This is a genomic window from Mesorhizobium sp. WSM4898 (genome assembly GCF_029625845.1).
In the GTDB taxonomy this organism is placed as follows: Bacteria; Pseudomonadota; Alphaproteobacteria; order Rhizobiales; family Rhizobiaceae; genus Mesorhizobium.
This window is the reverse complement of record NZ_JARTVQ010000014.1, coordinates 1-57671: the sequence shown is the minus strand read 5'-3', so window position 1 is coordinate 57671 and position 57671 is coordinate 1. Positions and strand designations below refer to the sequence as shown.

General features: G+C 61.4%; 45 protein-coding genes and 5 pseudogenes (1 of these 50 running past the window's edge). 20 read left to right on the top strand and 30 right to left on the bottom strand.

The annotated features are described in order from the left end of the window. From trbE to P9228_RS29565, 11 genes and pseudogenes are all read right to left on the bottom strand, one after another. Nucleotides 1-1683: the 5' portion of a conjugal transfer protein TrbE gene (trbE, locus tag P9228_RS29615; RefSeq protein ID WP_063169232.1), read on the bottom strand. The gene continues 768 nt to the left of window position 1, outside the view; the window shows 1683 of its 2451 coding nt (coding positions 1-1683); the start codon lies at nucleotides 1681-1683; its stop codon lies off the left edge, out of view. After that, on the bottom strand, nucleotides 1677-1949 hold the full coding sequence (locus P9228_RS29610; protein WP_024502852.1) for a VirB3 family type IV secretion system protein: 273 nt from the start codon (nucleotides 1947-1949) through the stop codon (nucleotides 1677-1679). The genes trbE and P9228_RS29610 overlap by 7 nt, the downstream gene beginning before the upstream one ends. Beyond that, complete coding sequence (locus P9228_RS29605) at nucleotides 1949-2257, bottom strand: TrbC/VirB2 family protein (RefSeq protein ID WP_024502851.1); 309 nt, start codon at nucleotides 2255-2257, stop codon at nucleotides 1949-1951. Before P9228_RS29605 ends, P9228_RS29610 begins: the two co-directional genes overlap by 1 nt. 12 nt (nucleotides 2258-2269) lie before the next feature. Next, nucleotides 2270-3238 (bottom strand): P-type conjugative transfer ATPase TrbB, encoded by a 969-nt coding sequence (gene trbB, locus P9228_RS29600; RefSeq protein ID WP_024502850.1) that lies wholly within the window; start codon nucleotides 3236-3238, stop codon nucleotides 2270-2272. Next, nucleotides 3235-3648 (bottom strand): CopG family transcriptional regulator, encoded by a 414-nt coding sequence (locus tag P9228_RS29595; protein ID WP_063170364.1) that lies wholly within the window; start codon nucleotides 3646-3648, stop codon nucleotides 3235-3237. Before P9228_RS29595 ends, trbB begins: the two co-directional genes overlap by 4 nt. A gap of 116 nt (nucleotides 3649-3764) precedes the next feature. Next, nucleotides 3765-5789 carry a conjugal transfer protein TraG gene (locus tag P9228_RS29590; protein ID WP_063169233.1) on the bottom strand — a complete coding sequence of 675 codons (2025 nt, stop codon included), beginning with the start codon at nucleotides 5787-5789 and terminating at the stop codon, nucleotides 3765-3767. Between the two features lie 219 nt (nucleotides 5790-6008). After that, entirely contained in the window at nucleotides 6009-9473 is a 3465-nt protein-coding gene (locus P9228_RS29585; protein ID WP_063169234.1) for a Ulp1 family isopeptidase, read from the bottom strand. A gap of 833 nt (nucleotides 9474-10306) precedes the next feature. Continuing rightward, nucleotides 10307-12613, bottom strand: coding sequence for a S9 family peptidase (locus P9228_RS29580; RefSeq protein ID WP_063169235.1), 2307 nt, complete (start codon nucleotides 12611-12613; stop codon nucleotides 10307-10309). Between the two features lie 667 nt (nucleotides 12614-13280). Continuing rightward, nucleotides 13281-13512, bottom strand: a pseudogene (locus P9228_RS29575) (IS5/IS1182 family transposase); the annotation flags it as partial. Nucleotides 13513-13598: 86 nt separating this feature from the next. Continuing rightward, nucleotides 13599-14643, bottom strand: a pseudogene (gene fni, locus P9228_RS29570) (type 2 isopentenyl-diphosphate Delta-isomerase). Between the two features lie 88 nt (nucleotides 14644-14731). Then, nucleotides 14732-15625 (bottom strand): annotated as a pseudogene (locus P9228_RS29565) (hypothetical protein); the annotation flags it as partial. Between the two features lie 902 nt (nucleotides 15626-16527). Here P9228_RS29565 and P9228_RS29560 point away from each other — a divergent pair. The 4 genes from P9228_RS29560 (at nucleotide 16528) to P9228_RS29545 (ending at nucleotide 19482) form a co-directional block, all read left to right on the top strand. Continuing rightward, nucleotides 16528-16824 (top strand): DUF2604 domain-containing protein, encoded by a 297-nt coding sequence (locus tag P9228_RS29560; RefSeq protein ID WP_024505654.1) that lies wholly within the window; start codon nucleotides 16528-16530, stop codon nucleotides 16822-16824. Further along, nucleotides 16817-17434: a putative metal-binding protein gene (locus P9228_RS29555; protein ID WP_024505653.1), complete on the top strand. Its 618-nt coding sequence runs from the start codon at nucleotides 16817-16819 to the stop codon at nucleotides 17432-17434. Before P9228_RS29560 ends, P9228_RS29555 begins: the two co-directional genes overlap by 8 nt. A gap of 98 nt (nucleotides 17435-17532) precedes the next feature. After that, nucleotides 17533-17919 (top strand): Mov34/MPN/PAD-1 family protein, encoded by a 387-nt coding sequence (locus P9228_RS29550; RefSeq protein ID WP_236383243.1) that lies wholly within the window; start codon nucleotides 17533-17535, stop codon nucleotides 17917-17919. 3 nt (nucleotides 17920-17922) lie between these two features. Further along, on the top strand, nucleotides 17923-19482 hold the full coding sequence (locus P9228_RS29545; protein WP_024505651.1) for an E2 ligase fold family C protein: 1560 nt from the start codon (nucleotides 17923-17925) through the stop codon (nucleotides 19480-19482). A 206-nt stretch (nucleotides 19483-19688) separates the two neighbouring features. Here the strand turns inward: P9228_RS29545 and P9228_RS29540 are convergent, their stop codons facing one another. The 7 genes from P9228_RS29540 to P9228_RS29510 form a co-directional block, all read right to left on the bottom strand. Further along, nucleotides 19689-22157, bottom strand: coding sequence for a S8 family peptidase (locus P9228_RS29540; RefSeq protein WP_063169237.1), 2469 nt, complete (start codon nucleotides 22155-22157; stop codon nucleotides 19689-19691). A gap of 17 nt (nucleotides 22158-22174) precedes the next feature. Then, entirely contained in the window at nucleotides 22175-23161 is a 987-nt protein-coding gene (locus tag P9228_RS29535; protein ID WP_024505649.1) for an ATP-binding protein, read from the bottom strand. Between the two features lie 355 nt (nucleotides 23162-23516). Next, nucleotides 23517-25487: a relaxase/mobilization nuclease RlxS gene (gene rlxS / locus P9228_RS29530; RefSeq protein ID WP_063169238.1), complete on the bottom strand. Its 1971-nt coding sequence runs from the start codon at nucleotides 25485-25487 to the stop codon at nucleotides 23517-23519. Nucleotides 25488-25665: 178 nt separating this feature from the next. Then, nucleotides 25666-26349 (bottom strand): lytic transglycosylase domain-containing protein, encoded by a 684-nt coding sequence (locus P9228_RS29525; protein WP_024505647.1) that lies wholly within the window; start codon nucleotides 26347-26349, stop codon nucleotides 25666-25668. Next, the gene (locus tag P9228_RS29520) at nucleotides 26337-26885 is read right to left on the bottom strand and encodes a S26 family signal peptidase (protein ID WP_024505646.1); all 549 of its coding nucleotides are present in this window, start codon (nucleotides 26883-26885) and stop codon (nucleotides 26337-26339) included. The genes P9228_RS29525 and P9228_RS29520 overlap by 13 nt, the downstream gene beginning before the upstream one ends. After that, nucleotides 26882-27151 carry a helix-turn-helix domain-containing protein gene (locus P9228_RS29515; RefSeq protein ID WP_024505645.1) on the bottom strand — a complete coding sequence of 90 codons (270 nt, stop codon included), beginning with the start codon at nucleotides 27149-27151 and terminating at the stop codon, nucleotides 26882-26884. Before P9228_RS29515 ends, P9228_RS29520 begins: the two co-directional genes overlap by 4 nt. Nucleotides 27152-27332: 181 nt before the next feature. After that, on the bottom strand, nucleotides 27333-27656 hold the full coding sequence (locus tag P9228_RS29510) for a DUF736 domain-containing protein (RefSeq protein WP_024505644.1): 324 nt from the start codon (nucleotides 27654-27656) through the stop codon (nucleotides 27333-27335). 1010 nt (nucleotides 27657-28666) lie between these two features. Here P9228_RS29510 and P9228_RS29505 point away from each other — a divergent pair. From P9228_RS29505 to groL, 3 genes and pseudogenes are all read left to right on the top strand, one after another. Then, nucleotides 28667-29014 (top strand): hypothetical protein, encoded by a 348-nt coding sequence (locus P9228_RS29505; RefSeq protein ID WP_063169239.1) that lies wholly within the window; start codon nucleotides 28667-28669, stop codon nucleotides 29012-29014. 62 nt (nucleotides 29015-29076) lie between these two features. Next, nucleotides 29077-29370: pseudogene (groES, locus tag P9228_RS29500) on the top strand (co-chaperone GroES); the annotation flags it as partial. Nucleotides 29371-29435: 65 nt separating this feature from the next. Then, nucleotides 29436-31091, top strand: coding sequence for a chaperonin GroEL (groL, locus tag P9228_RS29495; protein ID WP_063169240.1), 1656 nt, complete (start codon nucleotides 29436-29438; stop codon nucleotides 31089-31091). 157 nt (nucleotides 31092-31248) lie between these two features. On the opposite strand, the gene P9228_RS29490 is transcribed toward groL, so the two are convergent. The 3 genes from P9228_RS29490 to P9228_RS29480 form a co-directional block, all read right to left on the bottom strand. Then, nucleotides 31249-32250: a zincin-like metallopeptidase domain-containing protein gene (locus P9228_RS29490; protein ID WP_063169241.1), complete on the bottom strand. Its 1002-nt coding sequence runs from the start codon at nucleotides 32248-32250 to the stop codon at nucleotides 31249-31251. A 732-nt stretch (nucleotides 32251-32982) separates the two neighbouring features. Further along, entirely contained in the window at nucleotides 32983-33267 is a 285-nt protein-coding gene (locus P9228_RS29485; protein ID WP_224570942.1) for a thioredoxin domain-containing protein, read from the bottom strand. 171 nt (nucleotides 33268-33438) lie between these two features. Continuing rightward, entirely contained in the window at nucleotides 33439-34653 is a 1215-nt protein-coding gene (locus P9228_RS29480; RefSeq protein WP_210326676.1) for a cation:dicarboxylase symporter family transporter, read from the bottom strand. Between the two features lie 706 nt (nucleotides 34654-35359). Here P9228_RS29480 and P9228_RS29475 point away from each other — a divergent pair. Continuing rightward, nucleotides 35360-35749: a hypothetical protein gene (locus tag P9228_RS29475; RefSeq protein WP_024505560.1), complete on the top strand. Its 390-nt coding sequence runs from the start codon at nucleotides 35360-35362 to the stop codon at nucleotides 35747-35749. Nucleotides 35750-35938: 189 nt separating this feature from the next. Here P9228_RS29475 and P9228_RS29470 read toward each other — a convergent pair whose 3' ends face one another. The 3 genes from P9228_RS29470 to P9228_RS29460 all read right to left on the bottom strand — a co-directional run bounded on the left by P9228_RS29470 (nucleotide 35939) and on the right by P9228_RS29460 (nucleotide 36956). Next, on the bottom strand, nucleotides 35939-36184 hold the full coding sequence (locus tag P9228_RS29470; protein WP_063169243.1) for a hypothetical protein: 246 nt from the start codon (nucleotides 36182-36184) through the stop codon (nucleotides 35939-35941). 174 nt (nucleotides 36185-36358) lie between these two features. Next, nucleotides 36359-36493 (bottom strand): hypothetical protein, encoded by a 135-nt coding sequence (locus P9228_RS29465; protein ID WP_256754986.1) that lies wholly within the window; start codon nucleotides 36491-36493, stop codon nucleotides 36359-36361. Beyond that, complete coding sequence (locus tag P9228_RS29460) at nucleotides 36486-36956, bottom strand: hypothetical protein (RefSeq protein ID WP_224570941.1); 471 nt, start codon at nucleotides 36954-36956, stop codon at nucleotides 36486-36488. The genes P9228_RS29465 and P9228_RS29460 overlap by 8 nt, the downstream gene beginning before the upstream one ends. A 599-nt stretch (nucleotides 36957-37555) precedes the next feature. Here P9228_RS29460 and P9228_RS29455 point away from each other — a divergent pair. Beyond that, nucleotides 37556-37804: a DUF6074 family protein gene (locus P9228_RS29455; protein WP_063169245.1), complete on the top strand. Its 249-nt coding sequence runs from the start codon at nucleotides 37556-37558 to the stop codon at nucleotides 37802-37804. A 365-nt stretch (nucleotides 37805-38169) separates the two neighbouring features. Here P9228_RS29455 and P9228_RS29450 read toward each other — a convergent pair whose 3' ends face one another. From P9228_RS29450 to panB, 4 genes are all read right to left on the bottom strand, one after another. Beyond that, nucleotides 38170-38802, bottom strand: coding sequence for an acyl-homoserine-lactone synthase (locus tag P9228_RS29450; protein ID WP_063169246.1), 633 nt, complete (start codon nucleotides 38800-38802; stop codon nucleotides 38170-38172). 92 nt (nucleotides 38803-38894) lie between these two features. Then, the gene (locus P9228_RS29445; RefSeq protein WP_063169247.1) at nucleotides 38895-39614 is read right to left on the bottom strand and encodes a LuxR family transcriptional regulator; all 720 of its coding nucleotides are present in this window, start codon (nucleotides 39612-39614) and stop codon (nucleotides 38895-38897) included. A 98-nt stretch (nucleotides 39615-39712) separates the two neighbouring features. After that, nucleotides 39713-40621 (bottom strand): pantoate--beta-alanine ligase, encoded by a 909-nt coding sequence (gene panC, locus P9228_RS29440; protein ID WP_063169248.1) that lies wholly within the window; start codon nucleotides 40619-40621, stop codon nucleotides 39713-39715. Next, a complete protein-coding gene (gene panB, locus P9228_RS29435) occupies nucleotides 40618-41454 on the bottom strand; it encodes a 3-methyl-2-oxobutanoate hydroxymethyltransferase (protein ID WP_063169249.1) in 837 nt (278 codons plus the stop codon). Before panB ends, panC begins: the two co-directional genes overlap by 4 nt. Nucleotides 41455-41625: 171 nt before the next feature. Here panB and P9228_RS29430 point away from each other — a divergent pair, with 171 nt between their 5' ends. The 10 genes from P9228_RS29430 (at nucleotide 41626) to P9228_RS29385 (ending at nucleotide 53019) form a co-directional block, all read left to right on the top strand. Then, nucleotides 41626-42588 carry a membrane protein gene (locus tag P9228_RS29430; RefSeq protein ID WP_024505567.1) on the top strand — a complete coding sequence of 321 codons (963 nt, stop codon included), beginning with the start codon at nucleotides 41626-41628 and terminating at the stop codon, nucleotides 42586-42588. Nucleotides 42589-42650: 62 nt separating this feature from the next. Beyond that, complete coding sequence (gene nadA, locus P9228_RS29425; RefSeq protein WP_063169250.1) at nucleotides 42651-43625, top strand: quinolinate synthase NadA; 975 nt, start codon at nucleotides 42651-42653, stop codon at nucleotides 43623-43625. Next, nucleotides 43622-45163: an L-aspartate oxidase gene (locus tag P9228_RS29420; protein ID WP_063169251.1), complete on the top strand. Its 1542-nt coding sequence runs from the start codon at nucleotides 43622-43624 to the stop codon at nucleotides 45161-45163. Before nadA ends, P9228_RS29420 begins: the two co-directional genes overlap by 4 nt. 1 nt (nucleotide 45164) lies before the next feature. Further along, nucleotides 45165-46046, top strand: a complete 882-nt coding sequence (nadC, locus tag P9228_RS29415) for a carboxylating nicotinate-nucleotide diphosphorylase (RefSeq protein ID WP_063169252.1) — start codon at nucleotides 45165-45167, stop codon at nucleotides 46044-46046. A 174-nt stretch (nucleotides 46047-46220) separates the two neighbouring features. Next, the gene (gene bioB, locus P9228_RS29410; protein WP_224570943.1) at nucleotides 46221-47189 is read left to right on the top strand and encodes a biotin synthase BioB; all 969 of its coding nucleotides are present in this window, start codon (nucleotides 46221-46223) and stop codon (nucleotides 47187-47189) included. Further along, entirely contained in the window at nucleotides 47186-48325 is a 1140-nt protein-coding gene (locus P9228_RS29405) for an 8-amino-7-oxononanoate synthase (RefSeq protein WP_024505572.1), read from the top strand. Before bioB ends, P9228_RS29405 begins: the two co-directional genes overlap by 4 nt. After that, on the top strand, nucleotides 48322-48957 hold the full coding sequence (gene bioD, locus P9228_RS29400; protein WP_063169254.1) for a dethiobiotin synthase: 636 nt from the start codon (nucleotides 48322-48324) through the stop codon (nucleotides 48955-48957). Before P9228_RS29405 ends, bioD begins: the two co-directional genes overlap by 4 nt. Next, nucleotides 48957-50222 carry an adenosylmethionine--8-amino-7-oxononanoate transaminase gene (locus tag P9228_RS29395; protein WP_063169255.1) on the top strand — a complete coding sequence of 422 codons (1266 nt, stop codon included), beginning with the start codon at nucleotides 48957-48959 and terminating at the stop codon, nucleotides 50220-50222. Before bioD ends, P9228_RS29395 begins: the two co-directional genes overlap by 1 nt. Next, complete coding sequence (locus tag P9228_RS29390; protein ID WP_063169256.1) at nucleotides 50219-51202, top strand: beta-ketoacyl-ACP synthase III; 984 nt, start codon at nucleotides 50219-50221, stop codon at nucleotides 51200-51202. Before P9228_RS29395 ends, P9228_RS29390 begins: the two co-directional genes overlap by 4 nt. Nucleotides 51203-51375: 173 nt before the next feature. Beyond that, on the top strand, nucleotides 51376-53019 hold the full coding sequence (locus tag P9228_RS29385; protein WP_063169257.1) for an MFS transporter: 1644 nt from the start codon (nucleotides 51376-51378) through the stop codon (nucleotides 53017-53019). A 234-nt stretch (nucleotides 53020-53253) separates the two neighbouring features. Here P9228_RS29385 and hemN read toward each other — a convergent pair. Beyond that, a pseudogene (hemN, locus tag P9228_RS29380) lies at nucleotides 53254-54580 on the bottom strand (oxygen-independent coproporphyrinogen III oxidase). Nucleotides 54581-55044: 464 nt separating this feature from the next. Then, nucleotides 55045-55401 carry a hypothetical protein gene (locus P9228_RS29375; RefSeq protein ID WP_024505577.1) on the bottom strand — a complete coding sequence of 119 codons (357 nt, stop codon included), beginning with the start codon at nucleotides 55399-55401 and terminating at the stop codon, nucleotides 55045-55047. A 681-nt stretch (nucleotides 55402-56082) separates the two neighbouring features. Between P9228_RS29375 and P9228_RS29370 the strand changes: the two genes are divergently transcribed. Next, nucleotides 56083-57222: a porin gene (locus tag P9228_RS29370; RefSeq protein ID WP_063169258.1), complete on the top strand. Its 1140-nt coding sequence runs from the start codon at nucleotides 56083-56085 to the stop codon at nucleotides 57220-57222. Nucleotides 57223-57671: the final 449 nt, after the last annotated feature.

Sequence of the window (57671 nt, the reverse complement as noted above, 5' to 3'; positions counted from 1 at the left end):
CGCCGGCGCGGTGGCAAGGCTGGCCAGCGCTGACCAAATAGCCTCCTTCACCTCCGGCGTGACGGTGACGTTCTCGTGGGCAACAAGGCTGGCGATCCATTCGGCCGCCCAGCTTCGGCTAGCCTGGTCGTTGATGCTGCGCAGTGGCTGAAAGGCAAGGGAACCGTCCGCTCCTAGCGCGTGGTGTTCTCCACCCATGGCAAGTGTTGCAGCACGGGCCGAATTGCCTTTGTCGAAGACATAAACCTGGGCGCCGGCGTAGCGCCTGAACTGCAGAGCAATCAGAGCAAGCAGAACCGACTTGCCGGCGCCGGTCGGACCAACAACCAGCATGTGGCCGACATCTTCGACGTGGGTGGAAAGCCGAAACGGTGTCGACCCACTGGTCTCGGCAACGAAAAGCGGTGGCGCTTCGGTTTGGGTGACTTTCGCGAGATGCTCGTTTGTCGCAGGACCGGCCCAAACCGACGACAGCGGCATGAGATGGGCAAGGTTCAATGTATGAACGAGCGGTTGGCGAACGTTAGCGTAGACATGGCCAGGCAATGAGCCGAGCCAAGCCTCGACCGCATTGACGCCTTCTCGGATCGTGGTGAAGCCGAGCCCATTGATGATGCGCTCGACCGCGCGAAGCTTCTCTGCAGCGGCTTGGCGATCCTCGCCCCACACCGTCACGGTGGTGGTGAGATAGCCGAAACTCACATGATCACCGCCCAATGCCTGAAGGGCTTCGTCGGCATCGAGCGCCTTGTTGTCGGCATCGCTATCGACAAGCGGGACCGGCTCGTTGGTAATGACCTCGCGTAGGATTGCCACGATCGATTTGCGCTTGGCAAACCACTGCCGGCGCAATCGCGTCAGCGTCTTCGTGGCTTCCGTTTTCTCGAGCGGAATGAAGCGCGTCATCCAGCGATAGGCGAAATCCTGATGATTGAGGGTATCGAGGATTCCGGGCCGGGTGAGGTTCGGAAAGCCGAGGATGGTCAGTGTGCGAAGATGCTGCTCACCCAGCATCGGCTCCAGGCCACCGGTAAGCGGCGCATCGACCAGGATTGCATCCAGATATATCGGCGTTTCCGGGGCCATGATAGGATGGCGACGAGGCGAAATCGTGCCGTGGAGGTAGGTCAACGTCTGAGCATCATCGAGGACGCGTACTTCGGACATGAAACCCGAGAAGAGATCGAGCACGCGGTTGGTCTCGTCACGGAACCTCGCCAGATCCTGGCGCCAGTCTCTTTCTCCTCGGGAATAATGAGAGTCGACGAGCGTGCTTTCTGCGCGCGCCTGGGCGTCCGGCGGTGGCATAAACACCAAGGTCAGATGATAGCGGCTCTCGTAGTGCGCTACCTTCCCCTCGAAAGCAGCGCGGCGTTCTTCGTCGACCAGCCACGACGCGGCGTCAGGAAAATGCGAGTTCGGATAGCCCAGCGCTTCTGTGCGCTCGGCCTCAAAGAACAATGCCCAGCCAGAGCCAAGGCGTCTGAGAGCATTGTTCGCCCGGGCGCAAATGCCGACGAGTTCAGCCTCCGTCGCACTTTCGAGATCCGGGCCGCGGAACCGCAACGTCCGCTGAAAGCTGCCGTCCTTGTTGAGCACGATGCCGGGCGCCACCAAGGCAGCCCAGGGTAGATGGTCGGCAAGCCGGTCGGCTTTGCTTCGATATTCCGAAAGGTTCAGCATGCAAGCCACCCCTTCAGACGTAGGTGGCGCACAAGCACGCTGGCGAAGTCCGGATCGCGTCTTGCGGCAAACACCGCTAACGAGTGGCCTGCGATCCAAAGCACCAGACCAGCAATCCATTGCTGCAAGCCGAAGCCAATGGCCGCGGCCACTGTACCGTTGAGGATCGCCACCGCGCGCGGAGCCCCGCCGAGCAGGATCGGCTCGGTCAGCGCCCGGTGGACCGGTACTGCGAAGCCCTCGATATGCTGCTCCCCGGCGGCCATCAGACGAGCGCCCCACCACCGAAGGAGAAGAAGGAGAGGAAGAAGCTCGATGCCGCGAAGGCGATCGACAGACCGAAGACGATCTGAATCAGGCGCCGAAAACCACCGGCGGTGTCGCCGAAGGCAAGCGTCAGGCCGGTGGTGATAATGATGATCACCGCAACGATCTTGGCGACCGGTCCCTGCACGGACTCCAGGATCTGCTGCAGCGGCTGCTCCCACGGCATGCCGGAGCCGGCGGCATAAACCGGGGCCGTGATAAGAAACGCGAGCGCTGTGGACGAAAGAAAGCGAAGCTTCTTGCGCATGAGGAAGGCCTTTCAAAGCTGCTGGAGTTGCGAAAGCGTGAGCGGGGCAACGGCGTAATCGCCGCTGCCGTCGAGACCGGTGACCTCGGCGATTGCGTCGATGTGGCGCGACGAGCCGCGTCCCGCTATGAAGACGATCAGATCTATCGCCTCAGCGATGAGCCGGCGGGGAACGGTGACCACCGCTTCCTGGGCGAGTTGCTCAATGCGATAGAGAGCCGAGCGCGCGGAATTGGCGTGTACGGTAGCGATGCCGCCTGGGTGCCCGGTGTTCCATGCCTTCAGCATGTCGAGCGCTTCCGCGCCCCTCACCTCGCCCACGATGATGCGGTCCGGCCTGAGCCTCAGCGTCGAGCGCACGAGATCGGCAAGGGTGACCGAGCCCCGCCTTGTTCTCAGGGCAACGCAGTCCCTGGCCGCGCACTGCAGTTCGCGTGTGTCCTCGATCAGGATCACCCGATCGTCGCATTCGGCGACTTCAGCCAGCAGAGCGTTGGCGAGTGTTGTCTTCCCCGAGGAAGTGCCGCCGGCGATCAGCATGTTGCGCCGCTCGCGGACGGCCTTTTTCAGCGCATCGGCCTGCAGCGGCAGCATGATGCGTTCGGCAACATAGTCGGCCAGGGTGTAGACTTTCGCGGCGGGCTTGCGGATGGCAAAACATGGCGCCAACACCACAGGTGGCAGCAGGCCTTCGAAGCGTTCGCCAGACGGCAATTCGGCACTGACGATCGGGTTGTCGGCGTGCGCCTCGGCGCGCACGTGCGAAGCAACCAGGCGGATGATACGTTCTGCCTCGGACGGGTGCATGTGAACGTCGGTATCGACCCGACCTTCGCCTAACCGGTCGAGTCGCAGCGCGCCGTCGGGATTGACCATCACCTCGATGACGGACGGATCGGCCAGGGCTTCGGTGATTGCCGGACCCATGGCGGTGCGCAGCATGACACGCCGCCGGTGGTCGGCCTCGGGATGAGAGCTCATCCTTCCCCTCCCCCACCATTGTCTTTGCTAAGCGACTTTTTGCCGGAAGCGATCTGGCGGCCGACCTTCTCAACGAATTTCTCGAAACGCTCTTGGGCAATAGCCTGCGTTGCCCGATCCGGGACCGGCGTGTGGGCGTGAAGGGTGATCGAAAAGCGGATGAAGAGCGCCAGGCTCTCCAGGATCACCTCGGAATCGCGCCTGACGTGGGCAAGATCGCGGGAGAGCCGGTCAAGCCTTACGCCGTAGCGCCGATCGAACTCGCTCTCGCCACGCCGCTCGATGAACGCCTCGATCGCCTTCCCCACGATCGCTGATTTGGTCGTTGACGGATCGCGACTGAGGTTGTCCAGTTTCTCGCTGAGCTCCGGCTCAAGCAGAAACTGATGGCGAATGCGGTGCGGCTTCATGCGGATCGTTCCGACGGCCCGGCGTTGCGCCGGCGACGGGAGAAGCATCGGCCAGACGCTCAAAATTGCTTATGGCCGTTATCTACGCTGAGGTGCGCTCTGCAACTCAGCGGACTTCAGAAGCCGGGAATGACATCGTCGCCCCTGCCCTCGTTGATACCGTAGACGCGGGCCGCAGTGGAAATCCGATCCATGACACGCTTGTCCGCGAGCGCTTCGCTGTCATCGTCTGCGGGCTTGTACAGATCGGCCTGATCGGGCTCTTGAGAGACAACAACGTCTTCTTCGGGCAGGCTTGGATGGCGTTGCTGCTGAACGCCTCCCTCGTCTTCAACTGGCGCGTCGGCGCTTTCCTCGTCCGCAGCAAGTCGGCTATCGACGCTGCACACTTGTCCAGTCCAGCCGTCCGGGCGTGATGCAGGGCAGTCCGCATAGGGTCCGTCGTGCAGCACCGGCGCAGGCAGCACCCGATCTGTGAAATTCTGATCCTGATAATAGCGCAGCTTCTTGGCGCGGATCGGCGGCAACCCAGAAACCAGGACCAATTCGTCTGACGGCGGCAATTGCATCACCTCGCCTGGCGTCAGGAGCGGGCGCGCGGTTTCCTGGCGGCTCACCATGACATGTGAAAGCCAGGGCGCAAGCCGATGGCCCGCATAGTTGCGCATCGACCTAAGTTCGGTTGCGGTGCCGAGGGCATCCGAGATGCGCTTGGCCGTGCGTTCGTCATTGGAGGAAAAGGCAATTCGCACGTGGCAATTGTCGAGAATAGCATTGTTCTCGCCATAGGCCTTTGAAACCTGGTTCAAAGATTGTGCGATCAGATAGGAGCGAATGCCATAACCTGCCATGAAGGCGAGCGCCGTTTCGAAGAAGTCGAGGCGACCGAGCGCCGGAAACTCGTCCAGCATCATGAGCAGCTGATGCTTACGGCTCTTCTTCGGGTCCCCCTCCAGACGCTCCGTCAACCGCCTGCCGATCTGGTTCAAGATCAGTCGCACAAAAGGCTTGGTGCGCGAGATATCCGAAGGCGGCACGACCAGATAGAGCGACAGCGGTCGCTCTCCATCCACTAGGTCAGCGATGCGCCAGTCGCAGGACGAAGTGGCCGCCGCGACCGTTGGATCACGATAAAGCCCGAGAAAGGACATGGCGGTCGAGAGGACGCCTGAGCGCTCGTTTTCCGACTTGTTCAGGAGTTCGCGAGCCGCCGAGGCCACTACGGGATGGACCTGAGGGTTATGCCCCGTCCCGAGATGGTTTGTCGTCATCATCCGCCGTAGCGTTGCGGCAAACGAGCGTTGCGGGTCCGACAGGAAGGTGGCGACGCGGGCCAGCGTCTTGTCCTCTTCAGCGTAGAGCACGTGCAAAATGGCGCCAACTAGGAGTGAATGGCTGGTCTTCTCCCAGTGGTTCCGTCGCTCCAGCGCGCCCTCGGGATCGACGAGGATGTCGGCGATGTTTTGAACGTCCCGGATCTCATCTGGGCCTTTGCGCACCTCCAGCAGCGGGTTGTAGCGTGCCGATCTCGGGTCGGTCGGATTGAACAGAAGGCAGTACGAGAATTTCGACCGCCAGCCGGAGGTCAACTGCCAATTTTCGCCTTTTATATCATGAATGATGGCAGACCCGGTCCAGGAAAGTAGCGTTGGAACAACCAGCCCCACGCCCTTGCCCGAACGCGTCGGCGCAAATGCCATGACGTGCTCCGGGCCGTCATGGCGCAGATAGCGATCGTTCAGCCTACCGAGGAAAACGCCCGCCGGCCGTAACAACCCTGCCGTCTCGACCTCATGAGTCGTGGCCCACCGTGAAGACCCATAGGTCGTAACCGACCCGCGCTGTCGCGCGCGCAAAAGCGAGCCAGCGATTGCGGCGGCACAACCCAGGAATCCGCTGGCGCCTGCAAGCGTACCGGCTTTGTCGAAGACCTCCGGCGCATAAGCATCGAAGTGGAACCACCATTCAAACAGCTTCCACGGCTTGTAGATTGGCCAGCCGGCGAAGAGAAACCATGGTGCGCCGAGAGGCGTCTGGTAGGTCAGCATTTGAGCGCACCATTGGGTTGCCGTCCATACGCCGATAATGACAATTGCGCACACAACGGCGATCTGCCCGATCAGTAGCTTCGTAGGTGTCATCGGCTTGGCCCGCTGAACAACGCGACCTAGCATCGCGCGGCGCAGCCGGGACAGGAATGTTCCTCACATACGATTTGGGAGCAATGAACGACTTCCTACGTATGCAGGTCGGTCAGCACGCGTGTTGCGCCTTCACGCGACACCATCCGCCACTCCATCCTTTCCATTCACCCTGAGGCCCGGCGCCGCCGACAGTTGCGTGACCGCTCCTCCGCAAAGTTATCTTCTGCGTTCAGGGAGCCACGGCGCCTGGGCTGGCTGATGAACACCGTCCGCTCGCGCATGTGGGGTCGAATTGATTTGTGCCCAAGTGGAGGCAGGCTCGTCTTCCAACAGTTGCCGCAGTTCCCCTGGCTCGAACGCCATCATCGGTGGGGAAGCGGGTTCATCCTCCAACAGTTGCCGCAGTTCCCCTGGCTCGAACGCCATCATCGGTGGGGAAGCGGGTTCATCCTCCAACAGCTGCCGCAGTTCCCCTGGCTCGAACGCCATCATTGGTGGGGAGGCAGGCTCGTCCTCCAACAGTTGCCGCAGTTCCCCTGGCTCGAACGCCATCATTGGTGGGGAGGCAGGTTCGTCCTCCAACAGTTGCCGCAGTTCCCCTGGCTCGAACGCCATCATTGGTGGGGAGGCAGGCTCGTCTTCCAACAGTTGCCGCAGTTCCCCTGGCTCGAATGCCATCATCGGTGGGGAGGCGGGTTCATCCTCCAGCAGCTGCCGCGGCTCTTCCTCGTGCGGCAAGCGCCTCCTTAGCCGGTCTTGCAGCGCCTGCCGATCGGCAACGAGGTTGTCGAGGGGCAGCGGCTCGTGGTCTGGCCGCTGCCCTTTCACCAATCGTTCAACCAGCGCCCACGTGCCCTCCAGGACAAATACGCCGCAATCATAATGGTTCGTCTGTCTGGCCATGGGGGCTGGCGCCAAGGTGGCATTCAGCAGTCCTGCGAGCTGTTTTGCAGGCACGTCGTTATATCCCTCTCGCTGGAGGGAGTCGTAGTGATAGGCGAACCGCCTTTCCGGGTCGCGGCGATCAACGAGCAGCAGCGACCAATGGGTGCCGGGGCTAGTAGCCGTGCCATTATTCACTGGCAAGAACAGGAAGTCGGCTGTGGCGTTGTTTTGATTATAGATGGACTGCAATATGCCTCGAGCGTCTTGCGGCGACGTGTGTCGCAGTAGATGGGATACGGAAGGATCCACCAGCCGAGTCCGGGCAGCGAGCGCCGGATTGATCCCCTGCAGTTGCCCCTCCAGCAAATTGTAATCTCTCTGGATATGGGCGTCGCTCAGCCATTCGGCGGCGCCGAGCACCCGCCCCGTTGCAACGTTGGACGGGGCTGTCGGATCGAGCGCCCCGATCTGAGCCCCAGAGGAACTGGTAGTCAGTGTGGTCACATCAACCAGTGGAAGGCCGCGGTAGGTGCCTGGCAGCCTAGCGGTTGCTGGCGAGGCGGGTTGGGGAGCTCTTGCCGGTGCCGCTGGCCCAGCTTCAGCAGCGGCCCCAACGCGCCTGGTGACTGCGTCTGCCGGATGAGCAGAAAGGACAGTTTCGCGCCCGAGCACAATGCGCGGCAGGATATCCCGGAGGTGAGCCAATGCAGAACTGATACTTAGCCTATTACCATAGGAGACAGCCTTGAAGCTCTCAACATCTTTATCCAGCGATTTGTCGTGAATCCGAGCCGCAATCCCAAGCTTGTTATTTTGACGCAGGTACTGACTAAAATGTCTAAGAAAATTTGTATAGCCGCCCACGGTATCTGGATTCCGTCCGGTCGCAGGCGCTGCCAGGTACTCCTTGGTCGAAGCGGCTCTGTAATTTCTAATGAGCTCGGCATCGTCAGGATAGGGGATCACGACAGGGCGAGCCATAATCGGGGCTCCGCCTGTCGACTTCTTGAGGTAACGCAGTGCGCCAGCCACGGTGGAGGAACCACCCGTACTCTCGTACTCCTTGAGATCCTGATCCAGCGACGAATGGTAAAGCCGAGCAGCAAACCCTGGCTTGTTGTTTTGAAGGAGCCACCGACTAAAGCCGAAAAGAGAATTTACATTGTAAGTGACCGTGTTCGCTTTGGCCTTACCCGCGTGGAATGCTGCCCTCAGCCCTTCGATAGCGGTCGCATCGTTGGAATAGACAGGACGCTTGTCGGCACCGTCGGGGACTACAATTGGACGATCCGGCTGCACTGTCGAGGGCATCGACCCACCACCTCCGGGATGCGGTGCTGGGGTGGATTCGTGCTCATCCCTCTGCCTGACGAGCTGCGCCTCACATTCCGGTGTAGCCACCTCATGAGGATCCTGCATCGGTTCGATCCCCTCCATCTCCTGCTGCAACCAAGCCAAAGCTTGGCGAGCGGCCTGCGCGGCTTCATCAACCGCGGAGGATGTCTCCACACCTCTGGCGGACGCCGGCAGAGCCTGCTCCGCCCGCCGTCGAAAGAGCTCTGGCGAGGCGGATTTCTCCGCCCACAATCTGGGCTGCGTAGCGAGTCCCCGTCCAGATTTATGTGGCACCGCCTCGCTTGGCAGCGGGCTGCTCCTGTCCCGTGCAGCTACCAGCTCCTCCGGGGCGCCCTGGTCGCCGTGGCGCCAGTTCAAGTGAGGGACGGCCTCTCCAAAGTCGGGCGCTTGGTGTTGGTGCGCGGTTGGGGCGAGAGACAATGGTAGATCGGTGCCCTCCTTATAACCTACCGGCAGGAGCTCCTCTGGCCAATCGAATCCCTGCTGTGGTGCGGTATGCTGAGCAGCGTCGCCACGGGGACGAGCCTCCATGCTGACCGCGTTTTCCAGATGATTCCCGAGTATAACGCGCGGCGGGTTCTTGCGGAGATAAACCAGCGCAGATTCGATCGGAGCTCCACCATTAGAGGAGGCGGCCTTGTAGCTCTCAACATCTTTATCCAGCGATTTATCGTAAATGCGACCCGCAATTCCGAGCTTGTCATTTTGACGTAGGTAATGACTGAAATGGTTAAGAGCAGTTGCGTAGCCGCTCGCGGATCTGAAATGTCTGGTGAGCGCGGCGTCGTCAGGATGGGGGTTCAGGACAGCGCGACCCACAATCGGGCCGGCTCCGCCCATCGACTTCATCAATTGACGCAGTGCGCCAGCCACGGTGGAGGAACCACCCCTACTCTCGTACTCCTCGAGATCCTGGCTCAGCGACGGATGGTAAAGCCGAGCAGCAAGCCCTGGCTTGTTGTTTTGAAAGAGCCAACGACTAAAGCCGAAAAGAGAATTTGTGCTGCGAGTGACCGTGTCCGGCCTGGCTTTACCCGCAAGGAGTGCTGACTTCAGCCCTTCGATGGCGGTGGCATCGTTGGAATAAACAGGACGCTTGTCGGCACCGTCGGGGACCACAATTGGACGATCCGGCTGCACTGTCGAGGGCATCGACCCGTCGAGATGCGGTGCTGGGGTGTATTCGTGCTCGTCCCCCTGCATCACAAGTTGCGCCTCCCGTTCCGATGTACCCACCTGATCGGTGGGGAGTTGCATCATCACGCGAGCGCCTGAGTTGCCAACCTCACCTGGTTGCCGCTCAGTGACAGCATGCTGCAGATTGCTTTGGATCCTCTGCCTCTTCGTTGGTCTCAACTCACCTTTACCATGCGAGCCATTGACGAGGACCTCCTCGCCTAGCGCACCCATCAACTCGTCCGCCGCCTGCAGTTCGCCCAAGTGCTGCTCAAAACCGGCTTGGCCGGCCTGTCCGCTTGCTCGTGCGGTACGGCGTGCTGCACCTGCAGCCAAGCTGCCACGATGAATGTCTAGTTTGTACGGGTGCACGCTATCCTCACTTCCACAGATCACATGAGCAACCTACTCAGGCAAGCTTTCGAGAGGCTGACGAGGTCCGCCGCCGCGGAAGGCGAAGGCTGGTTTTCTGCTCAGCGGTTGACGGCCTCGCGTGTTGCGGCCGCGCCGGGTATCACGCCAATCAATCTGAATAGTCGATGCGTCAAACGAACCAGGATGGGATTTTCGTAGCGGGGCTGCTCTACTCACTCTTGTCCTGAGGGCAGAATTCAACCATATCGCCGAGCAACTGGATGCCGATTGGATACCCGATCCGGAAAGCTTCAGCTCATATGTGACGCGAGGATGAGAATCGTGGCAGCTCCAGACCGACGGGCTGCCACCCACAGCGGCGATGACCGACGAGGGTCTTCTATTGCCAAGGCAATCGTCCGTTCGGGGACCTATGTGTTCCAATGCTCGTCGAGCGGATCGGTGGGCCGCACCGCCGTAGCGTTACGGCGAGCGGAAGCGGCGTTGGGTGCGGCTTTTCCCCTGAACGCTTCACACCAGGCTGATAGGGGATCTTGCAATCGCACACACGCGGTCTGCAGGCGTGCCTATCAAGCAGTTTGCTCAGACCAACGTCGCGGCGAGCCGATCCTCAATACGCAGCGCAAGTCCTAGACTCCACGATCGTCCTTCGGTGCAGATTTGCTCGCGCCTCGCCCTGATTACAGCTGATAAGGCGAGCTAACAATTGCAAGAGCCACAAGCTATTCCAGCTCGATCGGTTTGGTGTTCCAGTCGGGCGGGGTCTGACCGAGAATGTTGCGAACGAAGAAGTCTAGGAGTTTGCGCTCGGTGTAGGTGCCTAGAGTATGGTGATTGGCACCAGGAACGTAGACCATGTCAAAATCTTTTCCTGCCTTGATGAGTCGATCGGCAAGCTGGAACGAGCAAAACGGATCGACATTATCATCCATTTCGCCGACCGCGATCATCAGCTTGCCCTGCAGCCTGTGAGCATTGTCAACGGCGGAGGATTGCGAATATTCAATGCCGACCGGCCACCCCATCCAAAGTTCGTTCCACCAGGTCTTGTCTATCCTGTTGTCGAAGCAGCCGTTTTTGGCGACGGCGACCTTGTAGAAATCGGGGTGAAAGAGCAGCGCGCTGACTGCACTCTGGCCGCCGGCGGATGCGCCAAAAATGCCGACGTTGGATATGTCGTACCATGGATATTGCGCGGCCGCCGCCTTGTGCCACAGAATGCGATCGGGAAATCCTGCGTCCTTCAGATTCTTCCAAGCAACATCATGGAAGGCGCGGGAGCGGTTGTTGGTGCCCATGCCGTCGATCTGAGCAACGACGAAGCCCAGCTGCGTGAGCGGCTCTGTCCACCGCGAGAAGGATTTTGGGACGAAGGAGCCGTGGGGTCCAGCATAGATATTCTCCACAACCGGGTATTTCTTCGTCGGGTCGAAGTTGGCTGGCAGGTGGAGCACGCCCCAGATGTCAGTTTTGCCGTCGCGCCCCTTGGAATGGAAACTGAGCGGCGGCTGCCAGCCTGCGGCGACGAGCTCAGAAATGTCGGCCGTCTCGATCTGCTGGAGCTTGGCATTGTCGCTGGCGCGGTAGAGTGCCATGCGCGGGGGCAGATCGATGCGTGACCAGAGATCGACATAATAGCGCCTGTCAGGCGAGAACTCGATATGGTGGTTGGCCGGTTCGGGCGTCAGTGCAGTCAGTCCCTTGCCGTCAAAGCCGATGCGGTAAGCATGGACCCAATAGGGGTCCTCCTGCGAGTTCATCCCGCTCGCCTCGAACCAGATCTGACGCTTGACCGGATCGACATGGTTGACCCTCCGGACGACCCACTCACCTCGCGTGATCTGGTTTTCGAGCGCGCCTGTCCGGCCGTTGAAAAGATACAAATGCTCATACCCGTCGCGCTCTGATGCCCAGATGATCTCCTTCCCGTCATCGACATCGTAACGGAAGATTTTTCCGGCATCCTCCTGGCCATGCCCCAGCGGCAAATAATCAACGAATGTCTCGCTGGTCTCATCGATCAGGGAGCGCCCGCGGCCCGAGGCGGCGTCTACCTCGACCAGGCGATAAAGCTGATGCCCGCGCTGGTTATATTCGAAAGTGAAGCCGCGGCTGTCCGCCCACCACCGGAGAGGGGAAAGTTCGAAGACGTTCGAGAAGAGGGCACCGTCAATCACGATCTGGCGCCGGCCGGCAATGTCGAACAGGACTGGCTGGGGCAGCGGAAGGACATCGCCCGGCCTGGGATAGAATTTTGTTGAATATTCCCGCTCCAACTGGTCCGTCGAAGAATTGAGGTAGCGGACCTCTCGCCTATAGCCGGGGCGAACAAGGTAAGCGGCGAGGTGGCGCGAGTCCGGCGACCAGCTCAGCGTCGAAAAGACGTAGCAATTGCCTTCGGCTCCGTCCCGGCTCAGAGGAACATCCTGCAATCCGTCCTCGCTGCGCAGGAAAACGTTGCAGTTCTTGATATAGGCGATCCATTTGCCGTCGGGCGACGCGTTGCTCTTGTCGGGGTTGTTCTCCGCTGGCGGCGTGTAGCGGTGGCTGAGCTCCCTACGGTCCCCTTTCCTTGCATCGAATGTGGTGCTGGTACAGTCATAGCTTGCAAGGTCGCAGCTCCACCGGGTGTCTTCAATCTGGAAGTCGAGCCTGCGACCATCCTCACTCAGTTCGAAACGGTCGAACGGAAGATTGCCGGCTTGATAGCTCTCATGGCTCACCTTGTTTAGCGCTGCCGCCAGACGCGCCTGATCGAAAGCGGGCCGCTTGAAACCCGTGGCAGCATCGACCTGCATGAACTGCTGCTCGCCGTGGCTAGTCCGGCGGTAGACGAAGGCTTCACCCCCGGTCAGCCAGAAAGGCATTTTGGGGACATTGACAGTGAGCCCGCCATATCGATCGTTGATCGTAAGTGCGCGCTTGAAATCGGCCGGCGCTAGCGTCGGGTGTAAACTTTTCGAACCCTTGGCCAGCGTCTGAGTTGCCGATCGCCATGCGGCGCGCGTCAAAGCGCCGATCCTGGACATACCTGTTCACTTCTTTCGGTTTTCGGAATGCTAATTTTGAAGTTGGGTTCTCGTCGCCGGTCTGCAGCAGCGCCGAAGCGTCGCCTTGGAGGAGAGCCAGCACGCGGGTGCAGCCAGGCACGCGCAACAGGGGCGCTCCTTGGACATCCAGGCACTGGTTCGGGTGCCGATTGAAGAGTTGGCGTCCGCCGCCGAAACAACCAGGAAAGAGCGTCCATGCAGCCCTGACGCGACTATTTCCCCGCGAGTATGGCCGCTTGCTTTTCTGCATCATCTGAAAGGTCCTGCTCTAGTCGGGCCGGATGTCACCCCGGCAGAAATCATTGTGCTATTTCGACAATCTCCGAGCGATTGCCGCCGGCCCATGACGAGGTTTACCGATAGGGCGCAATATGCGTGCCAAAGGAAAAGCGGTTTAAATACACGGCAATCCGCCTATGTCGCATCCCCAACATCGTCGCACACCGGACAATGCCGGACGAAATTGTCCCGGGGCGTCAAATTGGTTTGATGGTGACCCAAGGAGTTCTGGCTTTATCTGAGGCGTTCGGCCTTTTTCGAAAGCCGGACTCTTCGCGCGTTTCCGACGGCCCGAAGCGCCTGATCAAAGCTGACGGCATTCCCGGGTCTTGGCCTTGCCACAGCAGCACCTGCTGCATCAATTCCGACGGACGCTGTAGAACACCTGCAACACACGGCCCGCAGCAATTTCTCCGGCGCAACGCTGGGGCGACCGCCTTTGGCACTGCAGGCGTACATGCCGGAAAGGATGCCGTCTAGCCGCACCAGCGCTCCATTGATCATCAGCCGGTGCGGGCACCAGGATGACCGGCTGGAACGAAATCTTCCAACCGCTTCATCGTGAACAGCTGCTCCATGAACACATCGCTCCCGTCAATCGAGCCGTCTCGCCAGGGGGATCAATAGTCTGTCTTTGGCGTAGGTATTTCAGCAGCCTGCTGTTAGCGTGCGGACGACGCCGACATCAACCGGCGGACAAATGCGACGAGGGCAACAAGCGCGCCTGACGCAACGCCGCCAGATCAGCCGAGCCCGTGCAGAAGCAGGCGACGGCCAACTGGCGGATGACGATCTCGAAATGCGCGACAACGGCCCCGGTGGACACTGTCGCCGCGCCCAGCACGCTGGCCGCCTGCCCGGCGATGTCCGCGCCCAGGCGGATGGCCTTGGCCACGTCGACGCCATCGCGGATCCCGCCCGACGCGATCAGCTTCACCGTTGGCAGCGCCCGACGCACCGCCTGCACGCTGGTCAGGGTGGAATCCCCCAATCGGCGAATGACATCGCCACTGCACGGTCGGCGGCATTGCGGGCGCGCTCGCCCTCCACTGCGGCCCAACTGGTGCCGCCGGCGCCGGCGACATCGATTACCGCCACGCCCGCCTCGACGAGCGCACAGGCACCGAGGCGGACAGGCCCGCCCCCACTTCCTTGGCCACCATCGGCACGCCCACGATGCGCGCGGCGCCAGCGATCAGCGCCAGGACGCCGCGCCAGTTCGCGGTCGCCCTCCGGCTGTACCGCTTCCTGCAGCGGATTGAGATGGACGATGAGCCCATCGGCCTCCAGCGCGTCCACCGCGCGACGCGCCAGGTCCAGGCCGTCGGCCTCCCGCAGTTGCGCGGCGCCGATATTGGCCAGCAAGGGAATGTCTGGCGCCAGGCGGCGCAGCGCGCGCGTTAGCCCCTGGGAGTTGCGGGATTGCAGGCTCACACGCTGCGAACCGCACATGGCGATCCCCAAGGCTTGCGCTGCCTCGCTCAAATGCCGGTTGATGGCCTCGGCCCGTGGCATGCCGCCGGCCATAGAGCTGATCAGCAGCGGCGCGCGCATAGCCTTGCCCAGCAGCGAGGCGCGCAGGTCGATCTGCGTCAGGTCCAACTCGGGCAGTGCGCAGTGTTCGAGATGGATGTACTCCCAGCCAGCGGCCACCGTGGCCGGCGCCGTTCGCCGATCCAGCACGATGTCCAGATGTTCGTCCTTCCCCGGCTCAGGGCGGTGTCGCTCATGCTCGCTCCATCCGTAGCAGCGGGCGACGGCGTTGCGTCGGATCGAACCGACGGCAGCGCGCCCAAGCCGCCGCCTCCGGCGCGTCCAGGCCGACGCACGCTGGCCTCCCCCTGCAGCGTCGCTGCGATAGCGGCTGGTCGAAGTCTGGTAGTACTGCGCGCGGATCGCCGCCATCGCCTCGATCAACGGTCCCCACGGCGCGGGAAAGCATTCTTCCGCCATCACCCGGTGCAGCATGCGCGTATGGCCGGCCAACTCGTCGTTGAGGAACTCAACCACAGGCATAGCCGGATAGCGCTGCAGAAGCAGGATCGCCGCGTTATCGCCGGCCGACCTGTCCTTGTCGCGTCCATGCAGATCGTTCTGCAGGCGCCCTATCACTGAGATGAGCCGCAGGACCTGGCGAAACGCTGGACGCGCGCGCAAGGTCGCCATGTCCAGCCCCCACAGCAGCGACAGGCAACAGAACACGGTCCCGTAAGCGATCGAATCGATGCCGTTGTGCAGGTACTCGGCGTAAGACCAGCGTCGCGCCCCTGCCGCCTGCGCGTGTCCGGCGCGCAGCGCCGCGCAGTAGCACCGGGTATAGTCGAGAAGCCGAGCATAGTCGTGACGATCGTAAGCGAGCGCAGCCAGCGAAGCGCGCAGCTGAGCGCAGCCCTCGAATCCGGAGAGCACGCACGGTACGCCGTGCCCCAGCGCCTGCTCCAGGGCGGCGAGCTGCTCCGGCGCGATCAGGCCAACGTCGTTGCAATCGTCTAGCCAGAACAGCAGCGCCAGTTCGCGATAGAACGCCACGATCAGCGTTTCGTCCTGCGGATCGCGGCCGGTGCGGGCGCTGGTGTCGCGCAGGCTCGGGTGAATGCGTTGCAGGATATACTGGCCGCCCCTTACCGCTTCCTCAGCATGCTCATCCGCGAAACCGGTCAGGGCACGCCCCCACTCAAGCACCTGCTGCAGCGCGCGTTCGGTCTGGATCATGGCGCCGCCCCTGCTCCCTCGGCTACGACGCGCCGCCCACAACGAAGCGCCAGCCACAACCCGGCGAGACCGCATCTCCGCGCCATAACGGCGATCGCGAAGTTATCGATCCGATTGCCAGTTGCTGATGCAAGCTCTTGTGAACGGCCGTTAGGACCGGCCCGCAGCCTCGCCGGCAGTATCGAGCAATCCGCTTGCGCCGGCTCGCCATAGCAGGCGAGGACGGCAAGGTCGCCGGCGGCAAACGCACGCGAGCACATTGCAAGCGACATCCGCGAACGCGGCGCCGACTGGTCAGCCTCCGCCTCGGTGCCCGCATATGTCCGCGAGTCGAGCAGCGCCTTCGCCACGAAATGAGCAGAACGCCTTACGAGCATCGACCGCCGGCTGCTGCGCATGCGCGATGATGAGGCATGGTCTCGCAGCGGACCCGTTCCGACAGATGCTGCACCAGGGACGAGGCGACCTTATCCAACAAGGCACCACTTGCGCTGTTTGTGGAGACGAGCGTCGGCTGCATCCATGCGGCTGCTTGAGTGGTGAAGACTCTGAACGACGGTTCCTACGGCGCTGCCGGCGCAATCGGCTGCTTGGGGGACGCGTGACGCAGTCAAAGCTCCCCTTGCCAAGCACGGAGCAGGCGAGTGAGAGAGCAGATGAATAGGCGTGTCGCCAATATTTTTGCATTGCTCTAATCGATTATAGTTGTGAGGAGCAATTTGAGACCATTTACTTGCGGCTCAAGTCACCCATAAAAGAAGGCAAGCACCGATTCGGTAGCTTATCCCCTGTCTTTCGCGTACTCGCGGCCGTGGCGCCGGGTGAACGATTGAAGACCGCCGGTCTCACTCGCAGGTGGGCGCCAGGGCGTGGGGCGGTTGGCAAGCCACAGGAGTAGGACAATGTCGAAGGATTCGGGTAAGGGCGATAATCACGGCGGCGGACCGGGCAAGATCGAGATCACGGTGGTGGTGAACGGCCAGCCCACGCAGGTCGAAGCCAATCCCAACCAGCCGCTTCACGTCATTCGTACCAAAGCCCTTGAGAACACGCAGAATGTCGCCCAACCAGCCGAGAATTGGGAATTCAAGGATGAGGCCGGCAACTTGCTCGATGTCGACAAGAAGCTTGGCGACTTCGGTTTCCCGAATACTGTGACCCTGTTCCTCAGCCTGAAGGCGGGCGTCGCAGGTGCCTAAACACCAAAGTGTGGATCCGGAGGTCTCCCGAGCGAAGTTTGATCGGGAGATCGGCCGGTTCCGGCCATATGCTGATGTCTATCGGGCTCAGGGCTGCTTCTTGATCGAGGCGACCTTTCCGCGCGCTTTCTTCATTTTCGCCAGCCCCAAGTTAAAGCCACGGGTGGTCAGCGCAGCGAGCGAGGTCGACTTCACCGACTACGACTTAAGACCACCGTCCGTGGTCTTCGTCGATCCGTTTACGCGTCATCCGATTGCCCGGAAAGATCTATACCTGAAAATGCTTAGACGTCCGCCGCTGCCCGGAACGCCGCCGGAGATGATAGGAGCTCTCATCCAGCAGAACGCCGTGCCGCTGACGGACTTCATCCAGGCCAACAGTCCCGAGGACGAACCATTCCTGTGCATGGCGGGCGTCCGGGAATACCACGACAATCCAGCCCATTCAGGTGATCCATGGCTGCTTCATCGGGGTTCTGGCGAAGGCTGTTTGGCCTTCATCCTGGACAAGATCATCAAGTACGGAATCGTTCCTATAGAGCAGTTGCAGATTCAACTCCAACCGACAATCGTAGGAATGGTGGTATCCCCTCAGGCGATACAAGAATGACTGGTTTGAGAGATGTAACGATCGTGACTCTCCCGCGCGGCTGCATCTCGACCACGCATGGGCATCTGCGCTCAGTTGGTCGCGAGGGCAATGAGGGGATGGCGCTCTGGGTCGGCGTTCAGCAAGAGCGGCACTTTGCCGTAACAGAGACGGTTATCCCGGCGCAGCGTCACATTCGGACAAACGATGGCGTTTGCGTGATCGTTGCGGCCGAAGAACTGCACCGGCTCAATGTCTGGCTCTACAAAAGCGGCCTGAAACTCTTGGCCCAGATTCACAGCCATCCGGGCCGCGCCTACCATTCGACGACGGACGACGCTTATGCGGTTGCTACCACGGTTGGGTGTCTGTCGCTGGTAGTGCCGAATTTCGCCCGCGAGCCTTTCGATTTTGCTCGGGTCGCCGCCTATCGGCTTGACGAAAAGGCCAAATGGAATGCGCTCCCTCCCGCGGCACTGTCGCGAATGATCATGATATCGAGTTGAACAATGGCATTCGCTAACTTCATCGATCGCGCCGCCACGGCGGCATCTCAGGTCCTGGCCGATTTTCATCTGGGAGACTTCAAAGCAGCTCTTGAAAAGCAGGTCGTGGCAGTCGCCTTCGACCATCAGGCCGCTTCCTGCGCCGAAGGCCAGGCGACACTAGATCTTGCGGTGAGATTGCTCGCTAGGCTCTACCCGGTTCTGGCGATACTCCCGCTGGACAGCGCGGCGAGCTCTCAAGCCCAAGCGCTGGAGCGCTTGGCAAAGTCGATCAATCCAAAAGTCGGCATCCGGCGTTCCGGCAAGTCTGCCACCGTCTGCGTCGTTGCAGGGGTAACGCGCCCATCACTCCGGTGCCCGATCTTTTTCGTGGGATCGGACGGTTGGGCGGCAAAGCTGTCGCGTACGGACCCGGTGGGCTCTGGCCCAAGTCTGCTGCCTTATGGAGCTGGCGCCGCCAGTTGCTTCGGCGCCGCCAACGTCTTTCGAACTATCTTCGCTGCCCAGTTGACCGGCGCCGAGTTGGACGAAACCATCGACCTCTCGCTATGCAGCTACGACAAGACCAAAGCCGGAGAGCCTGGCCCGATCGACTTCCCAGTCGACCTTGGCGAAACCCACCTCGTTGGGCTCGGTGCGATAGGCCATGGCTCGCTTTGGGCGCTAGCGAGACAACCCGATCTCAAAGGTCGTCTGCATGTAATCGATCACGAAGCGATCGAACTCTCAAACCTGCAGCGCTACGCATTGGCTGGCCAGGCGGAGATTGGTATGTCCAAAGCGGTTCTTGCAGCCACCGCCCTTAGATCGACTGCCCTTGAGGTCGAGGCGCACCCTCTGACGTGGGCAGAATATGTTGCGCGCCGGGGCAATTGGGTCTTCGACCAAGTGGGTGTGGCGCTTGACACCGCCGCCGACCGTCTGGCTGTCCAAGGTGCACTGCCGCGATGGATCGCAAACGCTTGGACGCAGGAGCACGATCTCGGTATCTCCCGGCATGGTTTCGATGACGGCCAGGCTTGCCTTTGTTGCATGTACCTGCCATCCGGAAAATCCAAGGACGAGCACCAGCTGATTGCCGAGGAACTCGGAATACCGGAAGCACACGAGCAGGTGAAAACGCTCCTGCAGACCAATGCCGGAGTTCCCAACGACTTTGTAGTTCGCGTGGCTACAGCGATGGCTGTGCCGTTTGAACCGCTAGCCCCGTTTGTCGGCCAGCCCCTGCGCTCCTTTTATCAGCAGGCTATCTGCGGCGGTCTGGTGTTCCAGCTTAGCGAAGGAAGTCGCCGCGTTCGAACTGTGGTTCCGATGGCCTTTCAGTCGGTGCTTGCCGGGATTATGCTTGCCGCGGATTTGGTCAAACATAGTGCGGGGTTTCCCATGAGCCCGACGACGAGCACTCGGGTGAATCTTCTGCGCCCCCTTGGCTCTCACTTGCACGATCCGAAGGCCAAGGACTCCAGCGGCCGCTGCATCTGTAGCGACGACGATTTCATTGCCGCTTACAGGCGCAAATACGGCGAGCGCGTTGATCAGGTAAGCGATGTCTCGGCCGCCTAAACAGACGCGCACCTCTCCGTAGACGCAGGGGGCGCGGCTTGTGGGCGTGACCATGGGCGCCATTATCACACGCTTGGCCCGCTCCTTTGCCGGCCTATCGTCCTCCGCGCATGATCCCTGTTGCCGACGTGATGATCCAGCACCAGCCGCCATGGCACCAGAGGCTGGTCAAACCTCCGTTGTTGGCCGATTTGGACAGTGCTGCATCAGGTCTCGACCGACGTCTCGACAGTCAGGGCTGCTTCGACGGGTGTGAAGATGTCAACATCGACCCCAGGCGCCCGCATCGTCACAATCAGGGCGTACCGAGCCAGAGCGTCGACGCGTTCCAGGTAAGGCTTCTCCTTCCACCAGCCCCCGACCGGGAACACGCCGATCGCATCACGCTCGGCGAGATCGGCGGCGCTGCCCGACCAGAAATCGGCGTGCAACGAGCCGCGATCGCGGAAGGTGCCGAGCAGCCACTCTTCTCCGCCTCCAGCAGGCGCCCCTTCCTCCTCGTCCCGAGCGGCCTGATTGATGCGGGCTCGGAATTCGTCGACTGTCTCGGTCGCTGACTTTACTCTGAACCGAAGACCATGGGACGCGTAACGATGCCGGCGGGTCCATCCGCGTTCACCGGGGTTGGGTTCGATGAAATAGGACAGCGTGACGCGGAGCTCGACCTGGGCAGCGCCGAGCGCCGCGAGCTGCTCCTTCGGCCAAGGCAGGCGATGCAGCTTCATGTCACGCGTTTTGGCAGCCGCGCCGCCCTCGCGCTGGAAAGGCTGAAGCTCATCTTCAACGATAAGCGTGAGGTCGTTCACCGTTGACAGAAGCGCGCGCCCAAGATCTGGCACGCCGTAACCATAGCGCCGCACGAGCGCCTGGATCTCGCCCTTCGCTCCGTTGCACGCATCGATGCGTGCGCGCATCGCCGGAGTCCATTCGGCCGAGTGGACGATCAGGGCGCGAACCGTTTCAGGCCACAGCTCGGGGCGCGCTGATAGAATTAGTCCCGCCATCCGTGCGGCATGGGCCGTTGCCGCGCTCGTATCTCCGAGGGTGGTGAAGTGGCGCAGTTCGGGTCGATAGAAAGTGGTCAATATCTGCAGATCGTCGATCGGCTCGCCAGGCAACACACCGTCATGGGCGAGATTGCCGCCTTCGAAGACGACCTCGGGCTTCACCGGCCACTGCCTGTCCCAAACGACCGAAGTGCGACTGCGCGGCGAGAGCTCGCCGACCGGCGCGATCGGAGCGTAGCCCGCAAAGTCGGTGTCAATGATATCGACCTTTTCTGTGAAAGCGCCGACCGTCAGCGCATTCCAGGCCTGAGAAGGATCATCGACTGCTTCCAGATCGTTGCGCGTCAAATGCTCGGCCGGCATGAGGTCATCGCCGATGTTGCCGGCAGAGAGAACGATCAAGCGTCGCTGCTCCTCTTCGAAACAGAGTTGGTCGATAGCGGCAGACCACGATGTGGGCCTTCCACGCGCCGGACTGGCGCTTGTCACAGCCATTGCGATCGCGCGGCGGCGCTCCGGCGCCTGCACCTCGGCGCGGGCGATCGCTTCCGCGGTGATCGAGCCATAGAGTTCTGGATCGTTTGCCTCGTCTTCTGGCGGAAGGATACGGACACTCTCCAGCCGAAAGGGCAATGGAACTGGATCGCCTCCGACCAGGAGCGGGACCAGATCACCGTACAGGCCGACACCTGCCATTCGCGTCCCGTGGCCGCTCCACGCAGGTGTGTCGTCGCTGCCCCATGCCGGTTTGACGGTGTGCCAGTCTTCAACGGCAAGTGCGGGTTCGATCAACGGGTGGGTGCGACGTACGCCGCTGTCGAGAATGCAGACCGCAATATCGGATTGAGGCGGTCTGACGCGCCCGAGAAGCTCGTCGCTCCAGTCCCTTTGCTCCGCGCCGCCAAGGCCCATGAAGAAGGACGGCGTATCCTTCGCGCGCCGCAGCTCGGCGACGACATCGCTGTGCGCAATCATGCGGTCGAGCATTGCCGTGCTGGCGAGTGCCAGCATGACCACCCGCTCCGGAAACCTGACCGCATGCGTGCGCAAAGTGATGTTCAGGGCTTCGGCAATGTGCTCGAAGTTCTCGCGGCGACCGTCGCGCAGCCAGACTTCCCACCACACCTGCTCGTCAGCGGCCTGGGGGAAGAGGTCGTCGTGGTCGGTAAACAACGATCGTGCAGTCGCCAGCCTGACTGTCTCCATGCGGGAGACGAGCGGCTCGTTGCGCGGTCTGCCGCGGTCAGTGTCAACGTCTCGATACGCCTCGACTTTCCGCAAATAATAGGCTTGCGCGCTTTGCGGCAGGAACACCGACGCTGTGATGGGAGCACCGGGTTGAGTTGGCTCATGGACGGCGACCAGCTCCATGTGCTGGCGACGATCGGCCAACTGGTCGAGGGCCGCCCGTCCGGACATGGGCAGATCGATCTCGAGGTAAAAGCCAGGCGTGCCGACCGACAGCTGGGGGTCACGCGCCGCAATCTGCTGGCGTGCACTTTCGACCGCTTGTTCGATGGATTGCGTCAAGGCCGCAGCATGCGACGCCCGATCACGCGCCGGCAGCGGCGGTGCATGTATAAGTTGGTTGGGCCGCCGATAGGCTTCCCGAATGCCGTTGTTGCGAAGGTGGATATGGGCGCGGTCGCGCGGAAAATCGTCTGCCATTATGATCTGTGCTGTCGCTACTCAGACAGCGAAGCCTGCCGGCGTTCCTTCAGAGCGTCGATGAGCGCTTCCGAGGTGATCCGCTTCCCCCCCCGCAATATGATGGTTTTTGCAGCGTCGTCGGCCGCGCGGGTGATCTCGGCCTGCGACAGTCTCTCTGCCTGAGAGATCGCCTCGTTCCAGGCAAGCCCTCTGGTGTCGAAGCGGTCGAGTCGAGCCCGAAGCAGCGCCTCGATAATCGGCCGATCGGGCACGGCGTATTCGATGACATCGTCGAAACGGCGGAACAAAGCTCTGTCGAGCAGCTCGGGATGATTTGTTGCCGCAATAATCAGGCTGTGGCTGTCGTCTTGCTCGAGAAACTGCAGAAACGAATTCAGCACGCGCCGAATCTCGCCAACATCCTGGCGTTCGCCTCGACGCGCGCCGATGGCATCGAATTCGTCAAAGAAGTAGACGCCCCGCGTCGCCTGCATTGCATCAAAAACAAGCCGCAGCTTTCCGGCAGTCTCTCCCATGAACTTGGTGATCAAACCATCGAGGACGATCATGAAAAGGGGCAGATGAAGCTCCCCGGCCAATGCCGATGCGGTCATCGTCTTGCCTGATCCTGGCGGGCCGACCAGAAGCAGTTTGCGACGGGGAACAAGCCCGTGCTCGCGCAAGCTTGCTTGTTGGCGCTGCTCTCCCAGCACGCGGTGCAGGCGCGAGCGCAGACTGTCCGGCAAAATCATGTCCGTCAGTCGCAGGTCCGGATAGCGCACATGCAGGAGGCCTGCGAGTTCGCCCTTTGGCTGAAAAAGGGGAACCGGCCGACTGCTCTTGGCAATCCGGGCGTCCCTGCTCTTGGCTGCGTCGACCAGATCCTTGAGCTCCTGAGCAAGCTTGCCATGGCCTTGACGTGCCTCATGCGCAGCAAGCTGCATCGCGATAGAGAGGAAACGATCCTCGTCGCCGGCAATGTGGCTTTTAAGCAGCGTCACGATATGGCGGGCCGTGGTCATGGCTCTCTTCTGGGGTATCCGTTTACTTGGCGAAGCGCATGCAACCTAAACGCTTTCAACGGCGATTTGTAACGCGCAATGGTGTTTTTTCTCTTGTCGATGTTCGCCCGTGGCAACTTCAGCGGTGAACTGTTGCGCCGCGGTCATAGGCCAGCCGGAATAACGCCGGCCAGCAGACAACAGTCCGCATCTTCGAGCGCTCGAAGTCTGGCCACTCACGCAGCGTGTCGGGTCCGAACGCTCCAAAGCCGCCCCGCCTGGCAGGTCCATGCGACCGATTGCGGGCGTGCGGCCATAAGGTCTACGCGGGCTCGCATGGCTGCCCGCGCCGCTGGCTAAAAAGCTGTACACCATCTCACGAAACACCAGGTCCGCTCCTTTGCCGGCCGACGGTCCATGAAATCCCCTCCCCACTCACGACACCGGAGACCTCCTTGCCCACATGGCGCTCAAGCACCGGCCGCCATGGCACCAGCGTGAACTCGCGCGACTTTTCAACGACGGCATATTTTCCGCTGGCAAGCTCGACGGAGCGGCGGAGCGTACCCTCTACTCGTCCTCCGAATCGCGCTTCGGCATAGGGCAGGCCAAGTTCCTCCGACAGTTGGCCAGCAACACGGTTCAGTTCTCGCTGGCGCAGGATCGAAAGCATGTTGGCTCGATAGACGATCCCATCCTGTTCTTTATGCGCGAGGCCTTGCGCGATCAGCCACTGCCGCCGGCGAGCTTGCGCCTCTCTCACGTCGCGGCCGAAGCCGGATCCGTGCAAAGGCTCGGGTCTATCGGCAACCAGCTCCCGGTCGAGCCAGGTGGCGCCGTTGAAGCTGACCTGTCGCTCCAGCGCCATTGAGGAGAGCTTGTCGGCAACGACAGGCTCGGCCCTGGCCCGCTGGCCCTCATAATTCGCGACGCGATCGAGATGGTCCGGCGCGATGAGCCAGGTGCCGTTCGGCTCTCGCTCAACGCCGCCGGTCGCGCGGCGGATCGCCTCCAGCCGCCGCACATGCGTTCGCGCAAAGCTCTCGGTGGCGGATGGGTCATGCTTCAGGTGCATATCGACGTCGTAACGGCCGCCATGCGCGGCGGCGATTTCGGCGATGGTACGATCGACCTGCCTCGGCTCGGTGTTCCTTGGCGCGACACGCACGATGCAGCCATTAGGCATCGTTTCCATCGCCTCGCCTCTACCGATGTTGATCCAATGGCTCTTACCGTCGACGGCGTCGACGATCATGTAATGGCGGTCATTGATCTCGTCGGCCAGTCCACGCGCGACAACGCGACCGACGAGAGACTGGACGGGCTCGCCGGATCGATCGTGGATCACCCAGTCGGCGGCCCTGCGGGCAAGCCCCTTGCCGGTCAGTTCGCGGTGCATGGTCTTGATGATGTCGCCGCGTTCGCCGGTGCGGCGCAGCGTGGCTTCGAGCTCATCGTCGAGGCGCCAGGAGCCAGCGCCGACCTCCGCGGCCAGACCCATCCGCTCGAGCTTGCGCAGCCGTCCCTGGTGCAGCGTCTGGCGAATGGCGTCGGGACCGCCCGGCGAGACCAGGCCGTCATCATCACGCATGCTGAGCAGCCGACGGTCGATGCTGGTGAAGCGTTCCTGCTCCATTTCCCGGCGCAGGCGAAGCTCAATCTCGCGGTCGGTTCGCGGACCGAGATCGAGGCTGACCAGCTCGGCCGCCCGCTCGCGGATGCCAGATGAGATATATTCGCGCGCGATGACCAGGTTCTCGCCACGGTCGTCCCTGCCACGGACGATGATGTGGCTGTGCGGGTGGCCGGTGTTGAAATGATCGACCGCGACCCAGTCGAGCTTCGTGCCGAGGTCTTCCTGCATCTGCGCCATGAGCCGCCGCGTCAGCGCCTTGAGGTCGTCGTACTCGATGCCGTCTTCGGCAGCGACGATGAAGCGGAACTGATGGCGGTCGCCGTCCGCGCGATCGATGAACGCCTTGCCGTCGACGCGGCCGCTGTCGGCGCCGTAGAGCTCGCCAGGTTCACCTTCGCGGGTGACCCCGTCGCGCTGAAGATAGCGTAGATGGGCACGCGCCCCGTCCGCGCCCTTGCCGGCGAGCTTGACGACCCGCGCCTTGACGATCACCCGGCGCTGGCGGAAGGCGGCATACCGGTCGCGCGATTTCAGCAGTGCGGCGGCCGCCCCGCCGCGCCCTGTCCGGCTTCCTGTGAAGCGACCACCGCGTTGCGGCCGGCCGCCAGCCCGGTTGATCGCCGCACGAACCTGGCCGGCATAGCGTTTGCCGGCCTTCGAGCCGCGCGACCCGATTTTGCCGAGCTTCGGCCTGAACTCGTCATCCTTAATGCGAGCCTCCCAGACATATCAAGCAAAATCAGACACTTACACGTCAAACCCTCTTGGCACCGGCGGCAGCCTCCCGGAAAAACGATGTGCAGACAAAGATTTAACCGCCTCCTGGAGGCGGTACCTTTATCTTGCCTTCCGCGCCCAGCCCCGCCAGACGCGCCCCCGTCCGCCATGGCTAACGCACCGGCTCCTTCGGCTGCGCGCCGTCCTTGCCGAGCGGCACGAAGAGATCGCCGTTTCGCACGCCTGAGTGAACACCGTCATGAATGAAGAACAGCGACCGTCCGAGAGGAGCGATTTGCGCCTTTGGAGCGACAGATTGGCTTTCGAACGCCTCGATGTCGGCCGCCGAAACTCCGGCCGCCTTGAGTTGGTCGAGGTACTCGACGGTCTCTTCTGGCAGCGGTTTGCCACGCTTCAAATGCTCGTCGTAGCGCTCGGGACCGGCATTGTAGGCGCCAAACAGGCCAGGAAATCCGAAGCGGTCATACATGGCACTGAGATAGGCCGTGCCGGCCAGGATATTGTCGCGCGGATCGTGGGGGTTAGGCCCAAGGCCGTGTTCGACCCGCATCTCTTCATAGGTGCCGGGCATCACCTGCATGAGGCCCATGGCGCCAGCGGGGGAGGTGATGGGGCGGCCGCCGCGCATTGTCTTGCCGCCGCTTTCGGCAGCCATGACGGCATAGATCCAGGCTTGGGGAATATGGAAGCGCCGGCTTGCTTCCGATACCAACGTCTGCCACTTTCGCAGCTGCGGACTTTGGGAGATGGCGACCGGCTCAGCGCCGGTCGAGGCGGAACAGGCGCATGGCGCAATGGCGATCATGCCCAACAAGAGGAGGGTCACTCGGTCCATAGTGGTACGAGCCTCCCGATGACATTTTGAGTGGGAACAGGCCCGAAATAGCGGCTGTCGAAGGAGCGGTTTTTGTCGCTGCCGAGCAGGAAAACCTCGTTATCCCCGAGCGCTCGGCAGCCGTTCCACCATGGCAAAGGTCGGCCTTCGGCGTCGATTTTGAGCCGGCGCGCGACGATGTCGCCGCCGATGATGATGGCGTCATTGAAGGCGCAGACATTATCGTCCGGCAGCGCTGCAAGACGTTTTGCCAGCGGCACATTGCGAGGCAGATAGCTGCGCTCGGCGGCGAGATACGCCGCGTATTCAGGCGGGCGCACGAGCACGAGATCGCCACGCGCCAGCGCTCCCGCAGCGATGCGGTAAAGGCCGATCGGCGCGCTGGCCGAGGCGTTCCAGACCAGCCAAGGGGCGGGCTTTCCCAGCGCCGTGAAGCCCAAAAGACCGAGACCGGCCGCGGCCAAGGCGACCGTCTTACGGGCTCGAACACGCCTCAGGCGGCTGCCGATCAGATGGATGGAAGGGCGCCGCCTCATGAACGGCCTCCCGTGCCGCCCTGGCCGGAACCGGCCTTGCCATCGCCGGCGATGGAGTGCTGCGGGTGTCCTTTCGACCAATGGTCGAGTTCGTCGATGTGATAGCGGACATAGCGGCCGTGCTTGCGGAATTTCGGGCCGCCGCCCTTGAGCCGCATCTTTTCGAGCGTGCGCTGGGAGAGCCCGATATAGAAGGCGGCTTGGGCTGTGCTGAGAAACGGGCTGCCCTTTTTCGCGCGGGCCGCGCGTTCGTTTTCGTCGTCCATGATGATCCTCGTTTCGCTTCGGACAAGCGAGGGCGAGGATGGGCGAGGGAGATCGTCTCGGGGACGGGCGAAGAGTCGGGGGAGAGTTTTCGCCGCCCTTTAGGGCGGACGGGGTTTGGGTGGAACTCCTGGGAATGAGCCCCGCGCCGGGGCTGCGGCGCGAGGCTCTTATCTCGGCCGGTCAGTCGGCCGGGTTCCAGATGATGGCGTAGGTGTCGTGATCGTCCTGGCCGGCGGCTCGGCCGAGATTGGCGTAGAGCTTGCGCGGTCCGAACTCCGGCGCTGCAATCGACAGGCTCACATAATCCTTGCCGGAAGTCTCGCCGGTGCGGATCCAGCCAGCGCCGACTTCGACCCCTTGCGTAAGCACCCGGAAGTCGGGATGGTTATCGGCGCTCTTGGCCTGGTTGGGGACGATATCGATGTCGGCGCGGACGCTGAGCGTCTTGAACTGGCCCTTGTAGGCGCCGTTTTCCTGCTTGTTGACGTAACCGATCGCGGTCATTTCGAAGTCTCCTTTTGTGGTTTCGCCGGGGACCATCCCCTGCGATGGCGCACCGTAATGGGCGCGTCAGGACCGCCTGAATCCGACAGGGCCGCAGCGACAGTGAAGGACCCGAGCGGGCAGCTTTTTTGTGAGCGAAGCGGCGCGAGGAAGCCGCCGCAGGCGGCGGGGAAAAAAGCTGATGGCGCGAGGGTTTCGGGCGGCCGGACCCGCCCATAGGTCGACAAGCCAGCCGCAGGGATGGTCCTTGGAGAGAGCATGGAGACCGCTCGCCAAGTGCGGTCTGTCAGCCAAGCAGGACGCCGGGATGAAACGGCCTGCAAAGATGCTGCGCCCTTATGCCGGATCGAGATCGTGCCAGCGGGTCGGGCGCCAGAGCAGACATCCGGCATGGTGCGATCTATGAAAGCAGGGCTCGCCAGCGGGAATTTGATACGCGAGGGGGCCAAAGTAAGGCTGGATGAGAAGCCGGTGCTACCTGCAGGTCCAGTGTCATGTGGCGGCGCTCGGGAAACCGCTACGCAATGTAACGCGCTCTTATGAGGCGAACAGACCGGCCCCAAAACCGATCGACCGGTGGTCGGCGCGAAACGCGTCATGCCTGTCCGAAAGCTGACAGTGGCAGAAGACGCATGTCGGGTTCCGCACAATTGACCATGCTGGATTTGTGAGGTTTTCAGGGAGAGCCATGCGTTCACTTCCCAGTGAGCTTTGGCACGGCATTTGCTCTTGATGTGGCAACACGGATCGAAGGTTGACTGCATGCACAAGCGCGAGATGAGCAATGCTCTCCTTTCCTGGAGGCTTGGCAGCAGATTCGATTTGACGTTGCGAGGAGCTTCAGCCGCTCGCGGCGGAAGTGATCTCAAATCTGAAGGCACCGTTGGGGCCGCAGCCATCAAACACATCTTTCTCTTTTTCGCAGCTCGTCTTCAACGCGATGCGGACTTCTTCGCGTCGACGGCGGCCGAAGGTGGAGAAGGGGCTCGACTTGCAAAAAGGAGTTGTCAATGACGTCTTACGTTCGCACCAACAGCCCGGCGCAGGTGCGCTCACTGTCCACCTTTGGCAAGCATCTGCAAAGGAGCGTGCTGACGGCGACGCTGCTTGCCGCGGCTTCGACGGGAAGTGAAGCGCAGCCCTATGTTCGTGCTGACGGCAGCACGACTGACGACTTGGAAGCGGCGCGAGCAAGTTGGCGTCATGACGCCGAATTCAATGGAAATGTGGGGCTCGCAGCCATCAACGCGGATGCCGCGTATGCGTTGGGTTCCACCGGGGAGGGGGCCAGAGCTCCTCGCCTGCCCTCGTCCGTCTTGACGAGTGCCCGCTTACAGCCTACCTCACTATCGCGTTAGCACTCGTCCATCGCGAGTGCTAACAAAAACCCCTCAACAGCGCACCAGGGAAAAATCCGAAAATGGCAAAGTCGAAGTTCCGCCCGCTGCATGACCGCGTGGTCGTTCGCCGGGTCGAATCCGAATCCAAGACCGCTGGCGGGATCATCATCCCCGACACGGCAAAGGAAAAGCCGCAGGAAGGCGAGATCATCGCTGTCGGCTTCGGCGCTCGTGACGAAGCTGGCAAGCTGGTCCCGCTGGACGTCAAGGCCGGCGACCGCATCCTGTTCAGCAAGTGGTCGGGCACGGAAGTCAAGCTCAATGGCGAAGACCTTCTGATCATGAAGGAATCCGACATCATGGGCATCATCGGCTCATATCAGGCCCTTTCGTCAACTGAATTCCCGGGCTCGATTGAAGCCCCTGCCAGGAGCTAAAAATGGCTGCCAAAGACGTAAAATTCTCCCGCGATGCCCGCGAGCGCATGCTGCGCGGTGTCAACATCCTCGCTGACGCGGTGAAGGTCACGCTCGGCCCCAAGGGCCGCAACGTGGTCATCGACAAGTCGTTCGGCGCCCCGCGCATCACCAAGGACGGCGTCACCGTCGCCAAGGAAATCGAGCTTGAGGACAAGTTCGAAAACATGGGCGCGCAGATGGTCCGCGAAGTTGCTTCGAAGACCAACGACATCGCTGGCGACGGCACCACGACCGCGACCGTTCTGGCGCAGTCGATCGTCCAGGAAGGCCACAAGGCCGTTGCCGCCGGCATGAACCCGATGGACCTGAAGCGCGGCATCGACCTCGCGGTAACCGACGTCGTTGCGACCCTGATCAAGAACGCCAAGAAGATCAAGACCTCCGAAGAGGTTGCCCAGGTCGGCACCATCGCCGGCAACGGCGATGCTTCGGTCGGCAAGATGATCGCCGAAGCGATGCAGAAGGTCGGCAACGAAGGCGTCATCACGGTTGAGGAAGCCAAGACCGCCGAGACCGAACTCGAAGTCGTCGAAGGCATGCAGTTCGACCGCGGCTACCTCTCGCCCTACTTCGTCACCAACGCCGACAAGATGGTTGCCGAACTCGAGGACGTCTACATCCTCCTGCACGAGAAGAAGCTGTCCAACCTCCAGGCCATGCTGCCGGTTCTCGAAGCCGTCGTGCAGACCTCGAAGCCGCTGCTCATCATCTCGGAAGACGTCGAAGGCGAGGCTCTGGCCACGCTGGTCGTCAACAAGCTGCGCGGCGGCCTGAAGATCGCCGCCGTCAAGGCTCCGGGCTTCGGCGACCGCCGCAAGGCCATGCTGGAAGACATCGCCATCCTGACCGGTGGCCAGGTCATCTCGGAAGACCTCGGCATCAAGCTCGAGAATGTCGGCCTCAACATGCTCGGCCGCGCCAAGAAGGTGTCGATCTCCAAGGAGAACACCACCATCGTCGACGGCGCCGGCAAGAAGGCCGAGATCCAGGGCCGCGTTGCCCAGATCAAGCAGCAGATCGAAAAGACCACTTCGGACTACGACAAGGAGAAGCTGCAGGAACGTCTGGCGAAGCTCGCCGGCGGCGTTGCGGTGATCCGCGTCGGCGGTGCGACGGAAGTCGAAGTCAAGGAAAAGAAGGACCGCGTCGATGACGCCCTCAACGCGACCCGCGCGGCCGTCGAAGAAGGCATCGTTGCTGGTGGTGGCGTCGCGCTGCTGCGCGCTTCGGCCAACATCAAGGCCACCGGCGTCAATGCCGACCAGGCCGCCGGCATCAACATCGTGCGTCGTGCGCTGCAGGCTCCGGCCCGCCAGATCGCGGCCAACGCCGGTGCGGAAGCATCGATCGTTGCCGGCAAGATCCTTGAGAACAAGGGCGCGACCTTCGGCTACAACGCCCAGACCGGCGAGTATGGCGACATGATCGCCATGGGTATCGTCGATCCGGTCAAGGTTGTCCGTACGGCTCTTCAGGACGCGGCCTCGGTCGCCGGCCTGCTGGTCACCACCGAAGCCATGATCGCGGAGGCTCCGAAGAAGGAGTCGGCTGGCGGCGGCATGCCTGGCGGCATGGGCGGCGGCGGCATGGGCGGCATGGGCGGCATGGATTTCTAATCCAGCTCTGGCAGCTTTCGCAACGAGAGGGCGGCATCAATGCCGCCCTCTTTTTTTGCGAACCTCGGTCCGATGAACGATCGACGCCAACGCCGGCCATCGGCGTTAGGGCAACCTCAAAAGAACTGTCGAGTTGGTTGCGCGCGGCTTTGCGTCATCAGAGGCGCAAGGCGGTCGCGTGTGAGGATTGCGCGCTCCCATAGGCGGTTTCGGCATGTGCCTCGCCTTCGACATCGACATTGCGGCCAAGCAGGAAATCGGCGGCTTTCGAGGCATGGCTTGCGGCGCGGAAGATGGCGCGGTTGTCCTCGCGCAAAACCGTCAGCCATGAGCCGATGTAGTCGGCATGGCGCACGGTCGGCTCGATGCCGAGACTGCTGCAGATGAAGGCTGATGCGATTTCGGCGACCAGTTCCTCGCGCGCATAGGTGTTGGACCCGAAGGAGCCGGACAGGTCGCGCGCGAGTCGCCTCGGGTGGCCGGTCCAGTGGCCAAGCTCGTGAAAGCAGGTCCGGTAATAGTCGATCTGGTGGAAGAAAGCCGGCTGCGGCGGCACCTGTATGGTGTCGCTGCCGGGCATGTAGAAGGCGCGCTCGCCGCCGACGCGAAAATCAGCGCCGGTTGCATGAATGAGCGCCTCGGCCTGCGGGACCATCTCGCGCTCAGGCAGAGGCTCGCCGGCGGCGTAAAGATGTTCGGGCAGATTATCGCACTGCGCGACATTGAAGACGGTGAAGCGCTTCAGGAAGGGCACCGCCTGCGGTTCGTCGCCATCGGTGTCGGCGCGTTGCTTTTCGTTCTTGGGAACAAAGCGGTCAGCGTGAACGATGGTGGTGCCGTGCTCGCCCTTCCTGACATTGCCGCCAAGCGAAAGCGCCTGCCGGAAGGTGAGCCAGTTCTGGCTGGGGAAACCGCGCTCGATGACCGCGCCCCACAGGATCAGGATATTGATGCCGGAATATCGGCGCTGGGTGGCCGCATTCCGCGGCAGGCCGAGGCCTGTCCTTGCCCTGCCCCACGGCTTGACCCATGGCACGGTGCCGCGCTCCAGTTCGGCAATGATGCGGTCGGTGATTTCCTGATAAAGGCTGGCGCCGGTGCGCCCGCCGCTGTCTGCGCCAGCCTGTCGGCTGCCGCAACGTTTGTTGTTTGCACGCATCGTGATGTCCTCCGCTCTACAATCGCGCGCCCTCCCCGGAAGCGGGGTGGGCGGCAAAAGCGACCGGAAAGGCCCGCCGTCGGAGGCGGACTGCATCAGCAGGACCGGAACGGAGTGGAGGACCCGAAAGCGACAAGCGAAGGGTTGCGGGACGCCGCGGCGGGCCTAGAAGGGAGTGCTGCCCACCCTGCGCCAGGGGGAAGGCCACAATAGAAAGACGCCGGCCGACAGGCCGGCGACCGTCAGCAGCCGAAGGCTGCCCCGCGCCAGGGGGCGATGCCGCAGGGCCAAGACCGCCTGAGCTTGCCGAAGAAAAGCGGGCTCGGTTCACGAGCACCCGGCCAGCGACTTCAGGCGCGGGCGCTCAGGATTGTTGTTGGCGCCCACGGCAGCTGGATGACCGCAACAAGATTACGAGGAGCGACAGCAAAGCCAGCTGCCACAAACGGCACGCTCCGGCAACAACAGCGTGGCCGGTCTACAGATGCTGCCCCGCACGAGAGCCAGCACGCTTTGAGCGCGCATCGGCGATGCAAGCGTTGCAAGCTGGCCATGTCCACAAGGTCGGCGACCACTATATCGCCGACCACCAACGCGGGCGTACCGTCTAAGTGCAGACCTTTCGCGAGTGCGCGGACGCGCGCATTTCATCTGCGATGGCCGGATCTTGCATTCCCGCTTGAGCTGCTCAACGTCAAGGCCTACACGCGCTGCGATCTTGAGAGTGACCCTTCAACTGGGGGAAATCATAAGGGCGCGGTGGAATTCGTCGAACTTTCCCTGTTTTCTCGAGGCGAGTGCGGCGAAGGCTGGGAATTGGGAATCCGGTCCCAGGACCGGGAACTGTTTGATCACAAGCTTCAGATTGGGCTCATGCTTGAAGGCTTTTTGGTAGTTGATATCAGCCAGTCTGCAATGCGGACAGTTGTGGTAGTCATTGAATATGACCAGAACGGCATCGCCTTGCGGGTTGCCGGCGATTGGCGAAGGAGATCGTTGTCGAATGCGCCGCTCCACTTTTGCCTGTCGGTCGACCACGCCTGCCGGTGCAGGTTCGCGCTATATTGGCTCGCCAGCAAGGCGAGGAGTAAAAGAAGAGCTGCGACAGTGATGGCAGTCGGCTTAGACATGAGTCTCCAATCCATGGACGGCGTGGCAGCAACGGCCGCCTTTTTGGTGTAAAATGGGTCAGTTTTGATCGTGCCCCGCAGTTGCTACAGGCGCACAGGTGCCGGTGCGATCTGGCGGTTTCTCAAATACGGCTTTGCGCCATCGGGTCCACCCCAATAGCTGAGCGTCGTTCGCACGGGGAATTGTGTTCACCACGCCGGGCGACTTGACCGTCCACCGCCAGAGCGCTGAACGGTCCGCTAGTGAGGCGCTCCCCGAATCGTCGTTTATCCCGCTCGCCCCGGACCGGGTGACAGCCAGCGTTGCCGCTACGCTGCGGAGAAAAACCGTCAGCGCGTGGCATTCGGACATAAGCTGATCGACGCCAAGAATAAGCCCCACGGAGGTGACCGGTGCGGCCGGAACAAGAAAGAGCGTTGCAGCCATTGTGACGAGGCCTGCACCGGTAATGCGGGTTGTTCCGTTCGAAGGGAACAATGCGACAAACAGCATGAGGATCCGGCAGCCGATCGGGAGATCAGTTTTCGTCGCTTGGGCGATGAAAAGGGCGGCGAGCATCATATTCGTGCCGTCCAGATTGAATGGAATGAGACCCACGACCGAATGCGTGGCGCCGGCCTTTTCCATCTTCTCCATGAGCGAGGCCAGCGCGGCCTCTGAGGAGGACATTGCGAGCAGCAGCTCGTCCTTGATGTATCGGACGAGAGAGAAGAGCGAGCGGCCGTTGTAGCGGCAGACCGCGCCGAACAGGATCGAGAGGAACAGGACCGAGAGGAACAAGACTTGCAGGATGTCGCCTTCCGCGAAGGCACTGGCAATCGTTGACGGGATGATGTTCATCAGGAAGCTGGTCACGGACTGCTCGTGAGCCGTGGCCACATAGCCCTTAACGGCTTCGACATCGAGCGAGGCCGGATCGATGTTGAGGCCGGCGCCAGGCTGAACGATATTCGCGACAATCAGCCCGACAAGGAGTGCTAGCGTCGAGAAGGTAAGGAAATAAACCATCGCCTTGGCGGCAACTCGGCCGACCTTCTGCAGATCGCTCATGCCGGCAATGCCGGTCGCCATTGTCAGGAAGATGACAGGTACGGTGATTATCTTGACGACATCGACGAAGGCATCGCAGAGCGGCTTCAGGCTGTGGCCGGTCTCCAAATGGAAATAGCCGATTGCGGCACCCAGGATTATGGCGGCAAGTACCTGCACGTAGGTCCGGGCAAAATGGCGCTTGCGGGGCGCTAAGATCGCGCGGGGAACTCTTGGAACCAACACCGTCTCTCTCCTTGACCGGATCGGGGTGGGGCTCCTCCCTCTCCCATGCAGTGCTCCGGTCGAACGCTGCGCCCACTTCGGCGCAAACGATGTGCCAAATAGCAAGAGGGGAAAACGCGCAGGACCTCACGCAATGCTTGCGATTCGCTCTCCCACACTCGTGCAGTGGTTGCCTGTCGCAACTATGGAAGGGTCGATTCTGGGAACTCCAAAGGCCGCTCTTTGCGTCGACGCAGCTTGGCTGCCTGGAAGGTTCCCTCTTTGCCTTGCGGTCTGCGAGCTGGGTCCAGATGGTCATCATTTGGCTGCGCGCTGCACGGGGCTCGAAAGATTCAATCGAGGACGGGTCCTCTTGGAAAACGGGGGCAGCGTTGGTCAAGCCCTTCCACCCTGCTGTCCCAATGGTGTTCAGAAGCTCAGTTCACGATCAAGCGATGGATCAGCGTCATCTGGCGTTTGCGCCATCGCGGCGGCGTTGCAACGGGTCTGCCAAAGATGAGCAGGCCGCGAGGCAGGGTCCGAGACCTAGACTCCAACCTCATAGCGCGCTCGGCTCGCGTTCGGAAGGTTCGAACCGCAGCACGATCAGGTGGCGACACCGTTGGTCGGAACCGGAACCCGACGAATGATCGTTCGTGACCGACATCTGTGAACAAGCAGTATGTGTCATTGCAATCACCACCCGTTGCGCGGAAATGCCCATATGGCCGTGAATGAACTGGATTTGGTGATTTTCCAGATGGCGGTGGAAAGCGTCCGCTTGCTCTCTTCAAGCTTTGATGAGAAGGCGGCTGAGATAGCCACGAGGAGCCGTGGTAGCCTTCTTTTTGACGTGCGGGTGGACGGTGACCTGGAGGTCCAGCGAGTCGCAGCCATTGGATATCCAGGCGACAAGATCGGTGTGGTGGCATTGGACCGAGAGGGCCTTGTTAGCTGTTGTTGCCTTGTCAATGGCACCTTCTCACCTTTCATTGCACCGTTGGAGAACTGGACCAGCATGCCCCTTTCGATGCAGGCCCAGATCGATGTCACAGGCTATGCGAGGCTCCTTCTGGCCGCCTTGCGAAATGCTGGACATATGCTGGACAGGTAGCATCGCGATGATGTCTGTGATGAGATGGTGCAAACGGCTGGATGAGGCGATCGCTTGCTGGCAGCTTTGGCAACAAAGCGATCGGTGAGTTCGCAATGCTGGAACACGTCCTTTAGACTCTGCAGTTAAGTTAGCGGACTACCATCTGACGAATGCCCTCTGACAGTCTGCATGGCGCGGCATGCCCTCTTAGGAATGCAGCCGTGGTTCTACACCATCGGCTGTTTTTGTGTCGAAGGCGACGGGCACGCCATGAACGAAGGAAGCGGCCGCCAACAGTTCCTCCAACTCGCGGTCGGTGGCCTTGCATGCCGGCATTAGTGTTCGGATGGCGCGGATCGCCTGCGCCATGGAGAGAAAGCGGACCCTTCCCCTGGAAAGGACATAGGCTTCTGCGGCTTTTTCGACGGTGACGGTGTGAAACGAATTGGTCATGACGAATTCCTCCCTGAACCCTGACCAACCCGACTTATGGCACGAATTCGACCGCCTTCAAGCCTATGTCCGATTGCGGACAATCGCTGCGATTCGTTCAAAACCGCTGATGCTTTTGGGCGACCTGGTGAGGGGCAAGGAGACGTCGGCTGAACCCGTTTCAACCGACATGCTTCAGGCAGCGGCCAGGCCGAAATAACGCTGCTCCTCCTTGTCATAAGCGCCATGTGTGAGCTTTATCAATCCGGCACGGTCGATGATCGTGATCTCGCCGCGCTTGGCGTGCACCAGTCCTCGATACTCAAGCATTTGCAGGGCCGTGGTGACCCCGGGCGGTGGGCGCGAGCATGGTCGCCAGAAATTCATGCGTCGGGAGGATCTTATCTCCTTCCGCACGGTCGTGGACCATCAGCTGCCAGCGGGCCAGCCGTTCTTCGACCTTGGAGTGGCCATTGACCAGTGCCGTCCGGCATGATTGGACGAGGAACGCGTGGGCATAGTCCAGCACTGAGGTGCGAAGCGACGGGCTAATCGCAGGGCGAAGGTTTTCAACCGGCAGGCGCCAGGTAGTGCTTTCCTTTCCGAGAATGACGGCAATTCCTTTCATCCCGTCATAGCCGACAATGCCGACTTCACCTTGCCGCCCGCCGGTCATGGTGGCGACCACCGACGCGATGCCCCTCTCGGGAAAATATACGTTCTTGATCGGCTGATGCGCGACCTCCAACTTGTCCTTGATGCCCGGTTCGACGTGATGCAGCGATGGTCGCAAAAGCGCGAAGTCCTGCGGGGTGAGGGCTTCAGCACCTGGTCGCGAAAGAGGGATCGGGCAAGGCTCTCTTCCAACGGGGCAAGAGCGCGTACGTCTTACTGTCGGCTGCACCGAAGTAAATGCCGGCCGATGCCAAAGCATAGGCTTCGAAACGCGCGATTGCAAAGCCCTGTCGGGGCAGTGCAGTCATGCTAGAAGTCGCGCCGCCTACGATAGGCAGCGGATGACATGATTCCCTTCTGCGGCGGCCACCAAGAACGGCTCGGGCACGCTTTAATCGTTCATACACAAGCTCGCAGGAATGTAAGCAGCGGAACAGTCGGGTGATTCGTACCGCCCTGCCCTTTCAGAGATCAAGTCATTGGACGTCAATTCGGCTGGAACGCCTCGTCGAACGGCCCAGGAAAATGCAGCCGGATGAGCAATGGTGGTTCACCTTATGTGCGGTCCCGGATATGCGGTCCGGCGGCTCATCTCCCAATGGCTTGTCGATGGGGAAGTGGAACTCGTCATGTCGCCGCGAACCGTCACCGCGCTAGCGGGGCTCTTTTGAAGACGCCGGTGTTTTTCTTTGTGGAACTGAATCTGTGAGGTGATTGATGCATGAATCAAACATTTGCGTATTTCCGCTGCATCGGCGACGTATATTGGTCGAAAGTATCGCCCAGGCCCTCGAGACCAAGAACGGCGAGGCGGCGAGCGCGTTCTGGCGCTGTGCCGCCAAGAAAATGCTCATTCAATTGTCCGATGTAGGAATTGCGCCAGAGCTCGCTGCGCAGGAGGTTGGAAGCCTTCTTCATGCGGTCTTGGACGACATGGCCAACCGAACGGTAATGCACAAAGCATAGGCTCGGGCGCTGTTGGACCGCGCGTCAGCTCGGGTCCTTATCGGGGGACTGCTCCGACTGGCCGACGGTCCGGCCAAACCGGCATACCGGCAAAGCTTTGAGGTTGCGATCGCTCACGGCGGCCGGTCCAATATTCTAAGACGACCTCAGAAGCCACGTTGGCTTCTTTGGACGAAGCGGAGGGGCGCCATTTTGGCGTGCTCACGCTGGACTGCGGGTTGCGCCTACGGAAATCCAAAGTCCGGCCGCGCGAGCCAATCGACCGGAACAGTCGAAAGCTCGTGGGGCGGGTCCGCTCACCCTCACGGCGGCGGTGGCGGCCGTGAGCAGACTTAACTCAAGTCACGGCTGAGCATCCGCAGGCGCTATGCCGATTGGATGAGAACTGGTTGCCACAACACCGGCCCGTTGAGGCGTCCCCTCCAGCGGATGCGCAAGAGACTGGCGTAGGAAATATCGAGGAAGCCGGCGACTGCCTCGGTGTTGCCGACCTGCTTGGGCTGTCCGATACGTGACAACGGCCAGGTCGCGAGACGAAGGATCCTTTCGATGCGCGTATCTGTCACCGTTACGATCCCGGAGAGATTGTTGGCCAAGCCGAATTCGATGATCCCCGCGAAGAGCTCGTAGGTTGCTTGGGCCAGGCCGCCAGCTGCCTTCGGCGCTGTCGCAGGGAGATCGAGCGCGAAACGACTACTCTCCCAGATATCGGCACTCGCAGGGACCACCATCTCATCCAGCAGCGTCGGAAACGTATCGCGCAACATTGTCGGTCCGGTGGTCGGCAAAAGGCGGACGCAGCCGCAAGTTCGCCAATCGGACCCCTTGAGAAGCAGGTAGACGGGGTTCAGGCTGTCAAACGAGTCCGTTTCCATTTCGCCTTCGGTCTGCACTTCCCAATCGAGCCGCTTCTTGAAAACCCGATACCTAAGTCCGTGCATTTCCTTGAGTTCGCTCGCAAACTCGGCGTAGCAGTCGGGTGTTATCAGCTGCATCATTGTCGTCTCCGTGCGGGATGTGTCCACGCAATCGAAGGGCAAAGCCGTCATGAATGCAGCCTGTAGACCTTTACAGCTAGACTTGGAGAGGATCAGGATCTCGCCCGAGCAGCCATCCGCACTACGGCCTGGTTGATGGTTCGCACGCCAAGCTTCGCCTTGGCGTTTTCCTGATGGAAGGTCACGGTGCGTTTCGAGACACCGAGAATCTGGCTGATATCCCAGGCCGACTTGCCGCACGCCGCCCATTTCAGGCACTCGAACTCCCGCCGGGTGAGCATTATGCCATCTACCACGCAATCTTCGGCGAGCCTGCGCCGGGCATGGATATGAACGTTGATCGCAACCAGTTGCATTGCTTTTTCGTAGCGCGTCAGCGACCTCAGAAATGGCGGATGCGCCTCGTTGGAGGCGAAGGTCAGTGCGGCGAACCGGCCGCGATGATCATGCATCGACATGGTCAGTCCGCCGCGAATGCCGAACTCAGCTGCTTTTTCCAGGACTTCCTGCTGAGAGGTCGGCAAATAACGGTGATCGCGGTCCACACCCCAGTCGAAGGTATCCCAGCCCCGCAGTCCCCGCAGGATCACGGGATCCACGCTGTGGTAGCGCTGTTGCAGGTAATGTGATGTCCATGATGATGGATAATTCGAGATCAATCGCGGCCTGTCGCCGGAAGCGGATGGGTAGGTGAAATAAGCGAAGAGCGGAAAGTCGAACCCGGCTGCGGCGGACGCCATTGCCTCATGGAGATCGACGGCATCGACGCTTGCAGAGAGTTGCTCGACCAAGGTTTCAAATACGCGATGCATCTGCGCTTAGCGTACCTCGCGGAGGTTGCTGGAAGCCGACGGAGACGTGGTTCTAAATGATGGCCTGTCCCTGCAGGGCATACGACGCGCCGCCGTCATCACCGCAATTGCTGTGCTGCTTCCGATTGGAGAGAGCTCCGCCCACCTGACCAACTACCGATGGGTGATATTGCGACGTTATCGATGAGCCGCGTGTCGCCAAGCCAAGCCGCAGCAAGCAAGCGTGCCGGTCGGTCAAGGCTTGCTAACGATTGCAGGTCTGTTTCTCCGCGAAGCTCCAGGTATTCGAGCTCGCGATAGCCGGCAGCCAGAATTGCTGCACGCGCTTCATCAAGCGTAGGCAGGATGGGGGAGCCGCGTGCAAGCCGCTCGGCCGTATCGAGCAGGACCGATGCTAGTTTTGGGGCAATGGCGCGTTGGGCTGGGGAGAGCCGCACGTTACGCGACGATAGCGCAAGACCATCGGCTTCGCGGACTGTCGGACAGGGCACAATAGTGATCGGAATGTCGAGATCCCGGACCAAGCGCCTGACAAGCTGAAGTTGCTGAAAATCCTTTTCGCCAAAAAAGGCGAAGTCAGCGCCGGCCTGCAGGAAGAGCTTGGCCACGACCGTCGCCACGCCATTGAAATGGCCGAGCCGGAATGCGCCGCAAAGGCATTCGCTGATGCCGGACACTGAAACGGCCGTGGCGAAGCCCACCTGGTACATTTCCTCTGTGTCCGGCACATAGAGCAGATGCGTGCCCAGCAGAGCGAGCTTGGCAGCATCGTCGCTTTCCGTCCGAGGGTAGGCAATCAGGTCGGCGGGGCTGTTGAACTGCTTGGGGTTTACGAACAGCGTCACGATCACCCGCTCGGCCCTTTCGAGCGCCTTCCGCACGAGGCTCAGATGCCCGTCGTGCAAGGCTCCCATGGTCGGCACAATACCGATCGTGGCACCCGAGCGACGCCATTGCGCAACGACGCCGCGCAGCTCGCTCACGGTTCGAGCGATCGGCACGCTCATGTGAAGTCACCGGCCTTCAAGGCGTTGACATAGAGATGTTCGACCGCCGGAAAGTGCCGGTTCCGCATATCGGTGGCGTAAGCGGCGATTGCCGCCTCAGCCTGCTCACCGAGCTCGGCATAGCGTTTGACGAACTTCGGCCGAAATGAGGTGAAGAGCCCGAGCATATCGTGGCTCACCAGAATCTGGCCGTCGCAAGCTGGCGAGGCACCGATGCCGATGGTGGGTATGTCGATATCGGCGGTTATCTGCCGTGCAAGCTGCTCCGGTATCTTTTCCAGCACCAAGGAGAAGGCGCCAGCTTCAGTTACCGCCCTGGCGTCGCGCCTGATCCGCTCTGCATCGGCTCCCCGGCCCTGCACACGATAGCCTCCAAACGTGTTTACCGCCTGCGGCGTCAGGCCCACATGGGCCATGACAGGTACGCCGCGCGCGGTAAGGAAGCGGATGGTTTCCGCGATGGTCTCGCCGCCCTCGATCTTTACCGCTGAACAACCGGTCTCACCCATCACGCGCGCAGCGTTGCCGAAAGCGTGCTCTGGGCTTTCCTCGTAGGAACCGAAGGGCAGGTCGACGACCATCAGCGCGTGTTCAAGGCCGCGGCGAACGGCCTGTCCGTGCATGATCATCATGTCGAGCGTGACCCCCAGCGTCGACGACAGGCCGTGCAGCACCATGCCGACGCTGTCGCCGACAAGAACGATGTCGCAGTGGCGATCGAGCAGCCTCGCGACCGGCGTGGTGTAGGCCGTCAAGCATACAAGTGGCGTCTGGCCTTTTCGCGATCGAATATCTGGAGGAGTCATCCCTTTTATCTCACCAGCCGCGCTCAACCGAGGCCCCTTCCCTTACGTTACCAACAGCGGGTGTCGCGTTTGGCATATTTTTGTGCGACTGCGAAGAGCTAAAAACAGCGCTTGAGTACTCCGGTGTTGACGTGCTGGCTTCCAAGGTTACATTCAATCGATTAAGGCGCTCCGTTGGGCCAACCCGCTTTCGCAAACATGGATCCTCAGACAAGAAGAACCAAGAAAGGCAAAGCCGCCGTCAAAGCTGACGAAGCCAAAGTGGACCTGACTGCCGTCGTGGTCGCCGTAAACGACAGTGAGCCCTGTGTCCTCACAGTCGGTCATGCGGACACCCTCCCTTCTGGACCTTTTGCCCTTGAGCATCGATCACTGCAGTCGGGTTTGAGGGGGTGGGTGGAGCAGCAGACCGGCCATGCACTTGGATACATCGAGCAACTCTACACCTTCGCCGATCGCGATCGCATCGGCACTGAGCGCCACCAGCGCGTCATCTCAATCAGCTATCTCGCATTGACCAGGAAGGAACAGGCAACGAACTCGGCCGCGTGCGGCTGGCAAAGTTGGTACGAATATTTTCCCTGGGAGGACCACCGCTTCGGCACGCCGCCTGTGCTGCTCGATAGATTGCGGCCCCGCCTGATTGAGTGGGCCGGCGGCGCCAGCGAGCCGACCACTCAACGCGAGCGCCGGCAGCGCGCTGCGATAGCCTTCGGCTTCGACGACCGCCATTGGAACGAGGAACTCACGCTCCAACGCTACGAGTTGCTCTATGAAGCTGCTCTGATTGAGGAGGCCGGTGGCGGCAGGGACGCGATTGCGGCCGCGGCTGGCAAACCAATGGTCGCTGACCACCGTCGTATTCTGGCAACCGGGATCGCGCGGCTGCGTTCGAAGATCAAATACCGGCCGGTCGTGTTCGAGCTTATGCGGCCTTCCTTCACGCTGCTGCAACTGCAGCGAACCGTGGAAGCTTTGGCTGGCAGGCTGATCAACAAGCCGAACTTCCGGAGATTGGTCGAGCAGCAGGAACTTGTTGAGGAGACCGGGGAGACCTCCCTCGACACGGGCGGCCGACCGGCGAAGCTTTATCGCTTCCGGCATGCCGTCCTCGACGACAGGGCTATCGCCGGGACAAAATTACCGCTGGCGCGGGCTTGACATACTTATAGTCAAGGTAGATATATTCCCTTATTGTCAAACCGAATATAATCGAGGCGCCAATGACTGGGGCGTTACCTATGGCTGCGTCCTTGTATGAGCGTGTCCGGCGGGTGATCCCACCCGTTGAATGGCCCGCGTTCGCCGGCGATATTGAAGCCATCTTAGCGCTGAAGCGTGAGCGCAATGCGGTGGTGCTGGCGCACAATTACCAGACGCCCGAAATTTTTCATTGCGTGGCAGACATCGTCGGCGACAGCCTGGCGTTGGCCCACAAGGCGGTGACGGTCGACGCCGACATCATCGTGGTTGCCGGCGTTCATTTCATGGCCGAGACGGCAAAACTGCTCAATCCGAACAAGACCGTGCTCATCCCGGATCTCCGCGCCGGCTGCTCGCTGGCCGAATCGATCACGGCAAACGACGTGCGGCTAATGCGGCTGCGGTATCCGGGGGTCCCCGTTGTTACTTACGTCAACACTTCCGCCGCCGTAAAAGCGGAGTCCGACATCTGCTGCACGTCCGGCAACGCCAAGGCGGTGGTGGAATCGCTTGGCGTGGCGCGTGTGCTGATGCTCCCGGACGAATATCTGGCGAGGAACGTGGCAGCCGATACAGACGTCGAGATCATCGCCTGGAAAGGCCATTGCGAGGTGCATGAGCGCTTCACCGCAGCAGACATCCGGGAACTGCGCGATGCCCATCCAGGCGTCATCGTGCTGGCCCATCCAGAATGCCCACCAGACGTTGTCGCGGAGGCGGAGTTCTCCGGCTCGACCGCGGCGATGTCGGATTATGTCGAGCGTGAGAAACCGAAGCGTGTCGTCCTTCTGACCGAATGTTCGATGAGCGACAACGTCGCGGTCGCGCATCCCGACGTCGAGTTCGTTCGCCCATGCAATCTGTGCCCGCACATGAAGCGCATCAACCTGGCCAACATTCGCGCCGCACTCGAGCAGAACCGGCATGAGGTCCGGATTGATCCCGAAATTGCCGGCCCCGCCCGCCGCGCGGTCGAGCGCATGCTTTCCCTATGAGTCTGGAGGTTCGCGAAATCGCGGGGGCGCCGGTCGTCATCGGCGGCGGCATTGCCGGCCTGATGACGGCGCTTCATCTGGCGCCGGAACCGGTCGTGCTTTTGACCAACGCGCCGCTTGGAACCGGAGCCTGCAGTGAACTTGCCCAGGGCGGTCTTGCGGCAAGTCTCGGGGGCGACGACGGCCCAGATTTTCACCTTTGCGACACGATAGCTGCCGGCGACGGACTCTGCGATGAGGCCACGGTGCGGCGAGTGGTACGAGCTGCACCCGAAGCGATTAGGACGATCCAAAGGTTCGGCGTCGACTTCGACCAGCACCCTGACCGCGCGTTGCGACTTGGGCTCGAGGCGGCACACTCGCGACGGCGGATTGTGCATGCAGCCGGCGACGCCACCGGTCGCGAGTTGGTGCGCGCGCTCGTCGCCGCGGTTCGGCGTACAGCCTCGATCACCATTATCGAAAATGTGGAGGTCCGCCGGCTGGTCGTGCAGGACGGGTCGGTCATCGCCGTGGTCGCAGCAGGACGAGCCGGCGCGCTCGCTCTGCCCACGCGTCGCGCGGTGCTGGCGACCGGCGGCGTCGGCGGGCTGTTTTGCGACACGACAAACCCCGCTGGCTCATGGGGTCACGGGCTGGCGCTCGCCGCATGGGCGGGGGCGGAACTCGCCGACTTGGAATTCATACAGTTCCATCCAACTGCGCTCGACGGTCCGCGCCGGCCGATGCCGCTGGTGAGCGAAGCCGTGCGTGGCGAAGGCGCGGTGCTCATCGATGAGCGAGGAGAGCGCTTCCTCGCCGACACACCTGGCGGTGAACTTGCGCCTCGCGACGTCGTAGCGCGCGCCATTTGGCACCAGCTTGCCGTTGGACGCCGCGTATTCCTGGACGCACGGCAAAGTCTCGGCCCGAGATTTGGCAAGCGTTTTCCAGGCATCGCCGAATTGTGCCGGAGCGCAGGAATCGACCCAGCGACCGACCTGATCCCGGTGCGCCCGGCGGCACATTATCACATGGGCGGCGTCGCCGTAGACAGCGCCGGCCGCAGCTCCATCGAGGGATTGTGGGCCTGCGGTGAGGTGGCCTGTACCGGCCTGCACGGCGCCAACCGCCTGGCCAGCAACTCGCTCACCGAAGCGGCGGTCACCGCGAGCTGGGTTGCCGAAAGCGTTGCCGGCACGTCGTATACCCGGCGACCGCGCAGATGCTCCACATTCGTCCCTCCACGACCAGACGCTTCCGTGGTCCGCCCGATTGTCTCCGCCGCCCTGGGTATCATCCGCGACGGCGAGGCAATGCGCGAAGCGGTGGCGACCCTGCTGCCGATCGCAGCCAATAGTGTCGCTGCCTCTGGTCCGGCTTTGGTCTCACTGATGATCGCCGCGGCGGCCCTGAGGCGGGAAGAGAGTCGAGGCGCGCACTGTCGGTCCGATTTCCCGCTCCACGATGCCAACGTGCGCCCATCACGGCTGACACTGCACAGCGCAATGCGGGCCGCGGCCGCACTCGATTGCCGGGCTACCATACGGAGCACTTGATATGACTTCATTCTCCCCCCTCCCCGCGACCCTGATCGAACCGATTGTGCGCGTTGCGCTCCTCGAAGACCTGGGCAGATCCGGCGACCTGACCACCGATGCGGTTATCCCGTATGATTGCACTGCCACGTTGGTGCTCAAAGCGAGGCAGGCGGGCGTCGTTGCCGGGCTCGATCTGGTCTCGTATGCCTTCCTTCTCGTGGAACCGGCGATCAACATCCAGATCTGGCGCCCTGATGGCAGCGAGGTTGGGGCCGGGGAAACCATTGCAAGATTGTCCGGACCCGCACGAGGCCTGCTCACGGCCGAACGCACGGCCCTCAATTTCTTATGCCGGCTGAGCGGCATTGCCACTGCCACAGCGGCCATGGTTGAGGCCGTGCGCGGTCACAAGGCGAGGATTGTATCGACGCGAAAGACGACGCCCGGGCTGCGGGCATTGGAGAAATACGCCGTGCGCGTCGGCGGCGGTGCCAATCACCGGTTCGGCCTCGATGACGGCGTGCTCATAAAGGACAACCACATCGCGATCGCCGGCGATATGCGCACAGCAATAGAGCGGGCGCGCGCCGCAGCAGGGCATATGGTGAAGGTCGAGGTCGAGGTCGACACGCTGAAGCAGCTCGATGCAGCGCTCGCGATTGGTGTTGACGCGGTGCTGCTCGACAATATGTCGGTCGAGGATCTTGCCCGCGCGGTTTCTATAGTGGATGGCCGTACGATCACCGAGGCGTCCGGTCGGGTGATGCCGAAAACGGCGGCGGCGATTGCGGCGACCGGTGTCGATCTCATCTCCATGGGTTGGCTGACGCACAGCGCCCCGATCCTCGACATCGGCCTGGACATGCCGGACCACCAGAACATCTGCAAGCACTTGAACTGAGGATTACGGCGTGAGGAGCAACATCAGCTCGGCAGGCGTAGGAGGTGCTGGAAAGACGTGCCGCAGCTCGCCTTTAGCGAGTGCGCCCCAAAGCCAAGAAGGCGTACCGGACTAGCAAACAAAGGTTTGACGATGACGATTGGAATGAACTCGGAGTTCGACGTGAACCAGACCATGCAATCGGTCGACGGAACGCCTCCGCGATGGAACCGCAAAGAGGCCGAGGCCATCTACGGCATGCCATTCAACGATCTGCTGTTCCTGGCTCAGACGATCCACCGCCAGAACTTCGATCGAAACCGAGTGCAGCTGTCGCGGCTCCTTAGCATCAAGACCGGCGGGTGCCCCGAAGATTGCGGCTATTGCAGCCAGTCTGCGCATTACGAAACCGGTGTGAAGGCGTCGAAGCTGGTGGACGTCAAGCATGTCATCGACGAAGCGGCCAAGGCGCGTGATGGCGGCGCAACGCGCTATTGCATGGGCGCGGCGTGGCGAAGTCCCAAGGAGCGCGACATGGACGTTGTGGTCGCCATGATTGAGGGCGTCAAGGCCCTCGGCATGGAGACCTGCATGACGCTCGGCATGCTCGATCTTGAGCAAGCTGCTCGCCTGAAGCAGGCCGGTCTCGACTACTATAACCACAACATCGATACCTCTGAGCGCTACTATGGCGAGGTTATTTCAACCAGGACTTTTGCCGACCGGCTGAAAACGCTTGGGCACGTGCGCGCGGTTGGGATGAAAGTCTGCTGCGGCGGCATTGTCGGGATGGGAGAAGAAAAGACCGATCGCATCGACATGCTGGTCACGCTCGCGAACCTGCCCGAGCCGCCGGAAAGCGTGCCGATCAACATGCTTATTCCCATCGAAGGCACGCCGCTTGCCGCGGCCGACGCCATCGATCCGATCGATTTCGTCCGCATCGTTGCGCTCGCGCGGGTGATGATGCCGAAATCCTATGTAAGGCTGTCCGCCGGCAGGACGGCGATGAGCGACGAAACGCAGGCGCTGTGCTTCTTTGCCGGCGCCAATTCGATCTTTGTCGGCGACACGCTGCTGACGGCGGGAAATCCCGGCGAGGACAAGGATACCCTTCTGTTCCGGCGCCTCGGCATTGAGCCTATGGAACTCGCCACGCAATGAAGGAGGCAATTCTTGCCCGCTATGACGCAACCTTGCGGGGACTGGGGCGCAAGGACCGGTTGCGGACGCTCGCACCGCGCGCCGGGCTCGACTTCTCGTCGAACGACTATATCGGACTTGCCGCCTCCAAAAGACTGGGCGATGCGGTTTCGACGGCGATTGCGCGGGGCACGCCAGTGGGCGCCACCGGATCGCGGCTGTTGCGCGGCAATGCACCGGAACATGAGCAACTGGAGGCGGACGCAGCGGCATTTTTCGGAGCCGAGCGTGCACTGTTCTTCGGCAGCGGCTATATCGCCAACTTCGCTCTGCTGACGGCCCTGCCGCAGAAAGGCGACCTGCTGGTCCTCGACGAGCTCGCTCATGCCAGCATGCATGAGGGTGCCCAGGCCGGGCGCGCTGAGTTCAAGCTGGCCGCGCACAACGACGTCGACGCTGTCGAGGACGCAATCACCCGCTGGCGCGCCGAAGGCGGCATGGGGCGGGTGTGGATCGCCTTCGAAAGCCTTTACAGCATGGATGGCGACCGTGCGCCGATGGAGAGCCTGGTCGCGCTGGCTGATCGGTACCAGGCATTCATCGTCGTCGATGAAGCGCATGCCACCGGCGTCTGGGGACCGGACGGCCGGGGACTGGCCGCCGCGTATGAAGGCCGCGACAACATCGTCACGCTCCACACATGCGGCAAGGCGCTTGGCGCATCCGGCGCGCTCGTTACCGGACCGCGAACACTGTGCGACTATCTTATCAACCGGTGCCGGCCATTCATCTATGCGACCGCACCATCGCCGCTGATGGCAGTCGCGGCACGTGAGGCGCTGACTATTCTGTCTGACGAGCCTATGCGTCGTGCTCAGTTGCACGAGCGTGTCGCTTTCGCGAGCCGGCAATTGGCCGAACGCTGCGGCGTGATGCCCAGCGGCTCGCAGATCCAGCCGCTTGTGATCGGCGATAACAGCCGCACCATGGCGGTGGCGGCAGGACTGCAGGCACGCGGCTTCGACATACGCGGCATTCGCCCGCCGACAGTGCCTGAGGGTACGTCGCGCCTGCGCATTTCGCTGACTCTCAACGTCGACGAAGCCGACATTTCCGCCATGGTCGAGGCTCTCGTCGGAGTGTTGGCCACAGCATGACCAAACGCATCGTCGTCACCGGAACAGACACTGGAATTGGCAAGACAGTGTTTTCGGCCGGACTTGCCGGGCTGCTCGACGGCTTCTACTGGAAGCCGGTGCAATCGGGCCTCAACGAGGAGACCGACAGCGAGGTCGTCGCCCGGCTTTCCGGCTTGCCCGACGGACGCGTGCTGCCCGAAGTCTATCGACTGACGATGCCGCTGTCGCCGCATCGATCAGCCGAAATCGACGGCGTCGCGATCGAGGCCGACGATCTTTCATTTCCGGTCCTGCCGACACCGCTCGTCATCGAAGGCGCCGGCGGGCTGATGGTGCCGCTCAATCGACAGACAAGGTTCATTGACATATTCGAACAATGGCGGCTGCCGGTCATACTGTGCGCCCGCACCGCGCTTGGCACCATCAATCATACGCTGTTGTCGATCGAGGCCCTGAGAGCCCGCTCCATCCCGCTCATCGGCATTGCCTTCATTGGCGAAGAGGTGGCCGATACACAAAGGACAATCGTGGAATTCGGCGGCGTGCCGCAGCTGGGCAGGCTGCCGCACCTCGGTCCGCTGACGGGTGAAACGTTGAGAGATGCAATGATTTCCGGCTTCGACCTGGCCATGATTGCCGGAGGCGACTGATGGCGGAGTCTCGAGTCTGGCATCCGTTCACGCAGCACGCGCTAGAGCCCTCGCTCCCTGAAATCGTGCTGACTGAAGGCGCCTATCTCCACAAGGCCGACGGCTTCCGCATCCTCGATGCGATTTCTTCCTGGTGGGTCGTCACCCATGGCCATCGCCACCCCCGCATCATGAAGGCCATCGAGACGACCGCCTCGAGCCTCGACCAGATCATCTTCGCGGGCTTCACCCACGAGCCGGCCGAACGGCTGGCCGAGGCGCTTGTAGGCATCGCACCCGCCGGCCTCCACCGGGTGTTCTATTCCGACAGTGGCTCGACCTCAGTCGAAGTCGCGCTGAAGATGGCGCTCGGCTATTTCCGTAACATCGGCGCGTCGCGTTCGCGCATCGCCGTCATGGAGCACAGCTATCATGGCGACACCATCGGCACGATGAGCGTCGGCGCCCGTGGCGTCTTCAACGCCGCCTATGAGCCTTTGCTGTTCGAGGTCGACACCATCCCCTTCCCGGCCGCCGGGCGCGAGCAGGAAACGCTGGATCGGTTCGAGGCCGTTAGCCGCGACCGGCGCGCAGCCGCGCTGATCGTCGAGCCGCTGGTGCTTGGCGCCGGCGGCATGCTGATGTATCCGGCCTGGGTTCTTGCCGAATTGAAGAGGATCGCCGAAGCCTCCGGCACGCTCGTGATCGCCGATGAAGTGATGACCGGCTGGGGGCGCACCGGAACCATGTTTGCCTGCGAACAGGCGTCCGTCTCGCCCGACATCTTGTGCACCTCGAAAGGTCTGACCGGTGGTACCATCCCGCTGGCCGCCACGATCGCCACCGATGCCATCTTCCACGCTCACTTTTCGGAGGATCGCAAGAAGACGTTTTTCCATTCGAGCTCCTACACCGCCAATCCGATCGCCTGCGCGGCAGCACTTGCCAATGTCGAGATCTGGCGTGACGAGCCGGTGGCCGAGCGGATCGCGGTCTTGAGCGCGAGGCAGGCCGCGGGGCTGCAACGCTTCCGGGACAATCCATATTTCACCGACTGCCGGACAACCGGCACCATCGCGGCACTCGACCTACGCACCGGCTCAGCCGGTTATCTGGCCGAGATCGGGCCAAAACTGCGCGCTTTTTTCCTTGAGCGCGGCCTGTTGGTGCGCCCGCTCGGCAATGTCCTCTATCTTCTGCCGCCCTATTGCATCACCAGCGACGAATTGGACGGGCTCTATGACGCGATAGAGGAGGCCGGCGAACGCTTCGGCTCGCGGCCATGAACCTATCGTCGCGCGTTCTCGGCTTCGGCCATCATGCGCCGACGCGCAAGGTCGAGAACCCGGAAATCGAAGACCGGCTCGGGCTTGAGCCCGGCTGGATCGAGCGGCGCACCGGAATTCGCTCGCGCTTCTGGGCAACAGACGAAGACACGCTGTCGGGCCTTGCCGCCTCTGCCGGCGACATGGCGCTGACCAATGCCGGTATCGACCGCGGCGACGTCGGTCTACTCTTGCTCGCCACGTCGACGCCCGATCACCTTCTGCCGCCAAGCGCGCCGCTGGTCGCACATCGGCTGGGGCTAGGCCGCGCCGGAGCGATCGACCTGACCGGCGCCTGCGCCGGCTTCATCTATGCGCTGATGTTCGCCGACGGGTTCACCCGCCTGCACGGCAAAGCGAGCCTTGTCATCGCCGCCAACATCCTCAGCCACCGCATCAATTTGGCCGAGCGCGCCAGCGCCGTGCTGTTTGCCGATGCCGCCGGCGCCATGGTGATCAGTCCTTGCGATGACCCGGATCGAGGCATTCTCGGCGCTTCGGTGGATTCCGACGGCTCGCGCTACGGGCTAATCCAGATTCCCGCCGGGGGAAGCAACACTCCGTTCCATGCCGACCTCGACCTCGCGCAGACACGGATGACGATCACTGACGGCCGTGAAGTATTCAGCAAGGCCGTGGAGATGATGACCGCCTGCTCGAGAGATGCGCTCACTGCTGCCCGACTGAGGCCGCAAGACCTCGATCGTTTCGTGCCGCATCAGGCCAATGCGCGCATTTTCGACGCGGTCGGCAGGAACCTCGGCATCGCTGATCACTCGATCGTCAAGACGATCGCCGAATATGGCAACTCTTCCGCCGCGACGATCCCGCTCTCATTGTCGCTGGCCCATCGGGCGCAGCCGTTTCGGCCTGGCGAGAAAGTCCTCTTGGCGGCAGCGGGTGCGGGTCTCAGCGGCGGCGCGCTTGTGGTGGGAATTTAGCAAAGCAATGCTTGCGCACAGGACTGCTCATGAATGAGACTATGAGAATGGCTCAATACGCAAATAGTCGCCGGCAAGCTCCATAGAGCTGGGGTCCGTGCGGTGCTCCGCGATGTCTAAGTATCGACCCGCTTGCTCAAATCGCAGCGCTCATCGAAGGCCAGCAATACCTCATGCAGAGCGAAAATCCCCAACCGCCCGTTTCAAAGACGCTCGCCCCATTTCGAAACAAGGTGTTTCGCTCAATTTGGGCGGCCACCCAGATTTCCAGCCTCGGTTGGCTAGTGCAAACGGTCGCCATCAGTTGGCTTATGGCAACGATTTCAGCGTCCGACCTCATGGTGGCACTCGTCCAGGCCGCATCCACATTGCCGGTGTTCTTCCTCTCAGTTTTCGCCGGAGCCATTGCCGACAACTTCAGCCGCCGGTGGGTGATGTTTGCGGGACACTGCCTGATAGCATCGGCGTCGACGACGCTGATGATTTCTGTGGGTCTGGGATTTGTCAGTCCTTGGCTGATTCTCGGGTTAGGTTTCCTGGCCGGCTGCGGCTTTGCCTTGAATGATCCGGCTTGGCACGCTTCGGTCGGCGATATCCTTCACAAACGCGACATTCCGGCCGCAGTGACGCTTATGTCCGTCGGATACAACATTGTGCGCAGCGTTGGTCCAGCCTTGGGGGGCGTGATCCTGGCCGTCTTTGGGCCGCTGGCCGCTTTCGCCTTGGCTGCGGTGAGTGATCTGGCGCCCATAAGCGCGATATGGCGCACCAAATGGGAGGTCCGCTCTTCGCCTCTCCCTCGTGAGAGAATGACGACGGCAATTCATGACGGAGTGCGCTTTACGGCGATGTCTTTGGAGATCAGGGCAGCGACCGCCCGAGCCGCTCTTTTCGGGTTGGCAAGCATCTCCATTCTGGCGTTGCTCCCCCTCGTCGTCCGGGATCAGTTGAAGAGTGGGCCAATTGTCTACGGTATCTTATTGGCCGGCTTCGGCATGGGTGCTTTCATCGCGGGTATGGGCAACGGCTTCTTGAGGAAGGTCACGTCTCAAAACAGGCTGGTGGCCTTCGCCTCTGTGGCTTGTGCAGTCTGTTGCCTCTCCCTTGCCCTTACATCGTCGCTTCCTGTGGCGGCCATTTCGCTGGCGCTCGGCGGAGCGGGTTGGCTTATCACCTGGACGGGCATTGACGTGTCGGTGCAGTTGGCAAGCCCAAGGTGGGTTGTAGGCCGCACGCTCTCCATTTACTACGCCTTGAGCGCAGGCGGTATGGCTGCTGGCAGCTGGATCTGGGGTTCTGTCGCGCAAAACTATTCCTTGACCTCAGCATTGGAGGGCGCCGCAGGCGCTCTGTTGCTGGTTGCAGCAGCGGGGATCGTGTTGCCGGTCCGTCCCTGGGAAGAAACCGATCAAGAAAGTTCAGTTTTTCATCCGCCGGACGTGGCTCTCGATCTGAAACCCAGAAGTGGCCCTATCGTGGCCAAGGTCGAGTATTTGATATCGGAGGAAAATATCGAGGCCTTTCTGGGCTCCATGCGCACGCGGCGACACGTCCAGAGCCGTGCCGGTGCACGAAACTGGACGCTCCAGCGAAATCTGCAAACACCGTCACTTTGGACGGAGACATTCCGCACCCCCACCTGGATGGACTTTCTCCGCCTAAATCATCGACTCACCGCAGCAGATAAGGAAGTCGCCCAGCATCTCCTGTCACTGCATGAAGGAGAGGTGCCTCCGCAGACAGTGCTTTCGATTGAACGGACGACCGAGGCAATTCGTACCCGTACCTCGACAATCTTTTCTCGTCCTCCAAGATGACGCCATCAAGCTGCTGTCCAGGGACAGGGTGGATCACCGGTGCTTTGCAGAGCACAGCCTCACACCGAGAGCAGCGTGCTCCGGGTTGTGCGCTTTCGCGCGCACCCAGGCGAGATGATGGTGAACGCGGCGTCAAGTGGAAGTCCCCTGCATACGCTTGCGGAGTCTTCTGCGAGAGCCCATGCCGACGAGCGCCAAACAAGGTCTGATGCCTTTCGGCGTCGTGGCCTCAACTCATCGATTCGCGAGAAAAGCATCGAATGCAGCAGCAACGGCGCGAACAACAAAGCGGTGCTCCGGCCGCACGCGGATGAAGCCGTTTTCGACGTCCAGGATCCCCTCCTCAGCCAGCGTCACCAAACTCTCAACTGAATCGAGAAAACGAGCTGGTTCGATTTCGTGGGCGGCACAGATGGTCGGCACGTCGGCCTCCAAATCGCACATCAGTCGCTCGATGATCGCTGCGCGCACCCGGTCATCGTCGGTCAGACGGTGACCCTTTGATGTCGCCAGACGTCCACTTGCGATGTGCCGGGCGTAAGAATCCCGTGTTACTTCGTTCTGAACATACCCCTCGCGGACTCGGCCAATAGCCGACGCGCCGAAGCCGATCACGTTTTGCAAGTATCGGCCGAGTATCCCAGCGAATTACGCCGTAGGCGCCCGGTCTTCTGGCGCTAGCGCAAGTTCGTCGTCCGGCGGAGCGAAATGATCGAGCCCGATCTCCCGGTAGCCAGCGCCAACCAGTGTCTCGGCGACAGTTGCAGCCTGTTCGGCGCGAAGATCGCCGTCCGGTAGACCTGCCTGCTCGATTAGGCGCTGATTCTTTATCACGGAAGGAATATGCGCGTATCCGAACACCGCAAGCCGGTTGGGGCGCATGGCGACCGCAGCCATCGCGGTCTGGATGCAGGACTGCACAGTCTGTTTCGGTAGACCGAAGATGAGGTCGAAGTTGATATGGCCAACGCCATGCCGGCGGAGATTTTGGACTGCAGCGGCCGTCTGCACCTTACTCTGGATCCGATTGATCGCCTTTGCACATCGGGATCAAAGCTCTGCATCCGATGCTCGCGCGGTTGACACCGTTAGCTGCCAGGGCTTCGGCCATTTCCGGTGTGAACGTTCGGGGATCGATCTCCACGGCGATCGCAGCAGTTTTGCTGAAAGCGAAGTGGCGGCGTAGAAATTCCATCAGCGCCAAGTGCTCGGCTGGCCCGATAAGGTGAGGCGTTCCGCCGCCGAAATGCACATCGCTCACCGGCAGCCCTTGCCGCACTTGCTCCGACACCAAACTGATCTCCTGACGCAGCACCGCTAAATAATTAAGGATCGGGCCGTTGCGACGGATGACCGCGGTAGGGAAGCCGCAATACCAGCACATGGATCGGCAAAACGGAATGTGGAAATAGAGCGACACCGATTCGTCGGCCGGGAGGCCCCCCAGCCATTCCTCATAATCGTCAGCACCAACTGCCGCAGAGAAGTCTGGCACAGTCGGATAGATGGTATACCAAGGCGGCCGGGGGTCCCGGTACTTTGTCAGGATTGAGGTGTGCAAGGAGCTGTCATCCCACGTCGCTCATCCATCATTCTTTCGTTGCGCGCTCGTCCTGGTCTCTGACCTAAGTCAGTGCGTCCCGCTTATGTCGCAGTCTCGTTTGGACAGGATGGGGTCAACCACGCCGGGGAGCGCGCGTGCCATGGTTGCGCCTGAGGTGATGGTGCGGTGCCGCATTCAACGTCTGAGTACGTGACGCCAGTGCAGTGTGCTTGAGGCGTCTGCGGAAGAACTTTGCAATGCGAAATTCATGTCCGACGCAACGGACCTGTCAAGCCTCGTTCAGACGCCATCCAGGTCCAGCCAGCGGCCTTCCCTGCCGGCCGAAAAACCATACCGGCTTTAGCCACCGAGACGCTCTAAAGCTGACGTCGGCTCATTTGATGAAAGGAGGACGCCGCTAGGGGGTGCACAAGGTTCCCCGGCTTGACGTCGCTTCGAGCGAAGAGCGGTGTGGCTTGTCGTCAAGCGCCGGGCAGCGTGCCCCCTACCGATATCCCGAAAAGATCGACCAAGATGGCCATGCCGACGCCACACGCGGTCTGGATGAGGCCGACCATGAAAATGCGATTGGCGCGTTCGTAGATGGGGCGCCGCAAGGAACTCATGTCGAGCAGCATGGACAGCGCTCTCATCTGCAGTGCGATGCCGAGCAGGATCGGCACTACGGCGAACAGATCGTAGAGTTGCCATGGCAAGGGGTTCGCGGCCCAATGAGTGAGGAAGCCGAGGGAAAAGGCAAGCAGGATACCCACGGCAGTGATTGTGCCGTTGCGGAAAATGGTCTCGATCGGTTCTTCCTTCGGATCGTGCTCGTCCAAGCGGCTTCCTTTCGTTGCTCTTTCCGTCGAGACTAAGTTCTCGAGAATACTGTTCATCGCCAATTACTCGAGGCGAGCCGTAGGCAGCCGTTTCAGGGTGCGCTCCCTCTCGCTTCCGGCCGCGCAATGTACCTGCACGGCGAACTTACAGCGGCGAAAAGGTGCTGCGGCCACCATGCGACGCCTCGGACGTGCACGCCCTCTGTTCCTGGCGCAGCCCTTGCGGAGCGTACGCGCAGTGATCCTTCTCGGTAGCGGATGGCGCGGCCTCCGTTGCGGTCAGACGGGAAGCCGTCGCTGTTAAACGAGACTGTCACATATCGAACATGGCGAACCGTGTCGCACATTTCTTTTCGCAGTGACCCTCAAAAAAAGTGATTCCAGCGAGACGAAGGCGCGTCGGCCCGATTTTGGTGTCGGCCGCATCTACGCTTCAGGTTGGCATGTCGCTTGCTGCTCTATTCGGAGAGCTGCAGCGGTCCGACCGGAGTGTTTCACATGTAAACGATAATGAATCTCCTAGCAGAAAACACTATTATAAGTACATGTGGCTTTTACGCTGGCTCACCTCTCGTGTCAAGCGCTTTGGCGTCCACATATTGGAGACAACACGCACAAAATTTAGAGGAAAAGCTTGCTCTTTCGCCTCTATCCTTTTTATTCCTTCATGGAGATCTAGACATGTACATCAAGAGTCCTCTTCTCGGCTTAACTGCTCTGATGACCATTTCCGTCGGTCGAGCAGCTGGCGCCGAGCGGGAACCGGCCGAGTACATCAAGATCTGCGACGTCCTCGGCTCGGGATATTCCTATATTCCCAACACCGAGACCTGCCTGCGCATCGGCGGCTATGTCCGTTACGATATCGGCCTGGGTGACGTCCGATCGTATGACAGCGCAAGAACCTCGGACGTGAGAACTGGCGAGGACCAAGGCACTTGGCGAAACAGCACACGCTTCACGTTCAAAACTTGGACCGGCCAGCAGACCGAGCTCGGCGCGTTGACGACCTATACCGAAACCCAGGTGAATTTTGGCAACAGCGCTAACTCGCATGACAGTCCTCAGAACTATGATTTCAACAGCGGCCTCGCACTGGCTTCTGCCTGGGTCGAGCTGGGAGGCCTGCGAGTTGGCAAGGAGGGGTCGGCCTTCGATACGTTTGCAAGCTACGCTGGCAACGTTCTCGATAGTATGCTCGTTCCGTCGGCCGGCTTCGACACCAACGTGGCTCAGTACCACTTCGACGCCGGCAACGGCATTTCGACTGTGATTTCGCTCGAACAAGGATCGGGCTCAGCCGGTACTATCGACAGCTATATTCCGCACGTTGTCGCCGGCTTGAAATACACGCAAGGCTGGGGCTCGATCATCGGCGTCGCGGCTTATGACAGCAATTACGAAGCTTTTGCCGGCAAGATCCGCGTCGACGTCGCTGTCACAAACCAGCTGTCGCTGTTTGGACTCTTCGGCTACGGTTCCAATGCCAGTCTCAACGAGGACTCAAACGGCGCAATTGCCAATCATGGGCGCGGCTCGTACAAAATCTGGAACGGCCAGTGGGCTTTCTGGGCGGGCGCCACCTACGAGTTTGACGAGAAAACTTCGTTCAACCTTCAGGTCTCGGGTGATCAGCTCAAGGATGCTGGTGTGGCTGCAAACGTCGCCTACATGGTCGTTCCCGGCTTCACGGTCACAGCCGAGGTCGATTACGACCACTACGGCAACTCTGGCCTCGGCCCTGCCGAGCCTACCGCCGTCAAGGGCACGAGCAAGCCGAACAGCGTCGGCGGCATTCTCCGCTTACAAGGCTCATTTTGAAATCTCTCCAGTCGCGAGCATGGCAAAGGCACTTGCCTCGACAACGCACGCATGGAGAGCTTCGTTCGCCATCTTGAAGTCTGCATCGACCGTCCACGGCCCATCGTACCAACTAGAAACTGAAAGTTATGAGCCCTGTGTACTACACCTAGCCCTTGACCTGCCCGATGAACCGGCCAGGGGCCGTCAGTTCAAATTCGGGGCCGTTTAGAGGGCAGTGTGAGGCCGTGTTAGGTAAGCGCCACTGCAATGTCGAGGCCGCGACACGCCTGTCGCTTTGGACGGCTGGAATTGCCCTTCGCGGCGCCATTCATTCTCTCAACATTTACGTGATAATGCACGCTGAGTCCGAGCCGCGTGGCAGCACCCATCCTAGGTGTGAGCTTTCGAGAGGTTGTCCATTCGGACCGGACCGAGGAGACTGGAGTTACCACGCTTCAGCATCCATC

Bases quoted from the DNA above. Each gene is read 5' to 3' on its own strand.
- P9228_RS29370 (WP_063169258.1), top strand. From the start codon at position 56,083: ATGTACATCAAGAGTCCTCTTCTCGGCTTAACTGCTCTGATGACCATT.
- P9228_RS29510 (WP_024505644.1), bottom strand. From the start codon at position 27,656: ATGACCGCGATCGGTTACGTCAACAAGCAGGAAAACGGCGCCTACAAG.
- P9228_RS29515 (WP_024505645.1), bottom strand. From the start codon at position 27,151: ATGGACGACGAAAACGAACGCGCGGCCCGCGCGAAAAAGGGCAGCCCG.
- P9228_RS29545 (WP_024505651.1), top strand. From the start codon at position 17,923: ATGGCATTCGCTAACTTCATCGATCGCGCCGCCACGGCGGCATCTCAG.
- P9228_RS29535 (WP_024505649.1), bottom strand. From the start codon at position 23,161: ATGACCACGGCCCGCCATATCGTGACGCTGCTTAAAAGCCACATTGCC.
- P9228_RS29390 (WP_063169256.1), top strand. From the start codon at position 50,219: ATGAACCTATCGTCGCGCGTTCTCGGCTTCGGCCATCATGCGCCGACG.
- P9228_RS29520 (WP_024505646.1), bottom strand. From the start codon at position 26,885: ATGAGGCGGCGCCCTTCCATCCATCTGATCGGCAGCCGCCTGAGGCGT.
- groL (WP_063169240.1), top strand. From the start codon at position 29,436: ATGGCTGCCAAAGACGTAAAATTCTCCCGCGATGCCCGCGAGCGCATG.
- trbB (WP_024502850.1), bottom strand. From the start codon at position 3,238: ATGAGCTCTCATCCCGAGGCCGACCACCGGCGGCGTGTCATGCTGCGC.
- P9228_RS29490 (WP_063169241.1), bottom strand. From the start codon at position 32,250: ATGCGTGCAAACAACAAACGTTGCGGCAGCCGACAGGCTGGCGCAGAC.
- P9228_RS29610 (WP_024502852.1), bottom strand. From the start codon at position 1,949: ATGGCCGCCGGGGAGCAGCATATCGAGGGCTTCGCAGTACCGGTCCAC.
- P9228_RS29395 (WP_063169255.1), top strand. From the start codon at position 48,957: ATGGCGGAGTCTCGAGTCTGGCATCCGTTCACGCAGCACGCGCTAGAG.
- P9228_RS29580 (WP_063169235.1), bottom strand. From the start codon at position 12,613: ATGTCCAGGATCGGCGCTTTGACGCGCGCCGCATGGCGATCGGCAACT.
- nadA (WP_063169250.1), top strand. From the start codon at position 42,651: ATGACTGGGGCGTTACCTATGGCTGCGTCCTTGTATGAGCGTGTCCGG.
- bioB (WP_224570943.1), top strand. From the start codon at position 46,221: ATGCAATCGGTCGACGGAACGCCTCCGCGATGGAACCGCAAAGAGGCC.
- P9228_RS29455 (WP_063169245.1), top strand. From the start codon at position 37,556: ATGCATGAATCAAACATTTGCGTATTTCCGCTGCATCGGCGACGTATA.
- P9228_RS29445 (WP_063169247.1), bottom strand. From the start codon at position 39,614: ATGCATCGCGTATTTGAAACCTTGGTCGAGCAACTCTCTGCAAGCGTC.
- P9228_RS29420 (WP_063169251.1), top strand. From the start codon at position 43,622: ATGAGTCTGGAGGTTCGCGAAATCGCGGGGGCGCCGGTCGTCATCGGC.
- nadC (WP_063169252.1), top strand. From the start codon at position 45,165: ATGACTTCATTCTCCCCCCTCCCCGCGACCCTGATCGAACCGATTGTG.
- P9228_RS29525 (WP_024505647.1), bottom strand. From the start codon at position 26,349: ATGGACCGAGTGACCCTCCTCTTGTTGGGCATGATCGCCATTGCGCCA.
- panC (WP_063169248.1), bottom strand. From the start codon at position 40,621: ATGAGCGTGCCGATCGCTCGAACCGTGAGCGAGCTGCGCGGCGTCGTT.
- P9228_RS29465 (WP_256754986.1), bottom strand. From the start codon at position 36,493: ATGCTTGAGTATCGAGGACTGGTGCACGCCAAGCGCGGCGAGATCACG.
- P9228_RS29560 (WP_024505654.1), top strand. From the start codon at position 16,528: ATGTCGAAGGATTCGGGTAAGGGCGATAATCACGGCGGCGGACCGGGC.
- P9228_RS29430 (WP_024505567.1), top strand. From the start codon at position 41,626: ATGGATCCTCAGACAAGAAGAACCAAGAAAGGCAAAGCCGCCGTCAAA.
- P9228_RS29475 (WP_024505560.1), top strand. From the start codon at position 35,360: ATGGCCGTGAATGAACTGGATTTGGTGATTTTCCAGATGGCGGTGGAA.
- P9228_RS29590 (WP_063169233.1), bottom strand. From the start codon at position 5,789: ATGACACCTACGAAGCTACTGATCGGGCAGATCGCCGTTGTGTGCGCA.
- P9228_RS29385 (WP_063169257.1), top strand. From the start codon at position 51,376: ATGCAGAGCGAAAATCCCCAACCGCCCGTTTCAAAGACGCTCGCCCCA.
- P9228_RS29450 (WP_063169246.1), bottom strand. From the start codon at position 38,802: ATGATGCAGCTGATAACACCCGACTGCTACGCCGAGTTTGCGAGCGAA.
- P9228_RS29605 (WP_024502851.1), bottom strand. From the start codon at position 2,257: ATGCGCAAGAAGCTTCGCTTTCTTTCGTCCACAGCGCTCGCGTTTCTT.
- P9228_RS29550 (WP_236383243.1), top strand. From the start codon at position 17,533: ATGGCGCTCTGGGTCGGCGTTCAGCAAGAGCGGCACTTTGCCGTAACA.
- P9228_RS29505 (WP_063169239.1), top strand. From the start codon at position 28,667: ATGACGTCTTACGTTCGCACCAACAGCCCGGCGCAGGTGCGCTCACTG.
- bioD (WP_063169254.1), top strand. From the start codon at position 48,322: ATGACCAAACGCATCGTCGTCACCGGAACAGACACTGGAATTGGCAAG.
- P9228_RS29405 (WP_024505572.1), top strand. From the start codon at position 47,186: ATGAAGGAGGCAATTCTTGCCCGCTATGACGCAACCTTGCGGGGACTG.
- P9228_RS29470 (WP_063169243.1), bottom strand. From the start codon at position 36,184: ATGACCAATTCGTTTCACACCGTCACCGTCGAAAAAGCCGCAGAAGCC.
- P9228_RS29595 (WP_063170364.1), bottom strand. From the start codon at position 3,648: ATGAAGCCGCACCGCATTCGCCATCAGTTTCTGCTTGAGCCGGAGCTC.
- P9228_RS29540 (WP_063169237.1), bottom strand. From the start codon at position 22,157: ATGGCAGACGATTTTCCGCGCGACCGCGCCCATATCCACCTTCGCAAC.